56 protein-coding genes and 5 tRNA genes (2 of these 61 running past the window's edge) are annotated in these 55,492 nt (G+C 66.4%); 28 read left to right on the top strand and 33 right to left on the bottom strand.

From position 1 onward, the window contains the following. Together hemL and GQ57_RS08385 are read right to left on the bottom strand one after the other, a co-directional pair. Nucleotides 1-372 carry the 5' portion of a glutamate-1-semialdehyde 2,1-aminomutase gene (gene hemL / locus GQ57_RS08380; RefSeq protein ID WP_034197624.1) on the bottom strand. Its footprint begins 912 nt before the window's first position, so the window shows 372 of its 1,284 coding nt (coding positions 1-372); the start codon lies at nt 370-372; the stop codon falls past the left edge of the window. A gap of 177 nt (nt 373-549) precedes the next feature. Beyond that, on the bottom strand, nt 550-1,014 hold the full coding sequence (locus tag GQ57_RS08385; protein ID WP_031403220.1) for a hypothetical protein: 465 nt from the start codon (nt 1,012-1,014) through the stop codon (nt 550-552). A 251-nt stretch (nt 1,015-1,265) separates the two neighbouring features. On the opposite strand from GQ57_RS08385, the gene GQ57_RS08390 reads away from it, so the two are divergent. Beyond that, nucleotides 1,266-2,483 (top strand): Bcr/CflA family multidrug efflux MFS transporter, encoded by a 1,218-nt coding sequence (locus GQ57_RS08390; protein WP_034197625.1) that lies wholly within the window; start codon nt 1,266-1,268, stop codon nt 2,481-2,483. 172 nt (nt 2,484-2,655) lie between these two features. Here the strand turns inward: GQ57_RS08390 and GQ57_RS08395 are convergent, their stop codons facing one another. The 4 genes from GQ57_RS08395 to zwf form a co-directional block, all read right to left on the bottom strand. Then, a complete protein-coding gene (locus GQ57_RS08395; RefSeq protein WP_235212821.1) occupies nt 2,656-3,117 on the bottom strand; it encodes a type VI secretion system amidase immunity protein Tai4 in 462 nt (153 codons plus the stop codon). Between the two features lie 272 nt (nt 3,118-3,389). After that, nucleotides 3,390-5,318 carry a bifunctional transcriptional regulator/glucokinase gene (locus GQ57_RS08400; RefSeq protein WP_034197626.1) on the bottom strand — a complete coding sequence of 643 codons (1,929 nt, stop codon included), beginning with the start codon at nt 5,316-5,318 and terminating at the stop codon, nt 3,390-3,392. Beyond that, the gene (gene pgl, locus GQ57_RS08405; RefSeq protein ID WP_034197627.1) at nt 5,296-5,976 is read right to left on the bottom strand and encodes a 6-phosphogluconolactonase; all 681 of its coding nucleotides are present in this window, start codon (nt 5,974-5,976) and stop codon (nt 5,296-5,298) included. Before pgl ends, GQ57_RS08400 begins: the two co-directional genes overlap by 23 nt. 88 nt (nt 5,977-6,064) lie before the next feature. Continuing rightward, nucleotides 6,065-7,534 (bottom strand): glucose-6-phosphate dehydrogenase, encoded by a 1,470-nt coding sequence (gene zwf, locus GQ57_RS08410; protein WP_031403215.1) that lies wholly within the window; start codon nt 7,532-7,534, stop codon nt 6,065-6,067. A 428-nt stretch (nt 7,535-7,962) separates the two neighbouring features. On the opposite strand from zwf, the gene GQ57_RS08415 reads away from it, so the two are divergent. The 4 genes from GQ57_RS08415 to GQ57_RS08430 all read left to right on the top strand — a co-directional run bounded on the left by GQ57_RS08415 (nt 7,963) and on the right by GQ57_RS08430 (nt 12,363). Beyond that, entirely contained in the window at nt 7,963-9,210 is a 1,248-nt protein-coding gene (locus tag GQ57_RS08415) for an ABC transporter substrate-binding protein (protein WP_031403214.1), read from the top strand. Between the two features lie 138 nt (nt 9,211-9,348). Further along, nucleotides 9,349-10,287, top strand: coding sequence for a carbohydrate ABC transporter permease (locus GQ57_RS08420; RefSeq protein WP_031403213.1), 939 nt, complete (start codon nt 9,349-9,351; stop codon nt 10,285-10,287). Beyond that, nucleotides 10,277-11,134 (top strand): carbohydrate ABC transporter permease, encoded by an 858-nt coding sequence (locus tag GQ57_RS08425; RefSeq protein ID WP_031403212.1) that lies wholly within the window; start codon nt 10,277-10,279, stop codon nt 11,132-11,134. The genes GQ57_RS08420 and GQ57_RS08425 overlap by 11 nt, the downstream gene beginning before the upstream one ends. 110 nt (nt 11,135-11,244) lie before the next feature. After that, nucleotides 11,245-12,363 carry an ABC transporter ATP-binding protein gene (locus GQ57_RS08430; protein WP_031403211.1) on the top strand — a complete coding sequence of 373 codons (1,119 nt, stop codon included), beginning with the start codon at nt 11,245-11,247 and terminating at the stop codon, nt 12,361-12,363. Between the two features lie 251 nt (nt 12,364-12,614). Here GQ57_RS08430 and GQ57_RS43300 read toward each other — a convergent pair whose 3' ends face one another. The 5 genes from GQ57_RS43300 to trxB all read right to left on the bottom strand — a co-directional run bounded on the left by GQ57_RS43300 (nt 12,615) and on the right by trxB (nt 16,315). Continuing rightward, complete coding sequence (locus GQ57_RS43300) at nt 12,615-13,226, bottom strand: hypothetical protein (RefSeq protein WP_174923249.1); 612 nt, start codon at nt 13,224-13,226, stop codon at nt 12,615-12,617. A 45-nt stretch (nt 13,227-13,271) separates the two neighbouring features. Then, nucleotides 13,272-13,634, bottom strand: a complete 363-nt coding sequence (locus tag GQ57_RS41475) for a hypothetical protein (protein ID WP_152603221.1) — start codon at nt 13,632-13,634, stop codon at nt 13,272-13,274. Nucleotides 13,635-13,826: 192 nt separating this feature from the next. Next, nucleotides 13,827-14,450, bottom strand: a complete 624-nt coding sequence (locus GQ57_RS08435) for a trimeric intracellular cation channel family protein (protein WP_031403210.1) — start codon at nt 14,448-14,450, stop codon at nt 13,827-13,829. Next, nucleotides 14,437-15,216 carry a Smr/MutS family protein gene (locus GQ57_RS08440; protein WP_031403209.1) on the bottom strand — a complete coding sequence of 260 codons (780 nt, stop codon included), beginning with the start codon at nt 15,214-15,216 and terminating at the stop codon, nt 14,437-14,439. The genes GQ57_RS08435 and GQ57_RS08440 overlap by 14 nt, the downstream gene beginning before the upstream one ends. Before the next feature lie 136 nt (nt 15,217-15,352). After that, nucleotides 15,353-16,315, bottom strand: a complete 963-nt coding sequence (gene trxB, locus GQ57_RS08445; protein WP_034197628.1) for a thioredoxin-disulfide reductase — start codon at nt 16,313-16,315, stop codon at nt 15,353-15,355. 367 nt (nt 16,316-16,682) lie between these two features. Here trxB and GQ57_RS08450 point away from each other — a divergent pair, with 367 nt between their 5' ends. The 3 genes from GQ57_RS08450 to GQ57_RS08460 all read left to right on the top strand — a co-directional run bounded on the left by GQ57_RS08450 (nt 16,683) and on the right by GQ57_RS08460 (nt 21,238). Continuing rightward, the gene (locus GQ57_RS08450; protein WP_031402907.1) at nt 16,683-18,992 is read left to right on the top strand and encodes a DNA translocase FtsK; all 2,310 of its coding nucleotides are present in this window, start codon (nt 16,683-16,685) and stop codon (nt 18,990-18,992) included. A gap of 46 nt (nt 18,993-19,038) precedes the next feature. After that, nucleotides 19,039-19,728, top strand: coding sequence for an outer membrane lipoprotein chaperone LolA (lolA, locus tag GQ57_RS08455; RefSeq protein ID WP_031402906.1), 690 nt, complete (start codon nt 19,039-19,041; stop codon nt 19,726-19,728). Between the two features lie 199 nt (nt 19,729-19,927). After that, nucleotides 19,928-21,238, top strand: coding sequence for a replication-associated recombination protein A (locus tag GQ57_RS08460; protein WP_034197629.1), 1,311 nt, complete (start codon nt 19,928-19,930; stop codon nt 21,236-21,238). Between the two features lie 43 nt (nt 21,239-21,281). Here the strand turns inward: GQ57_RS08460 and GQ57_RS08465 are convergent, their stop codons facing one another. Further along, complete coding sequence (locus GQ57_RS08465) at nt 21,282-21,548, bottom strand: DUF2164 domain-containing protein (RefSeq protein ID WP_031402904.1); 267 nt, start codon at nt 21,546-21,548, stop codon at nt 21,282-21,284. Nucleotides 21,549-21,800: 252 nt separating this feature from the next. Between GQ57_RS08465 and serS the strand changes: the two genes are divergently transcribed. The 4 genes from serS (at nt 21,801) to GQ57_RS08485 (ending at nt 26,146) form a co-directional block, all read left to right on the top strand. Continuing rightward, the gene (gene serS / locus GQ57_RS08470) at nt 21,801-23,102 is read left to right on the top strand and encodes a serine--tRNA ligase (protein ID WP_031402903.1); all 1,302 of its coding nucleotides are present in this window, start codon (nt 21,801-21,803) and stop codon (nt 23,100-23,102) included. Nucleotides 23,103-23,219: 117 nt separating this feature from the next. Continuing rightward, nucleotides 23,220-23,310 (top strand) — tRNA-Ser (locus GQ57_RS08475). Between the two features lie 202 nt (nt 23,311-23,512). Beyond that, nucleotides 23,513-24,466 (top strand): phosphatase PAP2 family protein, encoded by a 954-nt coding sequence (locus tag GQ57_RS08480; RefSeq protein WP_063934563.1) that lies wholly within the window; start codon nt 23,513-23,515, stop codon nt 24,464-24,466. Between the two features lie 144 nt (nt 24,467-24,610). Then, nucleotides 24,611-26,146, top strand: coding sequence for a methyl-accepting chemotaxis protein (locus tag GQ57_RS08485; RefSeq protein ID WP_031402901.1), 1,536 nt, complete (start codon nt 24,611-24,613; stop codon nt 26,144-26,146). Between the two features lie 103 nt (nt 26,147-26,249). On the opposite strand, the gene GQ57_RS08490 is transcribed toward GQ57_RS08485, so the two are convergent. Further along, nucleotides 26,250-27,410: an alkane 1-monooxygenase gene (locus tag GQ57_RS08490; RefSeq protein ID WP_034197630.1), complete on the bottom strand. Its 1,161-nt coding sequence runs from the start codon at nt 27,408-27,410 to the stop codon at nt 26,250-26,252. Between the two features lie 667 nt (nt 27,411-28,077). Here GQ57_RS08490 and GQ57_RS08495 point away from each other — a divergent pair. From GQ57_RS08495 to GQ57_RS08515, 5 genes are all read left to right on the top strand, one after another. Beyond that, nucleotides 28,078-28,590, top strand: a complete 513-nt coding sequence (locus GQ57_RS08495; RefSeq protein WP_031402899.1) for a GNAT family N-acetyltransferase — start codon at nt 28,078-28,080, stop codon at nt 28,588-28,590. Nucleotides 28,591-28,751: 161 nt separating this feature from the next. Continuing rightward, the gene (minC, locus tag GQ57_RS08500; RefSeq protein ID WP_031402898.1) at nt 28,752-29,522 is read left to right on the top strand and encodes a septum site-determining protein MinC; all 771 of its coding nucleotides are present in this window, start codon (nt 28,752-28,754) and stop codon (nt 29,520-29,522) included. A gap of 59 nt (nt 29,523-29,581) precedes the next feature. After that, nucleotides 29,582-30,397, top strand: coding sequence for a septum site-determining protein MinD (minD, locus tag GQ57_RS08505; RefSeq protein ID WP_031402897.1), 816 nt, complete (start codon nt 29,582-29,584; stop codon nt 30,395-30,397). A 12-nt stretch (nt 30,398-30,409) separates the two neighbouring features. After that, nucleotides 30,410-30,664 (top strand): cell division topological specificity factor MinE, encoded by a 255-nt coding sequence (minE, locus tag GQ57_RS08510; protein WP_006400798.1) that lies wholly within the window; start codon nt 30,410-30,412, stop codon nt 30,662-30,664. Between the two features lie 160 nt (nt 30,665-30,824). Then, nucleotides 30,825-31,226 carry a YXWGXW repeat-containing protein gene (locus GQ57_RS08515; RefSeq protein WP_031402895.1) on the top strand — a complete coding sequence of 134 codons (402 nt, stop codon included), beginning with the start codon at nt 30,825-30,827 and terminating at the stop codon, nt 31,224-31,226. Between the two features lie 116 nt (nt 31,227-31,342). On the opposite strand, the gene GQ57_RS08525 is transcribed toward GQ57_RS08515, so the two are convergent. Next, a complete protein-coding gene (locus tag GQ57_RS08525) occupies nt 31,343-32,896 on the bottom strand; it encodes a chloride channel protein (protein WP_034197631.1) in 1,554 nt (517 codons plus the stop codon). A 170-nt stretch (nt 32,897-33,066) separates the two neighbouring features. Between GQ57_RS08525 and waaC the strand changes: the two genes are divergently transcribed. Next, entirely contained in the window at nt 33,067-34,065 is a 999-nt protein-coding gene (gene waaC, locus GQ57_RS08530; RefSeq protein WP_031402892.1) for a lipopolysaccharide heptosyltransferase I, read from the top strand. Nucleotides 34,066-34,079: 14 nt separating this feature from the next. Here waaC and GQ57_RS08535 read toward each other — a convergent pair whose 3' ends face one another. The 9 genes from GQ57_RS08535 to rph form a co-directional block, all read right to left on the bottom strand. Further along, the gene (locus GQ57_RS08535) at nt 34,080-34,259 is read right to left on the bottom strand and encodes a hypothetical protein (protein ID WP_021164136.1); all 180 of its coding nucleotides are present in this window, start codon (nt 34,257-34,259) and stop codon (nt 34,080-34,082) included. 104 nt (nt 34,260-34,363) lie between these two features. Continuing rightward, nucleotides 34,364-35,674, bottom strand: a complete 1,311-nt coding sequence (locus GQ57_RS08540) for an MFS transporter (protein WP_031402891.1) — start codon at nt 35,672-35,674, stop codon at nt 34,364-34,366. Nucleotides 35,675-35,966: 292 nt separating this feature from the next. Then, nucleotides 35,967-36,455 carry an energy transducer TonB family protein gene (locus GQ57_RS08545; RefSeq protein ID WP_031402890.1) on the bottom strand — a complete coding sequence of 163 codons (489 nt, stop codon included), beginning with the start codon at nt 36,453-36,455 and terminating at the stop codon, nt 35,967-35,969. Between the two features lie 312 nt (nt 36,456-36,767). Beyond that, a complete protein-coding gene (locus GQ57_RS08550; RefSeq protein ID WP_031402889.1) occupies nt 36,768-37,061 on the bottom strand; it encodes a hypothetical protein in 294 nt (97 codons plus the stop codon). A gap of 216 nt (nt 37,062-37,277) precedes the next feature. Continuing rightward, complete coding sequence (locus tag GQ57_RS08555; RefSeq protein ID WP_031402888.1) at nt 37,278-37,673, bottom strand: hypothetical protein; 396 nt, start codon at nt 37,671-37,673, stop codon at nt 37,278-37,280. A 140-nt stretch (nt 37,674-37,813) separates the two neighbouring features. Next, a tRNA-Ser gene (locus GQ57_RS08560) sits at nt 37,814-37,901 on the bottom strand. 42 nt (nt 37,902-37,943) lie between these two features. Beyond that, nucleotides 37,944-39,158, bottom strand: a complete 1,215-nt coding sequence (hemW, locus tag GQ57_RS08565; RefSeq protein ID WP_031402887.1) for a radical SAM family heme chaperone HemW — start codon at nt 39,156-39,158, stop codon at nt 37,944-37,946. A gap of 34 nt (nt 39,159-39,192) precedes the next feature. After that, entirely contained in the window at nt 39,193-39,819 is a 627-nt protein-coding gene (gene rdgB / locus GQ57_RS08570; protein WP_031402886.1) for an RdgB/HAM1 family non-canonical purine NTP pyrophosphatase, read from the bottom strand. Then, the gene (rph, locus tag GQ57_RS08575) at nt 39,812-40,552 is read right to left on the bottom strand and encodes a ribonuclease PH (protein WP_034197632.1); all 741 of its coding nucleotides are present in this window, start codon (nt 40,550-40,552) and stop codon (nt 39,812-39,814) included. Before rph ends, rdgB begins: the two co-directional genes overlap by 8 nt. Nucleotides 40,553-40,725: 173 nt before the next feature. On the opposite strand from rph, the gene GQ57_RS08580 reads away from it, so the two are divergent. The 4 genes from GQ57_RS08580 to GQ57_RS08595 all read left to right on the top strand — a co-directional run bounded on the left by GQ57_RS08580 (nt 40,726) and on the right by GQ57_RS08595 (nt 45,031). Then, entirely contained in the window at nt 40,726-41,649 is a 924-nt protein-coding gene (locus tag GQ57_RS08580; RefSeq protein ID WP_031402884.1) for a YicC/YloC family endoribonuclease, read from the top strand. A gap of 6 nt (nt 41,650-41,655) precedes the next feature. Further along, the gene (gmk, locus tag GQ57_RS08585; protein WP_031402883.1) at nt 41,656-42,339 is read left to right on the top strand and encodes a guanylate kinase; all 684 of its coding nucleotides are present in this window, start codon (nt 41,656-41,658) and stop codon (nt 42,337-42,339) included. A 58-nt stretch (nt 42,340-42,397) separates the two neighbouring features. After that, the gene (gene rpoZ / locus GQ57_RS08590; RefSeq protein WP_006025620.1) at nt 42,398-42,601 is read left to right on the top strand and encodes a DNA-directed RNA polymerase subunit omega; all 204 of its coding nucleotides are present in this window, start codon (nt 42,398-42,400) and stop codon (nt 42,599-42,601) included. 63 nt (nt 42,602-42,664) lie between these two features. Continuing rightward, entirely contained in the window at nt 42,665-45,031 is a 2,367-nt protein-coding gene (locus tag GQ57_RS08595) for a RelA/SpoT family protein (protein WP_031402882.1), read from the top strand. A 192-nt stretch (nt 45,032-45,223) separates the two neighbouring features. On the opposite strand, the gene GQ57_RS08600 is transcribed toward GQ57_RS08595, so the two are convergent. From GQ57_RS08600 to GQ57_RS08610, 3 genes are all read right to left on the bottom strand, one after another. Next, nucleotides 45,224-45,300 (bottom strand) — tRNA-Arg (locus GQ57_RS08600). A gap of 66 nt (nt 45,301-45,366) precedes the next feature. Then, a tRNA-Arg gene (locus GQ57_RS08605) sits at nt 45,367-45,443 on the bottom strand. 66 nt (nt 45,444-45,509) lie between these two features. Beyond that, nucleotides 45,510-45,586, bottom strand: a tRNA-Arg gene (locus tag GQ57_RS08610). A 131-nt stretch (nt 45,587-45,717) separates the two neighbouring features. Here GQ57_RS08610 and greB point away from each other — a divergent pair. Beyond that, nucleotides 45,718-46,281 (top strand): transcription elongation factor GreB, encoded by a 564-nt coding sequence (greB, locus tag GQ57_RS08615; protein WP_034197633.1) that lies wholly within the window; start codon nt 45,718-45,720, stop codon nt 46,279-46,281. An 83-nt stretch (nt 46,282-46,364) separates the two neighbouring features. Here greB and GQ57_RS08620 read toward each other — a convergent pair whose 3' ends face one another. Both GQ57_RS08620 and GQ57_RS08625 read right to left on the bottom strand, forming a co-directional pair. Continuing rightward, nucleotides 46,365-47,510, bottom strand: coding sequence for a porin (locus tag GQ57_RS08620; protein ID WP_034197634.1), 1,146 nt, complete (start codon nt 47,508-47,510; stop codon nt 46,365-46,367). A gap of 505 nt (nt 47,511-48,015) precedes the next feature. Beyond that, nucleotides 48,016-48,282 (bottom strand): hypothetical protein, encoded by a 267-nt coding sequence (locus GQ57_RS08625; protein WP_031402879.1) that lies wholly within the window; start codon nt 48,280-48,282, stop codon nt 48,016-48,018. 247 nt (nt 48,283-48,529) lie between these two features. Between GQ57_RS08625 and GQ57_RS43020 the strand changes: the two genes are divergently transcribed. The 3 genes from GQ57_RS43020 (at nt 48,530) to GQ57_RS08635 (ending at nt 50,157) form a co-directional block, all read left to right on the top strand. Continuing rightward, nucleotides 48,530-48,694 (top strand): hypothetical protein, encoded by a 165-nt coding sequence (locus GQ57_RS43020; protein WP_160257514.1) that lies wholly within the window; start codon nt 48,530-48,532, stop codon nt 48,692-48,694. Further along, nucleotides 48,676-48,879, top strand: a complete 204-nt coding sequence (locus GQ57_RS08630) for a cold-shock protein (protein ID WP_031402878.1) — start codon at nt 48,676-48,678, stop codon at nt 48,877-48,879. Before GQ57_RS43020 ends, GQ57_RS08630 begins: the two co-directional genes overlap by 19 nt. Before the next feature lie 141 nt (nt 48,880-49,020). Continuing rightward, nucleotides 49,021-50,157, top strand: coding sequence for an exonuclease domain-containing protein (locus GQ57_RS08635; protein WP_034197635.1), 1,137 nt, complete (start codon nt 49,021-49,023; stop codon nt 50,155-50,157). A 33-nt stretch (nt 50,158-50,190) separates the two neighbouring features. On the opposite strand, the gene GQ57_RS08640 is transcribed toward GQ57_RS08635, so the two are convergent. Both GQ57_RS08640 and GQ57_RS43305 read right to left on the bottom strand, forming a co-directional pair. Beyond that, on the bottom strand, nt 50,191-50,784 hold the full coding sequence (locus tag GQ57_RS08640; protein ID WP_034197636.1) for a chorismate mutase: 594 nt from the start codon (nt 50,782-50,784) through the stop codon (nt 50,191-50,193). Nucleotides 50,785-51,007: 223 nt separating this feature from the next. Further along, nucleotides 51,008-51,154: a hypothetical protein gene (locus GQ57_RS43305; protein ID WP_006756195.1), complete on the bottom strand. Its 147-nt coding sequence runs from the start codon at nt 51,152-51,154 to the stop codon at nt 51,008-51,010. A 197-nt stretch (nt 51,155-51,351) separates the two neighbouring features. On the opposite strand from GQ57_RS43305, the gene GQ57_RS08650 reads away from it, so the two are divergent. Both GQ57_RS08650 and GQ57_RS08655 read left to right on the top strand, forming a co-directional pair. Then, entirely contained in the window at nt 51,352-51,741 is a 390-nt protein-coding gene (locus GQ57_RS08650) for a DUF2946 domain-containing protein (protein WP_034197637.1), read from the top strand. 123 nt (nt 51,742-51,864) lie between these two features. Further along, nucleotides 51,865-54,219 carry a TonB-dependent receptor gene (locus tag GQ57_RS08655; protein WP_034197638.1) on the top strand — a complete coding sequence of 785 codons (2,355 nt, stop codon included), beginning with the start codon at nt 51,865-51,867 and terminating at the stop codon, nt 54,217-54,219. Nucleotides 54,220-54,450: 231 nt separating this feature from the next. Here the strand turns inward: GQ57_RS08655 and GQ57_RS08660 are convergent, their stop codons facing one another. The 3 genes from GQ57_RS08660 to GQ57_RS08670 form a co-directional block, all read right to left on the bottom strand. Continuing rightward, entirely contained in the window at nt 54,451-54,705 is a 255-nt protein-coding gene (locus tag GQ57_RS08660) for a GlsB/YeaQ/YmgE family stress response membrane protein (protein ID WP_027788093.1), read from the bottom strand. A 263-nt stretch (nt 54,706-54,968) separates the two neighbouring features. After that, nucleotides 54,969-55,181, bottom strand: a complete 213-nt coding sequence (locus GQ57_RS08665; protein ID WP_031402873.1) for a hypothetical protein — start codon at nt 55,179-55,181, stop codon at nt 54,969-54,971. Further along, nucleotides 55,178-55,492: the 3' portion of an FAD-dependent oxidoreductase gene (locus GQ57_RS08670; RefSeq protein ID WP_034197639.1), read on the bottom strand. 1,419 nt of this gene lie beyond the right edge of the window; only the last 315 of its 1,734 coding nucleotides appear in the window; its start codon lies beyond the right edge, outside the window — the gene reads right to left on this strand; its stop codon occupies nt 55,178-55,180. Before GQ57_RS08670 ends, GQ57_RS08665 begins: the two co-directional genes overlap by 4 nt.

Consider the following 55,492-nt stretch of genomic DNA (forward strand, 5'->3'; position numbering starts at 1 on the left):
ACGCAGCGCGCTCATCGTGGCCTCGGTGCCGCTCGACACCATCCGCACCTGCTCGATCGACGGCACGAGCTTGCAGATCTCTTCGGCGATCTCGATCTCGGCTTCGGTCGGCGCACCGAACGAGAAGCCGTCGGCGAGCACGTTCTGCACGGCCGACAGGACTTCCGGATGGACGTGGCCGACGATCATCGGGCCCCACGAGCCGATGTAGTCGATGTACTGCTTGCCGTCGGCATCCCAGAAATACGGGCCTTGCGCGCGCGCGACGAAACGCGGCGTGCCGCCGACCGAACGGAATGCGCGCACCGGCGAGTTGACGCCGCCGGGAATGGTCTTCTGGGCGCGTTCGAAGAGGATCTGATTGTTGGACATGGACGAAACCTGCGAGAGAAGGGCGCGGGGGGCCTGTGCACGGGCCGCGGCGCCTGGGCGGAACGATCCGTCCGATTGTACCGGAGACGCGCGCGGCGGGCCCGCGGCCGGGTCTGCGGCCTTTCGGCGCGCGAGGGGCTGCGGGCCGAAAGGGGGAGTCGAGGCAATCAGGCCCCGTTATCGATCGGGCAGGGGCGGCGGCTTGCGCTTGCCGGTGAGCTCGGCCCAGCGCTTCTCGAGCGGGCCTTCGACCATCGGCTTGATTGCCGTGCCGGAGCTCTGCGCATCCCAGGTCTGCACCGAGTAGGGATGCACGCGAAGCGCGTCGCGCGTGATCACGACGTCCTGGTGCGCGTCGACCAGCCAGTCGTACACGAAGTCGATGCACAGCCGGTAGCCGCGTTTCGTCGACGGATCGGGTACCTCGTACGGTGCGCGCGTCACGTAGCCGGAGCCGAACACGCCCTTGGGCGCCTGCGCGACGCGGTGCAGGAACACGCGGTCGCCCGGCAGGATGCCGCGCGCGAAGCCGCAGCCCCACACGTCATGCACGGCCTCGCCGGCCTTCACGCGCGCGGCGACGTCGGGCAGTTCGGGCCAGGGCCATTTCTTTGGGCTCCAGATCAGCAGGAAAGCGGTCATCGGTGGGGCGTGCGTCGAATGGATCGGACAAAAGAGGCGTGGAGCCGCAAGCTTAATCGAATCCGCGTGCACGCTCCCGCGCGGCAAGCGCCGCGCCGGTCGGCGCTTGCCGGCCGTGCGCCGCGGCACGGCCGGGGGCATCCGAGAAAGTTGCGCGTACAATCATGGGCTGGACACGCGTCCAACGCGCGCGCCCCCCGTCTTTACCGCCACGCGCACCCCGATGCGCGCGGGCTTCATTCCGGATACCCATGTCTCACGTCGTCCGACGCCGGCCCGATGCCCGGCTGATCCTGTTGCTCGGTGCGCTCGCCGCCTGCGGGCCGATCGCCACCGACATGTACCTGCCGAGCCTGCCGTCGATCGCCGACGGCTTCTCCGTCAGCCCCGGCGCCGCGCAGCGCACGCTGACGAGCTTCATGGCCGGCTTCTCGATCGGCATGCTGCTGTACGGCCCGCTGTCCGACACATGGGGCCGCCGTCCCGTGCTGCTCGGCGGCATCGCACTGTTTACGCTCGCGAGCATCGGCTGCTTCGTGTCGAGCTCGATCGACATGCTGATCCTCGTGCGTTTCCTGCAGGCGCTCGGCGCCGGCGCGGCGTCCGTGTTGTCGCGTGCGATCGCGCGCGACGCGCACGAGCCGACCGACGCGGCGAAGGTGCTGTCGATGGTCGCGATCGTCACCGCGGTCGGGCCGCTGCTTGCGCCGCTGATCGGCGGGCAGATCCTGCGGTTCTCGGGCTGGCGCGGCGTGTTCGTCGTGCTGGCCATGTTCGGCGCGGTCTGCGCGGTCACCGCGTACCTGCGCGTGCCGGAAACCTGGCCGAAGGAGCGGCGCAAGAGCGCGGCCGTGCTCGCGTCGTTCGCGTCGTACGGGCGCATCCTGTCCGATCCCGTCGCATGGGGCCACATGCTGTGCGGCGGGATGGCGTTCGCGTCGATGTTCTCGTACATCACCGCGACCCCGTTCGTATACATCGAGTATTTCCACGTGTCGCCGCAGTACTACGGGCTGCTGTTCGGCCTGAACGTGGTCGGCATCATGATCGGCAACTTCACGAACACGCGGCTCGTCGGCCGCATCGGCTCGCTGCGCATCATCGCGGCCGCGTCGCTCGTGAGCTGCGTCGCATCCCTCGCGGTCGCGCTCGTCGCGCTGACGGGGTGGGGCGGGCTGTGGTCGATCGTCGTGTGCCTGTTCTTCGTCGTCGGCGTGGTCGGGATCCTGTCCGCGAACTGCACGACCGACCTCATGCATCGCTATCCACACAACGCGGGCGCGTCGGCGGCCGTGTTCGGCGCAATGCAGCTGGCGCTCGGCGCGATCGCGAGCGTCGCGATCGGCGCGCTCGCGGACGGCACGCCGTTCGCGATGGGCGTGACGATCGGCGTATCGGGCGTGTTGTGTTTCGCCGGACGCTATCTCGTGCTGCGCTGGCATGGCCGGCCGGTGAAAGCCGGGGCTTGAGCGGTGCGGCAGCGTTGGCAGGCGAGGGGACAGACGGGTGCACGAATGCAGCCGGGCGACTATTTGCTACTGGTCGCCTCGCGAATGGCCGGACGCGTCGAATAGCGGTTTCGCGGTGTGGAGGGGCCTGTGTCGGCATTGCGAGCCATGCACCGGCTTCCACACATCCGAATCACCTGGAACGGTCTGACGAGCGATTGTCGAGTCGATAGCTGCGCTTCGGGTTGATGACAAACCGCTTGACCTGGGCATCGAGTTCCTTGCTGTGGTACAGGTCCAGGCATTTCAAAAAATCAAACCTGACGCCTTTGATTTCGGATTCGACGATCGGATTGCGGTAGTCGCGTGCAAGAAAACGACTGACCAGCGATTTGCCCGCGTCGGGATTCCGTTCCAGATCGAAGGATGTCCAGTCCATCAGTGCGCTGGCGCTGCTTCCCGCGTCCATGGCGGCAGACGGTTCATTCCGATAAGCGGTCGCGACGCACTCGGCGAGCACCATGTCCTTGTAGTTCTGAGCGTAGGCTCGGCCGTCAGCTTGCGGCGTCGACGTTGTACCGGCTGCATGGCTCGCATGTGCCGCTAACGTCAGTGCCCAAAATATCACGCACGGTAGCAGCGGATTTTGTCTCAAGGCAGACTCCATTTTTCGCGTTCAATCGGGACGGCGGCATCACGCGGAGTGGAGGAGGTTACTGAGCCTGCGCGACTGCCGACAATTGGATTTGTTCGAAAATGAGTCCGCGTACGAACGTACGACATCACGCGGCGACATCGGCAAAACGATCGTCGACGATTGTCGGGGCGCTGTCGTTCGGATTGGTGCCGCTCATGTGAAACACCCCGAACGCCGGGCCTGAATCCAGCGTTCGGGGTGTCGTGAATCGACGGTGTTTCGCCGAAGCGTCAATCCCGCGCGACGTCCTTCGCCGCCGGCGATGCGCCGTGGCTCAGCCAGTCGAGCACGTCGGCCGTTTCGTCGTCGCTCGCGCGTGCCTTCGCCTGCGCGACGGCCTCGGGCAGCTCGCCGTTGGTCGACGCGCGGCGGATCGCGACGCCCACCGCGAGGATGTCGATCATCAGCAGATGCAGGATCCGCGAGATCATCGACAACTGCGATTCGCGCATCTCGATGTGGTCGGTCTCGAGCGCGACGGTCGCGCGCTTCGCGAGCGGCGTGTTGCTCGACGTGATCGCGATCACCTTCGCGCCGGCCTGCATCGCGACGTCGAGCACGCGCAGCAGCTCGGGCGCGCGTCCCGACTTCGACACCGCGACGATCACGTCGCCCTTGCCGAGCAGCGCGGCCGACGCGGCCTGCATGTACAGGTCGCCGTATGCGATCGTCGGGATCCCGAAGCGGAAGAACTTGTAATGCGCGTCCTGTGCGACGATGTTCGAATTGCCGAGCCCGTAGAACTCGATGCGCCGCGCACCGTTCAGGATCTCGATCGCGTTCTCGACATGCTCGAAGTTCAGGTGCTCGCGCAACTGCAGGATCGCCGACACCGTGTTGTCGAGCACCTTCGCGCCGAAGTCGGTGGCCGTATCGCCGAGATGCACCTGGCTGTGGCTCATCGGGATCGTGCCGGTGAGGCCGGTGGCGAGCTTCAGCTTGAAGTCGGACAGCCCCTGGCAGCCCAGCGAGCGGCAGAAACGGATCACCGTCGGCTGGCTCACGTCGGCCTTGCGGGCGATGTCGACGATCGGATCGTTGATGATCGAGCGCGGGTGGTTCAGCGCGAGATCGGCGACGCGGCGCTCGGCCGGTGTCAGCGCGTCGCGCATCTGGCGGATCCGTTCGAACACGGCCGACGACGCGCCGCCCGAGCGGTTCGACAATTGCTCCGCGAGAATCGCCGACACGCCGAGGAACGCCGGATACTCGGCGGTGATCAGGTAGGTCGGGATGTTCTCGAGATACTGCGTGAAGCGGCCCTTCGCCTCGAAGCGCGCACGGAACGACGAGCGCGTGAACAGCTCGCCGAGCTTCAGCGCGACGCCGCCGCCGATGTACACGCCGCCGAGCGCGCCGAGCGTCAGCGCGACGCTGCCCGCGAACGCGCCGAGAATCCCGCAGAAAACTTCGACCGTCTCGAGCGCGAGCGCGTCGCCCGCATGCGCGCGCTCGACGATCTCGACCGTATCGACGGTCGTGGCGACGCGCTTCTTGTCGCGCGCGGCGAGCGCGCGATAGATGATCTCCATGCCGGGGCCCGCGCACACGCGTTCGAACGACACGTGCGGAAACTTCTTGCGCGCGTACTGCAGCACCAGGTCCTCGCGCTCGTCCTGCGGCGCGAACGACGCGTGGCCGCCTTCGCTGCCGAGCGCGATCCAGCGGTCGTCGGCCGGAATCAGCCCCGACACGCCGAGCCCGGTGCCCGGCCCGAGCAGCCCGATCACGCTGTTCTGGCGGCGCGTGCCGCCGCCGATCTGCACGCGCTGCGCGTCGGTCAGGCCCGGCAGCGCCATCGCGAGCGCGGTGAAATCGTTGACGACGAGCAGCGTGTCGAAGCCGAGCGCGCGGCGCGTCGCCTCGATCGAGAAGCTCCAGTCGTGGTTGGTCATCGTGACCTGGTCGCCGTCGACCGGGTTGGCGATCGCGATCGCCGCGTGATTCACGCGGCTGATCTTCACGTCCTTCAGGTATTTGCGGATCGCGTCGGTGAGCGTCGGGTAGTCGGCGCCGGGATACACGCGGATCTGCGTGATGTCGCCCGGGCCGGTTTCCAGCGCGAAGCGCGCGTTGGTGCCGCCGACGTCCGCGAGCAGGCGGGGGCCGTCGGCATGCTGGCCCGCGACGGCCGCCTTACTTTGCGCACCAGTAGACATCGAGCTGGGTCCCCTTGTCGTTGGCCAGTTGGGAAATCGCGTTCTTCTGCAGCGATGCGGCCGCGGCGTCGAGCACCGCGCGCTTGCGTTCGCCCGCGATCAGCAGGAACAGCCGGTCGACGCGTTTGAGCGCATCGAGCGAGAAGCTCACGCGCGCATGCGGCGCGGCACCGGGATGCACGGCGACGAAACGTTCGTGCGTTGCGATCGCGTGGTCCCATTCGGGCGCATCGGCGAAGATCGACGCGGTGTGGCCGTCCTCGCCCATGCCGAGCACCGCGACGCTCGGCACGCGGTAGTCGGCGTTCGCGTTCAGCGCGGCGACGTGCGCGTCGAGCGCACTGCGCGTGTCGACGAGCGGCAGGAAGCGGGCGGGGGCCGCCGCGTGCTGCAGCAGCGTGTCGCGCACGAGGTGCGCGTTGCTGGCCGCGTCGTCCTCCGGCACCCAGCGGTCGTCGACCAGCGTCACGTCGATGCCGGCCCAGTCGAGCGCCGCATGCGACAGCGTTTGCAGGAACGGGCGCGGGCTGGTGCCGCCGGACACCGCGAGCGTCGGGCGCGCGGGGCCGGCGAGCGCGGCGCGCAGCGCATCGCCAACGGCGCGCGCGAGCGCGTCGCTTTGCGCTTCCTGGGTGTCGAAAGCGTGGATCTCGATCACATCTCCTCCGGACTGCTTTGTCTGTTCAAATCGTACGAATCGTGGGGCACGTTGCCGGACGCGGTGGCACGCACGGCAACGGTTTGCATCAGTTTTCTTCCTCGAGCCAGCAGGTGTCGTGCTGCGCGAGCATCGCGCTCGCCGCGGCCGGCCCCCACGTGCCCGCCGCGTACGGCTTCGGCGGCTTCAGCGTGCGTGCCCATTCGTTCAGGATAGGCTCAACCCAGCGCCATGCGGCTTCCTGTTCGTCGCGGCGCACGAACAGCGCGAGCCGCCCGTTGATCACGTCGAGCAGCAGGCGCTGGTACGCCTCCATCTGTCCTTCCTTGAAGAACTGGTCGAATGCGAGGTCGAGATGCACGCTCGCGAGGTTCATGCCTTCGCCCGGCTGCTTCGCGAGGCAGTACAGGCGGATCGTCTCGTTCGGCTGCAGCCGGATCACGAGGCGGTTCGAACCGGGCCGCAGCGCGGTCGGGCCGAGCGCCGAGTGCGGCACCGGGCGGAAATTGACGACGATCTCCGCGACGCGGTCTGCAAGACGTTTGCCGGTGCGCAGGAAGAACGGCACGCCGGCCCAGCGCCAGTTCTCGATCTCGACCTTCAGCGCGACGAAGGTTTCGGTCTGGCTGTCGGGCTTGACGCCCGGCTCGGTCGCGTAGGCCGGCACCTGCGCGCCCTTGATCACGCCCGCATGATACTGGCCGCGCACGGCCACCTTGCCGATGTCGCGCGGATCGACCGGCTTCAGCGCACGCAGCACGCGCAGTTTCTCGTCGCGCACCGAGTCGGAATCCATCGAGTGCGGCGGCTCCATTGCGACGATCGACAGCAGTTGCAGCAGGTGGTTCTGCACCATGTCGCGCAGCGCGCCCGTATTGTCGTAGAAATCGCCGCGCGCCTCGACGCCGAGTTCCTCGGCGATCGTGATCTGGATGCTCTCGACCCATTCGCGGCGCCACAGCGGCTCGAACAGCGCATTGCCGAAGCGCAGCGCGAGCAGGTTCTGCACCGGCTCCTTGCCGAGATAGTGGTCGATCCGGTAGATCTGGCCTTCCGCGAAGATCTCGCCGACCGCGTCGTTGATCGCATTCGACGAGCGCAGGTCGTAGCCGAGCGGCTTCTCGAGCACGATGCGCGAGCCCTCGTTCAGGCCCACCGACGCGAGCGCCTTGCAGATCGGCACGAACAGCGACGGGCCCGTCGCCAGGTAGAACACGCGGATGCCGGGCAGCGATGCGATCGCGTCGCGCAGCACCACGTAGTCTTCCGCGCGGCCGAGGTCGAGCTGCACGTAGTCGATGCGCTCGAGGAAGGACTGCCACGCGGTTTCGTCGAACGCCTTGCCGGCCGCCTTGCTCGCGTGCGGCTTCACATGCGTGTCCACCCATTCGAGATAGGCGGCGCGATCCGATTCGTGGCGTGCGACGGCGACGATCCGGCCGCTCTCCGCCAGCATGTTCGCGCGATGCGCTTCGAACAGTGCGGGCAGGATCTTGCGCATCGACAGATCGCCGGTGCCGCCGAAAAGTACGAAGGTAAAGCTGGAATCGGTATGCATGTGTCTCCGCCGGGTTGGGGTGCTGGGAAGCGATCCGTAGTGCGATAAAAATATTTTTGACACTGAATTGTAGTTTAACTACAATCCGCCGCAAGGGGTAGCACTTGGGTGAAGAAAAAAAGAAGTGCGGTCGATGAGCTGCGCGAGCTTCGCCTTGGGAGCGCCTTGTGCCGAATGTTATCGGACATTGATGGCGCGCATCGTCGGCGCGCCGTCGGCCCCGGGCTCGCGCCGCATCATCGCGGCGGGCCAGAAACACAAAGAGGAGACACGCCGTTGAATCTCGATTCACGCTTTCTGTAAGAGCCCGGCCGGTCATCGGCCCGTACGCTGCATGCGTCCCGCGGCTCGATTTCCCCGTCGTTATCAAGAAGCCGGTTCCCGGTCAGGGAACCTCACGAGTTGATTCAGTCTGGAGGAGATAAGTAATGAAAGTTCGCTCGATCATGGGTGCGCTCTGCGCGGCAGGTCTGATGGCTGGCGCCGTGGCGGCGCAGGCAGCCGAGAACGTAACGGTGCTGCACTGGTGGACCTCGGGCGGCGAGTCGAAGGCCGTCGGCGTGCTGAAGGACGACCTGCAGAAGCAGGGCTACGTGTGGAAGGACTTCGCGGTCGCGGGCGGCGCGGGCGCAGCGGCAATGACCGCGCTGAAGACCAAGGTGATCAGCGGCGACGCACCGTCGGCCGCGCAGATCAAGGGCCCGCTGATCCAGGACTGGGCCGACCAGGGCGTGCTCGTCAACGTCGATTCCGCTGCCGGCGACTGGAAGCAGAACCTGCCGCCGGAAATCGACAAGATCATCAAGTACAAGGGCCACACCGTCGCGGCGCCGTTCTCGGTGCACCGCGTGAACTGGCTGTACATCAACAAGGCCGCGCTCGACAAGGTCGGCGCGAAGGTGCCGACCACCTGGCCCGAATTCTTCGCGGTGGCCGACAAGCTGAAGGCCGCGGGCATCCAGCCGGTCGCGATGGGCGGCCAGCCGTGGCAGGACCTGACGCTGTGGGAAGACGTCGTGCTGTCGCAAGGCCCGGCGTTCTACCGGAAGGCGCTGGTCGACCTCGACCAGGCGACGCTGACGTCGCCGCAGATGCTGTCCGTGTTCGATACGGTGCGCAAGATCCAGGGTTACTTCGATACCGGCCGCAACGGCCGCGACTGGAACCTGGCGACCGCGATGGTGATCAACGGCAAGGCCGGCATGCAGTTCATGGGCGACTGGGCGAAGGGCGAGTTCGAGAACGCGGGCAAGAAGTCGGGCAAGGACTACATCTGCGCGCCGGTGCCGGGTACGGCGAACTCGTACACGTTCAACGTCGATTCGTTCGTGTTCTTCCAGCAGAAGGGCGAGAAGGCCGCGACGCCGGGCCAGCTCGCGCTCGCGAAGACGATCATGACGCCGGACTTCCAGGAGCAGTTCAGCCTGCTGAAGGGTTCGGTGCCGGTTCGCCTCGGCGTGAAGATGGACAAGTTCGACGATTGCGCGAAGAAGTCGTATGCCGACGAGCAGACCGCGATCAAGTCGGGCGGCTTCGTGCCGTCGCTCGCGCACGGGATGGCGCAGAGCGATGCGACCGCCGGCGCGATCACCGACGTCGTGACGAAGTTCATGAACTCGCAGCAGGATTCGAAGAGCGCGGTCGCCGCGCTCGCGAAGGCCGCGAAGGTCAAGTAACGCGCGACAGGCGCCCGGCCGGAAACGCGAACTCGGCCGGGCGTTTTTGCAAGTGCAGCAAACGGGCTCGCCCGCGGGCCCGTGCCGTACCTGGCGCCGGCCCGGCCTGCGTCGCCCTCGTTCCAGGAGTCGAATCAAGTGGCTGCCCCTCTTAGCGGAAACGGATCCGGCGCTGCCGCCGCACGGCGTACGTCGCCGATGTCGGCCTTCGCCGATCGCTGGATCCCGAAGCTCGTGCTTGCGCCGAGCGTCGCGATCGCCGTGGTGTTCATCTACGGCTTCATCCTGATTACCGGCTATCTGTCGCTGACCAATTCGCGACTGTTGCCGAACTACGAATTCGACGGCTTCGGCCGTTACACGGACCTGTTCCAGAACGACGTGTGGTGGACCTCCGCCGCGAACCTCGCGTGGTTCGGGATTCCGTTCATCGTGGTCTGCGTCGCGCTCGGGCTGTTCCTCGCGATCCTGCTCGACCAGCGGATCCGCAACGAAGGCGCGCTGCGCGCGATCTTCCTGTACCCGATGGCGCTGTCGTTCATCGTCACGGGCACCGCGTGGCAGTGGATCCTGAACCCGGGCCTCGGCCTCGAGAAGGTGATGCACGACTGGGGGTGGACGAGCTTCTCGTTCGGCTGGCTCGACGATCCGGACAAGGCGATCTTCTGCGTGGTGATCGCGGCCGTGTGGCAGTCGACCGGCTTCGTGATGGCGCTGTTCCTCGCCGGGCTGCGCGGCGTCGACGCCGAGATCTTCAAGGCCGCGCAGGTCGACGGCGCGACGCTGCCGACCATCTACCGCAAGATCGTGATCCCGAGCATGCGCCCGGTGTTCTTCTCGGTGCTGCTGATCCTCTGCCACATCACGATCAAGACCTTCGACCTCGTCGTCGCGCTGACGGCGGGCGGCCCCGGCACCTCGTCGTCGCTGCCGGCCATGTTCATGTACACGTTTTCGTTCAACCGCGGCCAGCTCGGGCTCGGCGCGGCGTCCTCGGTGATGATGCTCGCGACCGTCGTCGCGGTGCTGGTGCCGCTGATGTATATGGAATCGAGGAGCACCCGCAATGCAGCCTAAGATGACGATCAGCCGGGCAGTGATCTATGCGGCACTGATCCTGTTCGCGCTGTATTTCCTGTTCCCGATCTACGTGATGCTGTCGACGTCGTTCAAGGATCTCGACCAGCTGCGCACCGGCAACCTGCTGACGCCGCCCACCACCTGGACCATCGACCCGTGGGTGAAGGCGTGGAGCGGCGCGTGCACCGGCGTGCGCTGCGACGGCATGAAGCCGTTCTTCCTGAACTCGCTGGAGATGGTGATTCCGGCCGTGCTGATCTCGTCGCTGATCGGCGCGTTCAACGGCTACGTGCTCACGCACTGGCGCTTTCGCGGCGCGGACGCGCTGTTCACGATGATGCTGGTCGGCTGCTTCATCCCGTTCCAGGTGATCCTGCTGCCGATGGCGCGCCTGCAGGGGATGCTCGGCCTCGCCAACACGATTCCGGGCCTCGTGTTCGTGCACGTCGTGTACGGGATCGCGTTCACGACGATGTTCTTCCGCAACTTCTACGTGAGCGTGCCGGCCGAACTCGTGAAGGCCGCGCGCATCGACGGCGCGGGCTTCTTCACGATCTTCACGAAGATCCTGCTGCCGGTGTCGCTGCCGATCTTCATGGTGTGCCTGATCTGGCAGTTCACGCAGATCTGGAACGACTTCCTGTTCGGGATCGTGTTCTCCGGCGTCGATTCGATGCCGATCACGGTTGCGCTGAACAACCTCGTCAACACGTCGACGGGCGTGAAGGAGTACAACGTCGACATGGCCGGCGCGATCATCGCCGCGCTGCCGACGCTGCTCGTCTACATCGTCGCCGGCCGCTACTTCGTGCGCGGGCTGACGGCGGGCGCGGTGAAGGGGTAAGCGCGGTTTCATCCGATACGACGAACCGGCCGCGCATCGCGCGCGGCGCATCGAAACGAACCCGACGCGGCGCAGCAGCGCCGCGCGAGACGAGACAGAGGATTCACAGCATGGCAAGCCTTTCCATCCGTGACGTGTACAAGACCTACCCGAACGGGGTGCCGGTCCTGAAGGGTGTCGACATCGAGATCGAGGACGGACAGTTCCTGATCCTGGTCGGCGGGTCGGGCTGCGGGAAATCGACGCTGCTCAACATGATCGCCGGGCTCGAAACGGTCACGAGCGGCGAGATCTGCATCGACGGCAAGGTCGTCAACGACCTGTCGCCGAAGGATCGCGACATCGCGATGGTGTTCCAGTCGTATGCGCTGTATCCGTCGATGACGGTGCGCGAGAACATCTCGTTCGGCCTGAACATCCGCAAGGTGCCGAAGAGCGAGCAGCAGCAGATCGTCGACCGCGTGTCGCAGATGCTGCAGATCCAGCACCTGCTCGACCGCAAGCCGGGCCAGCTGTCCGGCGGCCAGCGCCAGCGGGTCGCGATGGGCCGCGCGCTCGCGCGCGATCCGTCGCTGTTCCTGTTCGACGAGCCGCTGTCGAACCTCGACGCGAAGCTGCGTATCGAGATGCGCGCGGAAATCAAGCTGCTGCATCAGCGTCTCGGCACGACGATCGTCTACGTGACGCACGACCAGATCGAGGCGATGACGCTCGGCGACCGGATCGCGGTGATGAAGGACGGCGTGGTCCAGCAGTTCGGCGCGCCGCAGGAGATCTACGATTCGCCGTCGAACCTGTTCGTCGCGGGCTTCATCGGCGCGCCGCCGATGAACTTCATCAACGGCAAGCTGGTCGAGCAGGGCAGCGGGATCGCGCTCGAGATCGACACGGGCCTCGCGCGCAGCGCGCTGAAGCTGCCGTTCGACGTGAAGCGGATGAACGGCCACGTCGGCCGCGAGGTGATCCTCGGCCTGCGCCCGGAGCGCATCACCGACGCGCGCAACGCGCATCATGGCGAGACGTCGAACCTGCAGCCGGTCGACGTGCGCGTCGACGTGACCGAGCCGACCGGGCCGGACACGCACGTGTTCGCCCAGGTGAACGGCAAGCGGATCGTGAGCCGCGTGCATCCGGCCGCGAACCCGCAGCCGGGGCAGACGCAGTCGCTGCTGTTCGACGTGTCGAAGGCCGTGCTGTTCGATCCGGCGTCGGAAGAGCGGATCGCGTGACGTCGCACGTCGCGCCGAGAACGCAAAGGGCCGTCATATTTCTGACGGCCCTTTGCGTTTTCGGCGGGCGATGCCGGTACTCACCGCCGATACGCGCAACTTCCGGGCGTCGGCGAACGCGCTCCGAATCTTCAAAAGTGCGAAAAAACATCTCGTTTCCCACCTTGTACCTTCCACCGGCGTGATGAGAGAGTTTCGCGAGCTCCTCGGTCACTGGGCAAAAAATAGCGTCACGAGTTGATGAAACGACGTCAATCGACCTGACGAAAGCGACGGTTGGATTTCAGTTCCCTACGAACCTCGGGGGCAAATATAACGGAGCCTAGAACGGAGAGCATGAGTAAGCTCAGGTAGACCGAGACAGCGGTTAGAATCGGTACGAACAGCATTCTATGTCCTGCTGAGAACAGGTTGAGTGAAAAGAAGATGGGGAACAGCACAAGGAATGGAACAAACATGGACGCAACGAAGCATTGCCGGTAGCGTTTCTTTGTGTGATCTTTCGAGGTTAGTTTTGCGCTATCGATAACGGAGTGAATTTCATTTTCGGAAGTGGATTTCAGCTCTGGAACAATCAGTCGAAGGATGAATAGGAATGGGATTGTTTTCATCGCCATTTTCGGGTGTAAGTGAATATTCTCGGGAGTGTCGAGCGGAACGAGGTCGAATGGTTGTGACCTTGAGAAATGGCTGAAATATGAAATTTTGAAATCCTTCGAGGAGGCATCGCTTCTTGCAAGAATTTCGTTTGCATCTCTCCAGGAGAAATTCGCGGTCGAAGCTGCACCCCTCATAAGGAGGGGCTTCTTTTCTTGATATTGACTCTCGAATATTAAGGGGTCAACGGAAAACTGAATGCTCACGAAGTTTCCTTCCGGGTATTTTAGTGTCGTGAAGCGTCTGCCATTTTAATGGTAGTTGCAGCCCGAGTAGTCCGTGCCAGCTGGTTCACGTCCGAATGTACCGCCGCTTGCAGAGAAACCTGCACTCGCAGCCACTCCCATTCCAAAACCGATCGCGCCGCCGACCATGCCGCCTACGGGGCCGCCGATCACGCCGCCGATGCCAAATCCTGCGACAGCACCTGCCCAGCCGGTTGCCGCACTCATGGCGATATCACCTGCCCAAGTGGCGCCAGAAACGAGATCCAGTTCCCTGATGCTCAATGCCCTCATCCGATATTTCTCCTTCAAATTTATTCGGATAACTAACCGATAAACGTTTATTACTAACTGCTTTCGCAGTGTTGCGTAATCGACGGATGTTTGCAACCGGTTTATTTTGAGATTTCCGCCTGGAGTCGTCGCATTGCATTTGATCTGTGAGCGGCGACATCGTGAGGGCTGTTGATATGTTCGAAGGAGCGAAACGGCATAATGTTCTCGACACCGCATTGGGGATTCGCCTTGAGCGAAGTTAAGCGGTGGACTGCCGAGGTGGGGCGCCGCGGTGGATCGAGCCGCTCAGTGCGGCAGCCGCACGTCGAACTTGAACGTCGCGAGCCGCGCGACGAGGATGAAGCCGGTCGCGAGCAGCACGCTGTACACGGAATCGAACTGCAGCCACACGAGCAGCAGGTAGAACCAGCAGCCGGCGAACGCGCAGGTCGCGTACGGCCGCGAATCGCGCAGGATCAGCGGGATGTCGTTGCACAGCACGTCGCGGATGATCCCGCCGACCACACCGGTGATCACGCCCATCATCACCGCGATGAAGCGCGGCATCTCGGCGTCGAGCGCGATCGCCGTGCCCGAAATGCTGAAGATCCCGAGCCCGATTGCATCGGCGACGAGCAGCAGCCGCTCGGCCGACAGCCGCGACAGCATGCGGAGCACGAACGGCGCGAACAGCGCGAGCACGAAGATCGCGATCACGTAGTCGTCGTGGACGACCCAGTAGAACGGCCGGCGCTCCAACAGGATGTCGCGCAGCGTGCCGCCGCCGAACGCGGTGGCGAGCGCCACGACGAACGTGCCGACCGAATCGAGACGGTTCTTGCGCGCCTCGATGAAACCCGAGATCGCAAAGGCCAGCGTGGCGATCGCCTCCAGTATCGCGATCGCGAGCGTCAGCCTAGGATGCGGCACGCGGCCCCCGGTCGGCGGGCGTCGCGAACGGCTGCAGCAGCACCAGCACCGCGCCCGCGCCGCCGTCGTTGCCGCGCGCCTCGCAGAACGCGATCACTTCTTCCTTCTGTACGAGCCACGCGCGCACCTTGCCTTTCAGCACGGGCTCCTTGCCGATCGAGCCGAGCCCCTTGCCGTGGATCACGCGCAGGCAGCGCAGCCCTTTCTTGCCGGCTTCGCGGATGAACTCGGCGAGCGCGTCGCGCGCCTCGTCGCGTCGCATCCCGTGCAGGTCGATCTGCGCCTGCACGATCCACGCGCCGCTGCGCAGCTTGCGCACGACGTCGCGGCTGATGCCGGGGCGGTGGTAGTACAGCGAGTCGTCGCTGTCGAGCAGCGTCTCGGGATCGAATTCGTCGGACAGCGTCGCGTTCAGCACGGCTTCCTCGTCGCGCTGCGTCTGTTTCGGCACCGGGTCGGGCGGCGTGCGGCCGGCCGCCGCGCGCGGCGGTGCATTGAGCGGCTGGATCGTGCCGATCTCGTTGCGGAACAGGTTCGCGTCGGCCTCGGCCTTGCGCTCGGCCTTCGCGGTTTCGACGCGCGTGCGTTCGCGGCGCTCGGCTTCGCCTTTCAGGTTCGCGCGCAGCGCGCCGAGGCCGGCGAGGCCCTGGCCGCGCAGCGCGGCCGGATCGGGCGCGGGCGGCGGGGCGGCCGGCGCGGGGTTCGCGGGACGGGCGGCGATCTGTCGCTTCGCGGGATCGCTCGGATGGGGCTGGTTCTTCGCCATGATTCGGTACGCAGGACAGGCGCGTTCGGGCGCGCGGGCAAAAAAAAGCCGCTGCACGGCGGCAGCGGCTTTCCGGTCGAGCTCGCTTCGCGGCAGCGGACGCCATTGTAGCGCCCGGCGCGAGCGGTTTCGCGGCTTACTTCTTGTCGTGCAGGCTTTCGAGGTAGCGCTGCGCGTCGAGCGCGGCCATGCAGCCCGTGCCGGCGCTCGTGATCGCCTGGCGGTACACGTTGTCCTGCACGTCGCCCGCGGCGAACACGCCCGCGACGCTCGTCGACGTCGCGTTGCCGTGCAGGCCGCTCTTCGTCAGGATGTAGCCGTCCTTCATTTCGAGCTGACCCTGGAACAGGTCGGTGTTCGGCTTGTGGCCGATCGCGACGAACACGCCCTGTACGGCGAGGTCTTCCGTCGCGCCGGTCTTCACGTTCTTGATGCGCAGGCCCGTGACGCCCGAATCCTCGCCCGTCACCTCGTCGAGCACGTGATCCCACTTGATCACGACGGCGCCTTCCTTTTCCTTCTCCAGCAGGCGGTCGATCAGGATCGGCTCCGCGCGGAACTTGTCGCGGCGGTGGATCACCGTGACCTTCTTCGCGATGCCCGTCAGGTAGAGCGCTTCCTCGACGGCCGTGTTGCCGCCGCCGATCACCGCGACTTCCTGGCCGCGATAGAAGAAGCCGTCGCAGGTCGCGCAGGCCGACACGCCCTTGCCCATGAACGCTTCCTCGGACGGCAGGCCGAGATACTGCGCGGACGCGCCCGTCGCGATGATCAGCGAGTCGCACGTGTATTCGCCCGAGTCGCCGATCAGGCGGATCGGCTGCTCGTGCAGCTTCGCGGTATGGATGTGATCGAAGACGATTTCGGTGTTGAAGCGCTCGGCGTGCTCGAGGAAGCGCGCCATCAGCTCCGGACCCTGCACGCCTTTCGCGTCGGCCGGCCAGTTTTCGACGTCGGTCGTGGTCATCAGCTGGCCGCCCTGTGCGATGCCGGTGATCAGAACCGGGGACAGGTTGGCACGTGCCGCGTAGACGGCAGCCGTGTAGCCGGCGGGGCCGGAACCGAGAATCAGGACTTTGGCGTGTTTGGGCGTGGACATGTGCGAATCCGTAAAAGGCGGCCGTGGCGGGCAGGGTAGGGCTCGCCGTACGATCCGGGTTGACCGGGATGCCGTCATAGATGGGTATCAGACGCGCATTATAAAGGCCCCATTGCTGCATTGCCGAACGAGAGTTTCAATCGCGGCGATAGTGTCGCGCGGCGCCGGTTCGGGGCGGCGGGGCGACGCCGCCCGGCACCCGGCCGGACCGGCGCGAAACGGCCGGTCCGGCGCGGGTTCGAGGCGGCGGCCGTATCCCGGCCCCGTCATGTAACCGTCATTTACACTTGGGGCCCCGGTGCAGCGTTTACAATAAGCGCGATCGAACGACAGGCGGGCGCACGGCCCGTCCTCTTTATACGGATTCATGGCAAAAGCTCCTTATTCCGCCCAGGCACAGGCGTTGCCGCACCGGATGTCGAAGCTCCTCACGGAGATCCGCTGGATTCTCCAGGTCGCGCTCTGCGCATTTCTGGTGATGGCCCTGCTGAGCTACAGCCGGCGCGATCCGAGCTGGACGCACGCCGCCCAGGTGGACCACATTTCGAACTGGGCCGGCCGCGTCGGCGCCTGGACGGCCGACATCATCCTGCTGCTGTTCGGGTTGTCGGCGTACTGGCTGATCGTGCCGCTCGCGCGGCGCATCGCGGTCAACTACCGCCGCATCACGCGCCACGAAGCGGTCGCGGACGAACCCGAGCGGCCGATCGGCTGGCTCACCGAGATTTTCTCGTTCGTGCTCGTCGTGCTGGCGTGCGACGGCATCGAGGCGCTGCGCATGTGGTCGCTGAAGGTGCAGTTGCCGCGGGCGCCGGGCGGCGTCGTCGGCGAGGCCGTTGCCGCCGCGATGTCGCATGCGTTCGGTTTCACGGGCGGCACGCTGCTGCTGCTGATCGCGCTCGCGATCGGCCTGTCGCTGTATTTCCGCTTCTCGTGGCTGTCGGTCGCCGAGCGCGTCGGCGGCGCGATCCTGTCCGCCGTCAACGTCGCGAAGCTGCGCCGCGAGGCCGAGCGCGACCGCAAGCTCGGCGAGGCCGCGGCCGTGCGCCGCGAAGGCAAGGTCGAGGAGGAGCGCGTGCGCATCGAGGATCACGAGCCCGTGACGATCGTGCCGCCGGTCGTCACGCCGGCGAAGTCCGAGCGCGTCGAGCGCGAGCGCCAGGTCCCGCTGTTCACCGACCTGCCGGGCGACTCGACGCTGCCGCCGGTGTCGCTGCTCGATCCCGCGCCGAAGGCGCAGGAGGCGATTTCCGCCGACACGCTCGAATTCACGTCGCGCCTGATCGAGAAGAAGCTGAAGGACTTCGGCGTCGAGGCGAGCGTCGTCGCCGCGTATCCGGGCCCGGTCGTCACGCGTTACGAGATCGAGCCGGCCACCGGCGTGAAGGGCAGCCAGATCGTCAATCTCGCGAAGGATCTGGCGCGCTCGCTGTCGCTCGTGTCGATCCGCGTCGTCGAGACGATCCCCGGCAAGAACTACATGGCGCTCGAGCTGCCGAACCAGCGCCGCCAGACGGTGCACCTGTCCGAGATCATCGGTTCCGAGGTGTACGCGGCCGCTTCGTCGGCGCTGACGCTGAGCCTCGGCAAGGACATCGGCGGCAAGCCCGTGTGCGCGGATCTCGCCAAGATGCCGCACCTGCTGGTTGCCGGCACGACCGGTTCGGGCAAGTCGGTCGGGATCAACGCGATGATCCTGTCGCTGCTGTACAAGGCGACCGCCGAGCAGGTGCGCCTGATCCTGATCGATCCCAAGATGCTCGAGATGAGCGTCTACGAAGGCATTCCGCACCTGCTGTGCCCGGTCGTCACCGACATGCGCCAGGCCGGCCACGCGCTGAACTGGACGGTCGCGGAGATGGAGCGCCGCTACAAGCTGATGAGCAAGCTCGGCGTGCGCAACCTCGCGGGCTACAACAACAAGATCGACGAGGCGGCGAAGCGCGAGGAGAAGATTCCGAACCCGTTCAGCCTGACGCCGGAAGATCCCGAGCCGCTCGGCCGCCTGCCGAACATCGTGGTCGTGATCGACGAGCTGGCCGACCTGATGATGGTCGTCGGCAAGAAGGTCGAGGAGTTGATCGCGCGGATCGCGCAGAAGGCGCGCGCGGCCGGCATCCACCTGATCCTCGCGACGCAGCGTCCGTCCGTCGACGTGATCACCGGCCTGATCAAGGCGAACGTGCCTACCCGGATCGCGTTCCAGGTGTCGTCGAAGATCGACTCGCGCACGATTCTCGACCAGATGGGCGCCGAATCGCTGCTCGGGATGGGCGACATGCTGTACCTGGCGCCCGGCACCGGGCTGCCCGTGCGCGTGCACGGCGCGTACGTCGCCGACGACGAAGTGCACCGCGTCGTCGACAAGCTCAAGGAGCACGGCGAGCCGAACTACGTCGAGGGCCTGCTCGAAGGCGGCACCGCCGACGGCGACGAGGGCTCGGCCGGTGCGGGAACCGGCGAAGGCGGCGACGAGTCTGATCCGCTGTACGACCAGGCGGTCGAGATCGTCATCAAGAACCGCCGCGCGTCGATCTCGCTCGTGCAGCGCCATTTGCGGATCGGCTACAACCGCGCGGCGCGGCTGCTCGAGCAGATGGAGCAATCGGGGCTCGTGTCGGCGATGTCGTCGAGCGGCAACCGCGAAATTCTTGTGCCGGCGCGCGACGCGGAATGAGTCCGCGGCGTTCGCCGCGCCGGCCACCCAGGGAGAAAACCGCAATATGCAGCAACATTCGTTCGCACTGTCTCTTCGTTCGACGCGGCGCTGGCTCGGCGCGGCGCTTGCCGGCGCATCGCTGATGCTCGCGGCGACGCACGCGTTCGCGGGCGGCACCGAGCAACTGAAGGCCTTCGTGTCGCAGGTGCGTTCGGCGAAGGGCGACTTCACGCAGCAGATCGTCAAGGCGCCGGCGAAGGGCGCGAGCGCCGTGCAGGCGATGCCGAAGCCCTCCGACAACTCGAGCGGCACGTTCGTGTTCTCGCGTCCGGGCAAGTTCATCTGGACGTACCAGAAGCCGTACCAGCAGGTGCTGCAGGCCGACGGCGACAAGCTCTACGTGTACGACCGCGACCTGAACCAGGTCACCGAGCGCAAGCTGAACGGCGCACTGGGCGCGAGCCCTGCCGCGATCCTGTTCGGCAGCAACGATCTCGACAAGAACTACACGCTGCGCGACGCCGGCGAGAAGGGTGGCATCGAGTGGCTCGAGATGTTGCCGAAGGCGCAGGACACGCAGTTCCAGCGGATCGGCATCGGCTTCCGGAACGGCACGCTCGCCGCGATGGAGCTGCACGACGTGTTCGGCAACGTCACGCTGCTGACGTTCACGAACATCCAGACGAATCCGCCGCTGAAGGGCGATACCTTCAAGTTCGTCGTGCCGAAGGGTGCGGACGTGATCACCGGCTGACCGGCGCCGCGCGCCGTTCTTCCGCAACGGGCCTGCCGGCGACGGCAGGCCCGTGTTGTTTTGGGGCGCGGGCACCAGGCGCGGGCACCGGGCGCCGGCTCCGTGGCCGCCATGCGCGGCGGCGCTGTCGCCCGGCTGTCATAATGTCGGGTCAGGCGGCCGCGTTCGGCCGCTACCGTTTGATGTGGAGCGAGGGTTCATGTCCGACCTGTTTCAAGTCGAGCCGCGCCGGCCGCTCGCCGAGGCGCTGCGGCCGAAGACGCTCGCCGAGGTGATCGGCCAGACGCATTTGCTGGGCGAAGGCAAGCCGCTGCGGCTTGCGTTCGAATCGGGCAAGCCGCATTCGATGATCCTGTGGGGGCCGCCCGGCGTCGGCAAGACGACGCTCGCGCGGCTCACCGCGCTTGCGTTCGACTGCGAGTTCATCGCGCTGTCGGCGGTGCTCGGCGGGGTGAAGGACATCCGCGAGTCGATGGAGCAGGCGAAGGAGACGCTGAACCGCACCGGCCGCCACACGATCCTGTTCGTCGACGAGATCCACCGCTTCAACAAGGGGCAGCAGGATGCGTTGCTGCCGTTCGTCGAGTCCGGGCTCGTCACCTTCATCGGTGCGACCACCGAGAACCCGAGCTTCGAGGTCAACTCGGCGTTGCTGTCGCGTGCGCAGGTCTACGTGCTGAAGTCGCTGGACGACGACGAGATGCGCCAGTTGCTGAAGCGCGCGCAGGCAATCGCGCTCGACGGCCTGGCGTTCGACGACAAGGCGGTCGATACGCTGGTCGGCTACGCGGACGGCGACGCACGGCGCTTCCTGAACCTGCTCGAACAGGCGCAGACGGCGGCGGCGTCTGCCGGCGTCGCGACGATCGATGCGGAATTCGTCAGCAGCGCGATGACGCTCAACGCGCGGCGCTTCGACAAGGGCGGCGACAACTTCTACGACCAGATTTCAGCGCTGCACAAGTCGGTGCGCGGCTCGAGCCCGGACGGCGCGCTGTACTGGTTCTGCCGGATGATCGACGGCGGCGCGGATCCGAAGTATCTCGCGCGGCGGATCGTGCGGATGGCGTGGGAGGACATCGGCCTTGCCGATTCGCGCGCGCTGCAGGTGGCGAACGACGCGGCCGAAACCTACGAGCGGCTCGGCTCGCCGGAAGGCGAGCTCGCGCTCGGGCAGGCGGTGATCTATCTCGCGTGCGCGGCCAAGAGCAACGCAGGCTACAACGCGTTCAACCAGGCGATGGCGTTCGTGAAGCAGGACAAGTCGCGCGAGGTGCCGGTGCACCTGCGCAACGCGCCGACCAAGCTGATGAAGGAGCTGGGCTACGGCCACGCGTACCGATACGCGCACGACGAGCCGAATGCATATGCGGCCGGCGAGACGTACCTGCCGGACGGAATGCGCGAGCCGCGCTGGTACCAGCCGGTGCCGCGCGGGCTCGAATCGAAGATCGCCGACAAGCTCGCGTGGCTGCGCGAGCTCGACCGCGAGGCCGGCAAGAAGGACTGACCGCGAGGCGCGGCCCGGTTCGGCCGGCGCCGCCGCGAACGCGTCAGCGCTTGCGGGCCGGCTGCTTCTTCCAGTAGCCGAACGGCTCCTGGTGGCATTCGATGTCGAGTTCGGTGACGCGGGCGTGCAGGCTCTGCTGCGCGTCGGCGATCGCGAGGTTGTAGATCACGGGCGCGATTTCCTCGACGAAGAAGTGCAGCAGCGCGCCGGCCTGGATGTTGCCGATCGGCTCGTCCATGTTTTCCGTGAAATAGCGTTGCAGCGACGCGATCGCGCGGTCGCGCACGTCCTTGTCCAGTTCGATGGCCATCGGTTTCCTCGGTTGGCGGTTGGCGGGGGCTTCGGTTGACGCGCCGGCGGCGGACGCGGGCGTCTTGCGATCCGCGATGTTGCGACGCCGCGCGCTGTGCGGGCGCCGCACGCGAACCGGCAATGCGATACTGCCATGGCCGCCTTACCCCGGTCATCGCCCGTTTACGGCATTGTCCGTTCGTCCGGTGCCGTGGCGGCCCCGCGGTGCGTTAGAATTCCCGTCTTACACAACGATTTTCCAAGTCCTCCCATGCTCGACATCCAGTTGCTGCGCAAAGACCTCGACGGCGTCGCCCAGCGCCTCGCCGATCGCGGCTACACCCTCGACGTCGCCGCGTTCTCCGCCCTCGAAGCGGAACGCCGCGCGATCCAGACCCGCACCGAAGAGCTCCAGGCGCGCCGCAACAGCCTGTCGAAGCAGATCGGCGTGATGAAGGGGAAGGGCGAGGACGCGTCGGCCGTGATGGCCGAGGTCGGCGGCATCGGCGACGAAATGAAGGCGTCGGAAGCCAAGCTCGGCGATATCCAGGCGCGCCTGTCCGACCTGATGCTGGGCATGCCGAACGTCGCGCACGAAAGCGTGCCGGTCGGCAAGGACGAAGCCGGCAACGTCGAGGCGCGCCGCTGGGGCACGCCGCGCACGTTCGATTTCGAGGTGAAGGATCACGTCGACGTCGGCACGCCGCTCGGCCTCGATTTCGAGACGGGCGCGAAGCTCGCTGGCGCGCGCTTCACGATGCTGCGCGGCCCGATCGCGCGGCTGCACCGCGCACTCGCGCAGTTCATGATCGACACGCACACGCAGCAGCACGGCTACACGGAAGCGTATACGCCGTACATCGTGAACCCCGAGATCCTGTACGGCACGGGCCAGTTGCCGAAGTTCGCGGACGACATGTTCCGCGTCGAGAAGGGCGGCGAAGAGAACACGGTCACGCAATACCTGATCTCGACGTCCGAGATCTCGCTGACCAACACCGTGCGCGAGTCGATCGTCGACGCGTCCGCGCTGCCGATCAAGCTGACCGCGCATTCGCCGTGCTTCCGTTCGGAAGCCGGCTCGTACGGCCGCGACACGCGCGGGATGATCCGCCAGCACCAGTTCGACAAGGTCGAGATGGTGCAGGTCGTCGCGCCGGAAACGTCGTATGCGGCGCTCGACGAAATGGTCGGTCATGCGGAAGCGATCCTGCAGAAGCTCGGCCTGCCGTACCGCGTGATCACGCTGTGCACGGGCGACATGGGCTTCTCGGCCGCGAAGACGTTCGACCTCGAGGTGTGGCTGCCCGCGCAGAACACCTATCGCGAGATCTCGAGCTGCTCGAATACCGAGTCGTTCCAGGCGCGCCGGATGCAGGCGCGTTTCCGCAACGCGCAGGGCAAGCCCGAGCTCGTGCATACGCTGAACGGGTCGGGCCTCGCGGTCGGCCGCACGCTCGTCGCGGTGCTGGAGAACTACCAGAACGCCGACGGTTCGGTCACGGTGCCGGAAGTGCTGCGTCCGTACATGGGCGGTATCGAGCGGATCGACGCGCCGGTACGGGCATCGTGATGCAGGCGGCCGAAGCCCTCGCAAAATAATTTGCAAAAAGGGCTTGTCAGTTCAGAAGAGATCGTCTTATAATCTTTTCTTTCGCGGAAACGACCAACCGCGAAATGCAGTAAGGAAGGAGAGGTGGCAGAGTGGTCGAATGTACCTGACTCGAAATCAGGCGTACGGTTTCCCCGTACCGTGGGTTCGAATCCCACCCTCTCCGCCAAAATACGAAGCCCCTTGATCCGGAAGGATCAAGGGGTTTTTCGTTTTGGGCTTGCGCCGCGCATGTGTCGCAAACCGTTGCGGCGGCAACATCCGCGCCGTCGGCACATCCGGATCGGGCTGGTACGATGACGGCCAACCGCGCGGCATGATCGTGCCGCGTCCTCGATGCAGCCGCGCCGCGCGGCGAACCCCGCGATCCGATGACGAACCGAGTGCCGAAAGTCCTGACGGGCATTGCGCTGCTGACCGTCGTCATTGCCGTCGCGGGCATTCGCGGCGCGCAGGGCGTCGGCATCGCGCTGGCGTTGGGCGACGCGGCGATTTTCGCGGGGCTGGCAGGATGCGCGGCCATCGCGGTTGCGACGGCATTGATCGTGCTGTCGCGCACGCCGCGCCATTGCAAGCGCGCCCATGCGTGGCGATGGCGCGAAGCGGCGCTGGCCCTGCTCTGTATCGTGACGATCGCCGCCTTCAGCCAGGCGGTCGTGCTGCTCGACTATCGGTGCGTGGCGCTCGCGCCGCCGTCGATCGACGCCGATCTCGTCCGCTTCGATGCGCTGCTCGGCTTTCACTGGCCCGACCTGTATGGCTGGCTGGGCGCGCATGCCGGACTGCAGCGCGTGCTGGCGGTGGCGTATCGCAGCAGCATCGTGCAACTGGTGGCCGTTCCGTTCATCCTCGCGATCACGCGGCGCTACGACGACCTCGCCGAATTCATGGCGCTGTTCGCATTCGCGCTGCTCGTCGCCGTGCTCGTCTCGACGCCGTTCCCGGCGCGAAGCGCATTCGTCCATTTCGGCATCGCCGATCCGGGCACGGCGTCGACCGTGTCTCACTACGACCTGCTGCGCAGCGGGCAGCTTCGGCGCTTCAGCCTGTCCGACTCGCAGGGGCTCGTGTCGATGCCGTCGTTCCACGTGATGCTGGCGCTGTTGCTCGCGTACGCGGTACGGCACGTCCGCTACGTGTTTCCCGCCGCGCTCGCGCTGAATGCCGTGATGATCGCGTCGTCGCCGACGCAGGGCGGCCATTATCTTGCCGATGTGCTCGCCGGGATCGTCTTCGGCGTGCTGTCGATCGTCGCCGTGCGCCGCCGGATGGCGGGCTCGCGGGTTGCCGCGACAACGGCGCCCCGCGCGACGCATTCGACCTGAGCGCGCCACGCGCTGAAGCGCACGCGCGGCGTCCGGCTTTCACCGCTTTCCTCAGTTTTAAGCCTGCGTTTTCCGCGCCGTTAACACGGAGCGGCGGCGGGCGCCCTTGCCCGGCCGCATCGTTTCCCGTCGATTCAAGGTCCCATGAAGCTGAGCTACAAGATTCCCCTCGCATTCGCCGTCGCGCTGTTGCTGATGTTCTGTGGCGCGCTGTACGGTATCCACATACTCAACCGTTCGATCGATACGTTCGCCGAAGACGTGCAGACGAATGTCGGCGACGAGCGGCTCGTGTCGGCCACGCTCGTGCAGTTCAAGCTGCAGGTGCAGGAATGGAAGGACACGCTGTTGCGCGGCAAGCAGCCCGGGAAGCTCGACCAGTACTGGCAGGCGTTCCAGACGCGCGAGCGTACGGTCGATGCGCTCGCCGCGCAGCTCGTGCACCAGTTGCCGCAGGGCGAGAGCCGCTCGCTCGTCGAGCAGTTCATGCGCGCGCACACGGAGATGGGCGAGGGGTACCGGCGCGGCTTCGACGCATTCAAGGCCGCCGGCTTCGAGATGTCGGCCGGCGATGCCGCCGTGGCGGGCGTCGACCGCGAACCGGCGGCCCTGCTGGAGCGGGCCGCGAAATCGATCGCCGACGAGAGCGCCACGGTGTCGGCGCAGGCGAGCCGCGACGCGCAGCACGCCACCGCCGCGAGCCTCGTGCTGATGCTGATCGTACTGGCCGTCGCGATGGTCGGTGCATTCCTGTTCAGCCGTGCGATCCTGCGGCCGCTCGACCGTGCGGTGGCCTGCGCGCAAGCCGTCGCCGGCGGCGACCTGACGCGTCGCGTCGATGCGAGCGGCCGTGACGAGATCGCCGACCTGCTGCGCGCGCTGCAGGCGATGCAGGCGAGCCTGTCGGGGGTGGTGCTCGAGGTGCGTACGCACGCCGAAGCCGTCGCGACGGCGAGCGCGCAGATCGCGTCGGGCAATTACGACCTGTCGGCGCGTACCGAGGCGCAGGCCGCGTCGCTCGAGGAAACTGCCGCCAGCATGACCGAACTCACGGGCAGCGTGCGCCAGTCGGCCGAGCACGCGCAGCACGCGGCGCAACTGGCGCACGACGCGTCCAGCATCGCGTCGGCAGGCGGCGGCGTGATGACGGACGCCGTCGGCACGATGACCGGCATCGCGGACAGCTCGGCGAAGGTCGGCGAGATCATCTCGGTGATCGACGGCATCGCGTTCCAGACCAACATCCTCGCATTGAACGCGGCGGTCGAGGCGGCCCGTGCGGGCGAACAGGGGCGCGGCTTCGCGGTCGTCGCGGCGGAAGTCCGCACGCTCGCGCAGCGCAGCGCCGCCGCCGCGAAGGAGATCAAGGGGCTCATCGAGCAATCGACGCGCCGGGTCGACGAAGGCGCCGTGCTGATCGGCCGCGCGGGCGCGTCGATTCACGAGATCGTGAGCGCGGTGCAGCGGGTCACGACGATCGTCGGCGAGATCTCGTCCGCGTCGCAGGAGCAGAGCGGCGGCATCCAGCAGGTGAACATCGCGGTGACGCAGATGGACGAAGCGACGCAGCGCAACGCGGCGCTCGTCGAACAGGCATCCGCCGCGACGCAGGCACTGGCCGAGCAGGCGAGCGCGCTGCGGCACGCGGTGGCCGTGTTCAGGCTGCCGGAAGCGGCGTAACGGCCGTGCCCGGCGCGCCGGACTTCGGTGGCGCAGGGCGCGGCGACGACGCCGACATCCGGCGGTTCGCCGGGGCCGGCCCTTGCCGGCCGGTTCCCCGCGATCAGGCCGCGGCCGGAAACTGAGCGAGCACTTTGGCGCGGATCGACGGCTTGATGTTCGATTGCGCCATGTCGCCGCCGTAGTGGGCGACCACGCGCGGATTCATCACGCGGTACCAGAGCGGCGGCACGTACGCGAACAGGATCATCGTCGCGTAGCCGGCCGGCAGTTGCGGCGAATCGTCGAAGTGGCGCAGCGCCTGGTACGAGCGCGTCGGATTCGCATGATGGTCGGCGTGCCGCTGCAGCTGGTACAGGAACAGATTGGTGACGACGTGATTGCTGTTCCACGAATGCTGCGGCGTGCAGCGTTCGTAGCGGCCGCTCGGCAGCTTGCGGCGGCCGAGGCCGTAATGCTCGACGTAGTTCACGACCTCGAGCAGCGACGCGCCGTAGACGGCCTGGATCACGAGGAACGGGATCACGACCTTGCCGGCCATCGCGATCGCGATGCCCCATACGACGACGGTCATCGCCCAGGCGTGCAGCACTTCGTTGCGCCAGGTCCAGGGCGAATGCCCGAGCCGTTCGAGGCGTGCCTTTTCGAGCCGCCACGCCGAGCGGATGCTGCCGGTCACGGTGCGCGGCAGGAAGGCCCAGAACGATTCGCCGTAGCGCGCGCTCGCCGGATCCTCGGCCGTCGCGACGCGCACGTGGTGGCCGCGGTTGTGTTCGACGTAGAAGTGGCCGTACGCGACCGGCGCGAGCGTGATCTTCGCGAGCCAGCGCTCGAAGCGGTCGGTCTTGTGCCCGAGTTCGTGTGCGGTGTTGATCGAGATGCCGGTCGCGGCGCCGAGCGACAGCGCGAAGCCGACGTAGTCGTACCATGCGAGCGCATGCGTGCCGACGATCCAGACGCACACGAAGAACGCGACGTATTCGACGAAGGTCGCGAGATAGACGATGAGCCGGTAATAGCGCTCCCGCTCGAGGTGCGGGACGACGGTCTCGGGCGGATTGTCGCGATCGTCGCCGATCAGCGTATCGAGGATCGGGATCACGCCGAACGCGAACAGCGGGCCGAACCACCAGAACACGTGCAGGCCCGTCGACAGCGCGAGCTGGGCGGCGAGGATCGGCAGCGTGATCGTCAGCGCGCCGAGCAGCCACAGGTAACGCTTGCCATCCGACCAGCCCGAGGCCGATCCGTCGGTCGTTGCCATTGTCTCCCTCCTGTCGGCCGGCCCGAGGGCGGCCGCATGTACGGTTGTTCGTATGCTCGCGGGACCGCGACGTGCGCGGCGGCACCGGATCTTCCCCCGGTTCTGCCTGTTATACGATCCATGCGCGCGCTTGCCAAACCCCGGCGCTAGGCGCGCGGCTCCAAACGCCGGGGCGCGTGGGGCGCGGGCCGGGAAGGGCCGGCGCGCGCCGATTGAAACATGCGGGACGCGCCGGATCGACCCGGCCCGGCAGCGGGTTCGTCAGACGGATGGCCGGCGGCGATGCGTGCGGACAATGGGTTGGCGTGTCTGCAACAAATGTTGCATCGCAATATGCTTGACGGAACAGGCACCCGCGAGGCGGGCCGACAGGCTCGTCCGTTTTACCTGTCATGACGGTTTTCGCGGTGAAATGGGTCGGGCCCGAAGCGCGACGGCCGCGCGTCGCAAGGCGTGCGGCGCCGCGGCCCGGACGGCAGCACCGTCGCCGTCGTCCGACGGCGTGCGCCGATCCGGCGATGCTGCACTCGCACATGAACCGGCGTACCCGGCTGCCGGCGGCGCTGCTGCCTTTCGATTCTCGCCGTCATTTGAAAATAACGATTTGACTCATGCCCCGCTTTCGGTTGAAGCTAGTAGCTTGCTGTCCGAAGGGGGCTGTGCCTGCATGAGTTCGACCTTGACCGTTCGTCGTATCGTTGCCGACCAGGGTAGCGTGTATCGCGAACTCCGCGCCGCGTCGCTGCGCGAGCCCTACGCGCCCGGCGAAGCGCCGGAGGCCGAATTGCTGAACGTCGAAACGGACGCAGCGTCGGCGATCGCCGCGCAGCGCGCCATGTCTGACGAATCGACGACTTTCCTGCTGTACACCGAAGGCCATCCGGCCGGCATGATCGGCGCGTACTTCGACAACACGCCGGAGCGGCGCGCGTTCGTCAGCGAGCTGTGGGTCGCGCACGCGGTGCGCCATCTGCGTGGCGGCGTGCTGCTGCTGGAGACGGCCACCGCATGGCTCGCCGAGCGCGGCGCCGAGGACGTCTACGCATGGATCGCCGATGCGAACCGCAACGCGATCCGCTTCTACGAACGCGCGGGTTTCGGCAATACCGGCGAACACGCGCCGATCGCGCGGATGCCCGGCGCGATGAAATCGCTGTACGTGTCGCAGGTGAAGCACTGACGCAAGGTCAGGATGCGGGCCGTGCGGCGCGACCAAGGTCCGGTCGCCCGCCCGCCTGCCGGTTGCGGCCCCGCCCGGGCCGCCGCAACCCGGCTTCCCAAAAATAATGGCCGCACGCGTGGACGCCTGTAAAATACGCAAAAAATTTTTGCAGAGTGTCCATGTCGCTTAAAAAATCGCCATTCTTCGAGCTGCGCAGCGGATCGGTCGATACGTTGCTGTTCACCGTGAAGACGACCGATCTCGATGCGTTGCGTGCCGAACTGGTCAAGCGCTTCGAAGCGACTCCCGAGTTTTTCGCCGACGATGTCGTCGCGATCGACGTTCGCCGCCTGGCGGACGGCGAACGCGTCGCGCTGGCGGACATCCGCCAGATGTTGAGCGACGTGCGGATGCGCCCGGTGGGCGTCGTGGCGCTGGCAACGCAGGGCTGGGCGGGGGACGCCGGCCTGCCGTTGCTCGAGGCGCGTGATCGCCGCGCCCCGGCCGCGAAGCTGGCCGACGACGCGGAACCGGCGCCTGCCGCCGAAGCCGCCGTCGCCGCTCCGGCAGCCGAACCGGCGCCGGAGCCCGCGCCGGCCGTGTCGCAGGCGGGCGGCCAGACGCTCGTGATCGACCGGCCGTTGCGTTCGGGGCAGCAGATTTACGCGAAAGGAGACCTCGTGGTGCTCGCGCCGGTCAGTCACGGCGCGGAGATCATCGCGGAAGGCAATATCCACATCTACGCGCCGTTGCGCGGCCGCGCGCTCGCGGGTGTGCACGGCAATCACGACGCGCGCATTTTCTGCACGTGTCTCGAACCGGAACTGATTTCGATCGCGGGTATCTATCGAACGACCGAGAACCCGCTGCCCGCCGACGTACTGGGCAAATCGGTGCAGATCCGGCTCGAAGAGGAAAAACTGATGATCGAACCGCTGCGCCTGACGTGACCTACGCGGCACGCTCCGGATCGATCGGCTCTCATTGACGAACACAGGGTATTGGGTAAATGGCAAAAATCATCGTGGTGACCTCGGGCAAGGGCGGCGTGGGCAAGACGACGACGAGCGCGAGCTTTGCGTCCGGTCTCGCGCTGCGCGGCCACAAGACGGCCGTGATCGACTTCGACGTCGGCCTGCGCAACCTCGATCTCATCATGGGCTGCGAGCGTCGCGTGGTGTACGACCTCGTGAACGTGATCCAGGGCGAAGCGAACCTGAACCAGGCGCTGATCAAGGACAAGAAGTGCGAGAACCTGTTCATCCTGCCGGCGTCGCAGACGCGCGACAAGGATGCGCTGACGCGCGAAGGCGTCGAGAAGGTGCTGAACGATCTCGCCGCGATGGACTTCGAATTCATCGTCTGCGATTCGCCGGCCGGGATCGAGGCCGGCGCGCTGCACGCGATGTACTTCGCCGATGAAGCGCTGATCGTCACGAACCCGGAAGTGTCGTCGGTGCGCGACTCGGACCGCATCCTCGGCATTCTGTCGTCGAAGACGAAGCGCGGGACCGAAGGCAAGGATCCGATCAAGGAGCACCTGCTGATCACGCGTTACAGCCCGAAGCGCGTGAGCGAAGGCGAGATGCTGTCGCTCGAGGACATCAGCGAGATCCTGCGCATCAAGCTGATCGGCGTGGTGCCCGAGTCGGAAGCCGTGCTGCACGCATCGAACCAGGGCCTGCCGGCCGTGCATATCGACGGCACCGACGTCGCGGAAGCGTACAAGGACGTCGTTGCCCGCTTCCTCGGCGAAGACAAGCCGCTGCGCTTCACCGACTACCAGAAGCCGGGCCTGCTGCAGCGCCTCTTCGGCAGCAAGTAACGGAGGCCGCTCATGTCCATCCTTTCGTTTCTCCTCGGCGAGAAGAAGAAGTCCGCATCGGTCGCGAAGGAGCGCCTGCAGCTCATCATCGCGCACGAACGGGTCGGCGGCCGGCCGCCGGCCGATTACCTGCCCGCGTTGCAGAAGGAACTCGTCGCGGTCATCTCGAAGTATGTCCAGATTTCGAACGACGACATTCGCGTCAGCCTCGAGCGCCAGGACGATCTCGAAGTCCTCGAAGTGAAGATCGAGATCCCGCAAGCCTGACCCTTGCAGGTGTCCCTCCGCACGGCGGCCGGTGCTGCCGTGCGCGTCTTACGCCCTGTTGCACTTTCGGCCATCCCGTAACACGGCGCCTGTCGGCCGAATCCGGTCCTCCCGCATTGAACGAATACGCTCGCGTAACTTGTTCAACCAGGAGGATGTGATGGCTGTCTCTACCGTTCAACGTCGTATCGTTTCGCTCGCCCTGTTCGCAGCGGGCCTGTCAGCCGTCGTCGCGCCGTTTGCCGCGCATGCGGAGGAAATCATTGTCGGCGCGCCCGTGATCGCGCAGCCGGGCCGCATGGTCGTCGCAGAGCCGGTCGCCATGCGCACCGAGGAAGTCGTCGTCGTCGCGCCGAACGCGCCGCCGCCGGTGCGCTACGAAGTCGTTCCGGCCGCACGGGTCGGTTACGTGTGGGAGCGCGGCCACTGGCACTGGGATCATGGCCGCTACGTGTGGATCGGCGGCCACTGGGAAGCCGAGCGCGTCGGGATGCATTGGGTGCCCGGCCACTGGGACCAGCGCGGTCCGAACTGGTTCTGGACCCGTGGCCACTGGGCATGATCGAGGCACGCGATGAAAAAAACCGTAATCGCCATCGCGCTCGTCGCGATCACGCTGGCCGGGTGCATCGTCGTACCGGCGCGGCCGGCCTACTACCATCCGGCGCCCGTCGTGATCTACTGAGCGTCGCGCGGGCCGGGCTGCGCCGGGCCGTTCGCGGCGGACGCAGCCGGCTCGACGCCGGACGAGGCCGCCGCGTGCGGCGTGCTTGCGACCGGCGCGGCGGAGGACGGCGCGCCGCCGTCTTCGTCGCGCAGCGTGTCGAGCGGATCGGCGGGCGCGGCGGTCGCATCCTGCGGCTCGGTTACGCCGGTCGCCGCCGTCGATGTGCCCGCGGCGCCTGCCGCGGCCGGTTCCGCGGCCGCGACGGGCGGCGCGAGATAGCGCAGGGCGAGCGTTTCGTAGAGCGGCGGCGCGAAGAAGCGCGACACGCGGCTCGACACCAGCGCGGTGGCCATCAGCGAAATCACGAGCGCGTGACCGTTGATCATCTCCATCACGATCACGAACGACGTGATCGGCGACTGCGTGACGGCCGCCAGATAGCCGACCATCGCAAGGGCGATCAGCATCGGCAGGCTCATGTTGCTGAACACGACGTGCAGCAGGTTGCCGAATCCGGCGCCGATCGACAGCGACGGCGCGAAGATCCCGCCCGGGATGCCCGGCAGGTACGACGCGACCATCGACACCATCTTCAGGAAGGGGTAAAACACCGAAAGATGCTGGCTGCCGTCGAGCAGGCCGCGCGCCTCGGCATAACCGCTGCCGAACGTCGTGCCGCCCGAGACGAGGCCGACGACGGCGATCGCGAAGCCGCACAGTGCGGCGAACGTGATCGGCCGCTCGCGATACAGGCCCAGCAGTTGCGCGGGCAGCCAACGTCCGGTGTTGAGCAGCAGCCAGCAGAACAGGCCGCCCGCGATCCCTGTCACGATCGCGGTGACGAGCACGGCAATCGCCAGCATTTTCGGAAAATGGGGGCCGGCATCGATCGTACCGAAATACGTGTAGTTGCCGTTCAGGCCGAGCGCGACGACGCCGGCGAGGATGATCGCCGTGATCAGCACGCCGCTCGCGCGTGCCGAGAAGCTGCGCGTCAGTTCCTCGATCGCGAACACGATCCCGGCGAGCGGCGTGTTGAACGCGGCCGACAGCCCGGCCGCCGCGCCCGCCAGCACCAGCTGGCGCTCGATCTGCGCGTTCGAACGCGGGTAGAAGCGCCGCAGGTTGAACATCAGCGCCGCGCCGACCTGCACGGTCGGCCCTTCGCGGCCGATCGTGAAGCCGCCCAGGATGCCGAGGAACGACACCAGCACCTTGCCGAACAGGATGCGCAGCGTCAGCAGCCGCGCGCCGAACGCGCTCGGGCGCGCATGCAGCGTCGCGATCACCTGCGGGATGCCGCTGCCCTCGGCACCGCGGAAGAAGCGGCGCGTGATCCATACCGATGCGGCCGCGATCGCCGGCGTCAGCAGCAGCGGCAGCCACGCGGCGTGTTCGCGCATCGTGCGGAAGGTCTCGTAGCCCCAGTCGATCAGCCGCGCGTAGAGCACCGCGGCGAGGCCGACGACGATCGCACCGAGCCAGAAAACGCCGTACTGGCGCCAGATGCGCAGCGAGCGACGGGTGAGCGCGGGAAACAGGGCAGGAATGTCGTGGCGTGGCATCGACGCGGGCCGGAGGGCAAAGACCGGATTATAAAAAGAACCGGATGGGTGCGGGAATCGAGAATCTTCCTGAAAGGAGACGCACTTTGTTGCAAAGGTAATTTTCTCGTAATGTCTGCGCATGACAACATCGTTAGCATGTCAAATCGGCCAGCCTTTACCCACATATCGTGAAACGTATCCTTATCGTGAAAGTGACGTCGCTAGGCGATGTCGTTCAGACGTTGCCCGTTGTTGCGGATCTGCACCGCGCGTTCCCTGGCGTAACGGTCGACTGGGCGGTGGATGAATCGTGCGCGGAGGTCGTGCGCTGGCATCCGGGCGTGGCCGCCGTGCTGTGCGCGCCGTTGCGCCGCTTCAAGAAGCTGCGCAATGCCGGCGACCTGAAGGCGATCTCGGCGTCGATCGGTGAGCTGCGCGCGCACCGTTACGACGCGGTGATCGACCTGCACGGCGTCTACAAGAGCGCCATCATTTCGGTGCTGGCGCGCGCGGCGCGTCGCGTCGGCTACCAGACGCGGGATCTCGGCGAAGCGGGCGCACGCTTCGCGTATTCGCATCGTTTCGGCCCGCGTCCGGACTGCGACGCCTGGCACGGGATGCGCGTGAGCGCCGGCGAGGCGCTCGGCTACGTCCCTGCGGGCGCTGCCGCGTACGGCATCGTCCCGCCGCAGGGCGTGAACCTGCCCGCGGCCGTGGCCGACAGCGCGCCGTTCATGCTGCTGTTCCATGCGACGTCCAATCCCGACAAGAAATGGCCGGCCGACCACTGGGCCATGCTCGCCACGCAGATGATGATGCGCGGCGTGCGCGTGCTGCTGCCGTGGGGATCGGCGGCCGAGCATGACGATGCGCAGGACATCGCGGCGCGCGCGCCGGGAGCGGTCGTGCTGCCGGCGATGACCGTCCGTGAACTTGGCGCGGCGCTCGGCCGGGCCGCGCTCGTGGTGGGCGTCGATACGGGGTTCGTGCACATGGCGCGTGCGCTGCAACGGCCGACCGTGATGATCTTTGTCGCGACGTCGCGTCATCATTGCGGAATCGGCGGCGCGCCGAACGCGCTGTCGATCGGCGAACCGGGCGCGATGCCGTCGGTCCGGCAGGCGCTGGACGCGATCGACGCGGTCGGCCCGGCCTATGGCGCGCAGCCGGCGCGGATGATTGCCTGACGGCGCGGAGCCGCTCAGGCGAGCAGCGCCTCGACCGTGACGACGGCGGCGATGGCCGCCAGGTTCGCCAGCAGGGCCTCGAACACGAGGCCGCGCCAGGTCTTCGGCCGGAAGCGCAGCGCGAGCAGTAGCGCGCCGCCCAGCGCGAGCGCGAGGATCAGGACGAGATCGGCGTTGCCGAGGCGGATGTTCATGGCGGCGGCTCCTTTCGGGGCGGGATCGCTGGGCGCGCGACGGCGCGCCCAGGATCGAGTATAGGCAACGCCTGCCGCCGCACAACCCGGGTCGCCCCGGGGGCTCAGACGAGCGATGCGTCGCGCGTTTCGCGCATCAGCAGCACGCCGATCAGGCTGATCGCCGCCGCGACCGAGACATAGCCGCCAACCCATGACAGCCCGCCGTGCGCGGCCAGCAGTTGCGCGATATAGGGCGCGATCGACGCGCCGAGAATCCCGCCGAGGTTGTACGAGACCCCCGCGCCCGTATAGCGGACGGGGGTCGGGAACAGTTCCGGCAGCAGCGCGCCCATCGGCGCGAACGTCACGCCCATCAGAAACAGCTCGATCGTCAGGAACAGCGCGACGAGCGGCATCGAGCCGCTGCCGAGCAACGGTTCCATCGCGAACCCCGACAGCAGTGCGGCGATCCCGCCCGCGACGAGCACCGGCTTGCGGCCGAAGCGGTCCGACGCCCACGCGGACAGCGGCGTCGCGAGCCCCATGAACACGACCGCCAGGCACAGCAGGCCGAGGAAGCTCTGGCGCGGGATATGCAGCGTCGACACGCCGTACGACAGCGAAAACACCGTCGAGATATAGAACAGCGTGTAACAGACGACCATCGCGAGCGCACCGAGCAGTGTCGGCCGCCAGTGCTGCGTGACGAGCGTGGCGACCGGCACGCGCACGCGCTCGTTGCGGTCGAGCGTGGCCTGGAACGCGGGCGTTTCGGTGATCTTGAGCCGCACGTACAGGCCGAGCGCGACGAGCACCGCGCTGACCAGGAACGGGATGCGCCAGCCCCAGCCGCGGAACTGCTCGTCGGACAGCGACAGCGCGAGCGCGAAGAACAGGCCGTTCGACATCAGGAAGCCGACCGACGGCCCGAGCTGCGGGAACATCCCGAACCAGCCGCGCTTGCCCTGCGGCGCGTGCTCGGTCGCGAGCAGCGCCGCGCCGCCCCATTCGCCGCCGAGGCCGATCCCCTGGCCGAAGCGCAGCACGCACAGCAGCACCGGGGCGAGCGTGCCGATCGCGTCGTAACCGGGCACGAGGCCGATCGCGGTGGTCGACACGCCCATCACCAGCAGCGACGCGACGAGCGTCGACTTGCGGCCGATGCGGTCGCCGAAGTGCCCGAACAGGAACGAGCCGATCGGGCGGGCGATGAATGCGATGCCGAACGTGACGAATGCGGACAGCGCCTGGGCGGTCGCGGAGCCGTGCGGGAAGAAGACGGGGCCGATGACGAGCGCGGCGGCCGTTGCGTACACGTAGAAATCGTAGAACTCGATCGCGGTGCCGATGAAGCTGGCGAACACGATGCGGCGGTGGCTGACGGCGCCGGCCGAACCGGTTGCGTGTGCAACGGCCGGGGGGGATGCGGACATGAATGTCTCCGTTTTATCGTTGGGCGGTCGGCTGGGCGTGCGCTCGGGCAGGCGCAAGCCTGCCTGGAGCCGCCGAGCCGATGAGGCGGTGGCGGCGTGGCCGCGCGCCGTCGCGCGGACGTCACCCGCCGGTCGACGATGGAGACGGATAGGTCGCCGCCGCCCGGTGCCGGCATGGTCGGATCGCATGCCGGGTAGGGCCCGCGAACCCGCGCGCGGCGTGATGGCCGCGCGGTTGCGGAAAATTATAGCCAGCGCCGCCGCACGCCGGCAATCGCGAGGCAGCGACCGGTCATTCGATCGATTGCGCCTGCGCGGACGCGGTGCTTTGCAACTGGAAGTGGCCGTCGTCGTTGAAGAGCCAGCCTTCCATCATCTCGATCTGGCCGTTGCCGTCGAGCAGTCGGGTCGGCGGCGGCGGCAGCGGCGCCGAGCGCCGGAGCGACGCGAGCGCGAGCGCCTCCGCTTCGCTGTCGCCGTTGCTGCGGTAGACGGATGCGTTGACGAGACGGCCGCTGCGGTCGACCGTGAATGCCACGACGACGAGCGACCGGAGCATTGCCTGCGGCGTGCCGTGCAGCATGCCGGCCGGGTTGCGTTCGGCGACGCGCCGGGCGACTTCGACGCGATACTGGTCGAGGTTCCCGCTGCGGGTGATCGACGGGATCGTCAGGACCGCGTGCGGCGGCGGCGGCGTGATCGTGCACGCGGCAAGCAGGGCGACGACGGCCAGCGCAACTGCACGCAGCCGGTCGACGCACGGACGGGGAAGGGGGCGCATGAGAGGCTAGCCAGAAGTGACTATAGAAAAATGATAGGCGTACCGACGCGGGCCGATATCGGGAGAAACGCATAACGGGCGATGCCGTGTGTCGCGATGGCTGATGACGCGGGCATGCGAGCCGTGCATCGCGATGGGACGCGACATGTGACGGCGCCCGCGCGGCATGCGTCGCGGGCGCATGCCGGCCGGTGCGTTGCACGATTGAAAGGCGCGGAGCGGGCGCAGGCGCGCGGCCGGCCGAACCCGGCGGTCTCGCGGCATCCCCTCGGCAGAAGCCCGCGCAATCGCGGGCGTTGCGGTTCGCCGGGTTCAGAAGCCGTGCGTGACGAGCGACAGCACCGACAGGTCGGGGTGCGTGCCGTCGATGATGCTCTTGCCGATGTGCACGGCTTCGTGGACGGCTTCGTCGACGCTCGCGAAGCTTTCCTCGCCGTCCGCGTGGAACGGTACCGCGTGGCCGGGCAGTGCGGGATTCGTGCCGGGATGGCACACGTAGCCGGTGTAGGTGTAGCGCGTGTCGTTGCCGGGTGCCATGGCCGGCACGACATGGATCTCGAAGCCTTCGTAATCGACGTGTTCCGTCGGTGTCGACAGGTCGGTCATGGCGATCTCCGTGTGCCGCGCGCAGGGGTGGCGCGTGCGGCATCGAGTACGCGGCGGCGGTCGTGTCGCCGTGATGAACGAATTCTAGGTGATGGTGCGCCGGGCCGGGAGGCATCAGGCGCGGACCGCCGCCGGCGCCCGCGGTTCAGGTGCCGCGCGACGCGCGGCACGCACCCGCGTTCCGGGTCGACCGGCGGGCGCGCGCGGATGGCTGCGTCACTGCTTGCAGCGGGCGTCCTTGCGCTGCACGACGACGATCACCGGGTATTTCTGGCCGTGGTCGAGTTCCACGCGCGCCACGACGGTCAGCGTCGCGGGATCGGAATCGTCGTACACGCTGACCTGTTCGTTCCGGAGGTAGGTCACGCCGGTGCAGTTCGACGTGCGTCCGTCGTCCGACACCTTGCACTGCAGGTCGTTGTCCTTCAGGTAGTTGTACGGCGCCGGGCTCGCGAGGTATTCGCTCAGGCCGCGCGGCGAGCCGCCGACGCCGGTCACGTACGCGATCGCGCACGATGCCTGCGCGTCGCTGCCGGCGGCGGTGTCGGCCGCCGCGTGCGTGCTGACGGCCACCAGCATGGCGGCGAGCGACGAGACGATGATGGGCTTCATGACGTGGGTTTCCCGTTTCGCGGATCGGAGCGCCGGATTGTAACGGCATCCGGCGCGACGCGTCGGAACGTGCGGGAAGGGCGCGGCGAAAAGCAAAAAACCCCGTCATTCTGCGAATGGACGGGGTTTGGCGAACTGCCTGGCGGAAGCGGTGAGATTCGAACTCACGGACAGTTTCCCGTCGCTGGTTTTCAAGACCAGTGCCTTAAACCGCTCGGCCACGCTTCCACACGAGGCGGCATTGTAACCGAAATGCTGCGATGTTCACCTTCAGTCGTCGCGCAGGAACAATTCCTGCAGGTCGTTGAGGAAACGCTGGCCGAGCGGCGTCGGCGCGACTTGCGCGAAATCGCGCGCGATCAGCCCGCGCCGTTCCGCCTCCTGCAATGCCGGCTCGATCGTGCTCATCGGCAGGCCGGTGCGCTCGGCGAAGCTGTGCACGGGGAAGCCCTCGACGAGCCGCAGCGTGTTCAGCATGAACTCGAACGGCAGGTCGCGCGCGCCGACTTCGCGCTCTTCCTGCACGGGCGTGCCGGCCAGCGCCTGCTCGATGAAGGTCGCCGGATGCTTGTAGCGCGCCTGTCGCAGGATGCGGTTCGGGAACGACAGTTTCGTATGCGCGCCCGCCCCGATCCCGAGATAGTCGCCGAAGCGCCAGTAGTTCAGGTTGTGCTTGCACTGATGATTCGGCTTCGCGTACGCGGAAACCTCGTAGCGACCGTAGCCGGCCTCGGCCGTGCGTGCGTGGATCCATTCCTGCATGTCGGCCGATGCGTCGTCGTCGGGCACGACGGGCGGGTATTTCGCGAACAGCGTATTCGGCTCGAGCGTCAGGTGATACAGCGACAGATGCGGCGGCGCGTAAGACAGCGCGGTCTCGATGTCGGTGCGGCATTCGTCGAGCGTCTGGTTCGGCAGCGCGAACATCAGGTCGAGGTTGAAGTTGTCGAAGTTCTTCGCGGCGATCTCGACGGCCGCGCGCGCCTGCGCGGTGTCGTGTATCCGGCCGAGCGCCTTCAGGTGCGTCTCGTTGAAGCTCTGGATGCCCACCGACAGCCGATTCACGCCGCTCGCGCGGAACTGCGCGAACTTCGCGGCCTCGAAGGTGCCCGGATTCGCCTCGAGCGTGATTTCCGCATCGGCGTCGAGCGGCAGCAGCGCGCGTACGTCGGACAGCATCCGGTCGAGGCCGGCCGCCGACAGCAGGCTCGGCGTGCCGCCGCCGATGAACACGGTATGCACCTGCCGGCCCCACACGAGCGGCAGCGCCTGTTCGAGATCGGCGCGCAGCGCGTCGAGATACTCGGTTTCCGGAAACCGCTCACCCTTCCATTCGTGCGAGTTGAAATCGCAGTACGGGCACTTGCGAACGCACCACGGAAAATGCACGTACAGCGCGAGCGGCGGCAGCGACGTCAGCCGCACCTGGCCGGGCGACGTGAAGGTCGCGACGACGCGCGCGCCGGTTTCCGCGGCGCGGCTCATGCGGCCTCCGGCGGCGAACGGGTATCGGGCACGCTCATGCTTCCTCCGCGAGCCGCGCGAGCAGCGCTTTCAACGCCAGCGCGCGATGGCTGTGCGTGTTCTTCACGGCCGGCTCGAGTTCGGCGGCCGTCGCGCCGAGCGACGGCAGGTAGAAATACGGGTCGTAGCCGAATCCGTGCTCGCCGCGCGGCGTGTCGACGATCTCGCCCGACCAGCGTCCTTCGGCGAACAGCGGCTCGGGGTCGTCCGCGTGGCGCACCAGCGCGAGCACGCAGCAATAGTATGCGCGCCGGTCGTCGACGCCGTGCAGTTGCTCGACGAGATACGCGTTGTTCGCCGCGTCGCCCTTGTCGCGGCCGGCGCGCTGCGCGTAGCGTGCCGAATAGACGCCCGGCGCGCCGCGCAGCACGCGCACGCACAGGCCCGAATCGTCGGCGATCGCCGGCAGCCCGGTGAGCCGCGACGCGTGACGCGCCTTCGTCAGCGCGTTCTCGATGAACGTGCCGAACGGCTCTTCCGCCTCGGGCACCGCCAGGTCGCCCTGCGGGACGATCTCGATGCCGACCGTCGAGAACAGCGCGGCGAATTCGCGCAGCTTGCCGGCGTTGTTCGACGCGAGAACGATGCGCGACAGCGGCGCGATGGTGCGGTCGTCAGGCATGTCCGGCACCCAGCACGTCTTTCTGGAGCCGGACGAGCGCGCCGATCCCGCCTTGCGCGAGGTCGAGCAGCGCGTTCATCTCGGCGCGCGAGAACGCCGCGCCTTCCGCCGTGCCCTGGACTTCGACGAAGCCGCCGGCGCCCGTCATCACGACGTTCATGTCGGTGTCGCAGCGCGAATCTTCCGCGTAATCGAGATCGAGCACCGGTGCGCCTTCGTACACGCCGACCGAGATCGCGGCGACGTGGTCGGTGATCGGCGAGCGCGTGAGCTTGCCGGCCGCGATCAGCGTCGACACGGCGTCGTGCGCGGCGACGAATGCGCCGGTGATGCTCGCCGTGCGCGTGCCGCCGTCGGCCTGGATCACGTCGCAGTCGATGTGGATCGTGCGCGGGCCGAGCGCCTCGAGGTCGAACACCGCGCGCAGCGCGCGGCCGATCAGGCGCTGAATTTCCTGCGTGCGGCCGGTCTGCTTGCCGCGCGCGGCTTCGCGATCGCTGCGCGTATGCGTCGCGCGCGGCAGCATGCCGTACTCGGCGGTCAGCCAGCCTTGCCCGCGCTCGCGCAGGAACTCGGGCACGCGCTCGGCGACGCTCGCGGTGCAGAGCACCTTGGTGTCGCCGAATTCGACCAGCACGGAGCCTTCGGCATGTTTCGTGTAGTGGCGCGTGAGGGCGACCTTGCGCAGTTCGTCGGCGCGGCGGCCGCTCGGGCGGGACAGGGAGGACGTCATGTTGGAATCGCGAAACGAGAGGAAACCCCGATTCTAGCGCCGAACGGCGGGCCTGCCCGGCGGGGCGGCCCGCAAAAATGGGATAATGCGCGCTTCCCGCCCCGCGCTTTCCGATGCGCCGGGCGCCTCGACATATCCCCGCCCGCAAGGGCACCCAGACGGCGAGACGAACCATGATCTACAGCATGACGGGCTACGCGAGCGCGACGCGCGAACTCGTGACGGCCACCGGCAACGGCGGCACCAGCGTGTCGGTCGAACTGCGCACCGTGAACTCGCGCTTCCTCGACCTGAATTTCCGGATGCCGGACGACGTGCGGGCGTGCGAACCCGCCCTGCGCGAAATGCTGATGAACAAGCTGTCGCGCGGCAAGGTCGACGTTCGCATCAACCTGCAGCGCGGCGAGCAGAGCATCGGCGCGGGCGCGCTGAACCAGTCGGCGCTGGGCCAGCTTGCCGAACTCGAGCGCTCGGTGCTCGACACGTTCCCGGGCGTCGGCCGCCTGCGCGCGGGCGAGATCCTGCGCTGGCCCGGCGTGCTGGCCGAGAGCGGCGTGTCGGCGGAAGCGATCCGCGACGCGGTGCTCGCATGCGGCAAGGAAGCGATCGGCGAGCTCGTCGTCGTGCGTTCGCGCGAAGGCGCGCAACTGGCGACGATGCTGCTGTCGAACGTTGCCGAGATGGAAGCCATCGTCGCGCGCATCACGCCGCTCGTGCCGGAGCTGATCGCGAAGCATCAGCAGAAGATCGTCGAGCGGTTGCAGGAGGCGCTCGGCATCGCGGCGCCCGAAGGCAGCGCGCCGATCGTGACGCGCGAGGAAGCAGCGGAGCGCATCCGGCAGGAAGTGACGATGTACGGGATCCGGATCGACATCGCGGAAGAGCTGTCGCGGCTCACCGCGCACCTGAACGAAACGCGCCATGTGATCGAGAAGGGCGGCCGCGTCGGCAAGCGTCTCGACTTCATGATGCAGGAACTGAATCGCGAAGCGAACACGCTCGGCTCGAAGGCGGCGGCGAAGGAACTGGCCGACGCGTCGATGGCGCTCAAGCTGCTGATCGAGCAGATGCGCGAGCAAGTGCAAAACCTGGAGTAAAGCAACATGACGGAATCCAACCGCGACGTCCACGCGTCGCATTCGCTGCACGGCGGCGTCTATCCCGGCAACCTTTTCATGGTCGTCGCGCCGTCGGGCGCCGGCAAGTCGACCCTCGTGAATGCGCTGCTGTCGAAGGACAGCGACATCTGCCTGTCGATCTCGTACACGACGCGCAAGCCGCGTCCGGGCGAACAGGACGGCCAGCACTATCACTTCACGACGGTCGACGATTTCCGCGCACGTCATGCGGCGCACGAATTCCTCGAAAGCGCGGAAGTGCACGGCAACTACTACGGCACGTCGCGCGTCTGGATCGAGGAGCAGATGAAGAGCGGCCACGACGTGCTGCTCGAGATCGACTGGCAGGGCGCGTTGCAGGTGAAGAAGCAGTTCCGCAACGCGGTCGGCATCTTCATCCTGCCGCCGTCGCTCGACGCGCTCGAGGAGCGCCTGAAGAAGCGCGGCCAGGACGAGCCGAACGTGATCACGCGGCGCCTGCTGGCCGCCGGCAGCGAGATCGCGCACGCGTCGGAAGCGGAATACGTGGTGATCAACGAGAATTTCGAGCGGGCGCTCGCGGAGCTCGAATGCATCGTCGCGGCCACGCGCCTGCGCTTTGCTTCGCAGTACGCGCGACACACGGAGCTGTTCATCGAGCTCGGCATCCATCTGCCCCACGCGGAATGACGCGGGGGACGAGGGACATAAGGTAGAATAGGGACTATATTCAGAAGGAATTACCAACATGGCTCGCATTACCGTCGAAGACTGCCTGAAGCAAATCCCGAACCGCTTCGAACTGGCGCTCGCCGCCACCTATCGCGCGCGGCAGCTCGCGCAAGGCCATACGCCGAAGATCGAAAGCCGCGACAAGCCGACCGTCGTCGCGCTGCGCGAAATCGCCGCCGGTCAGGTCGGTGTCGAGATGCTGAAGAAGGTGCCGGTGTAACGCGCATCCGGCCCGTTCCAGCCATGTAATCCACGCGCGCAACGACTCGACCTGGAGGCGAATATGAGCACCACCCCATCGTCCGCCTCCGCGGATTCGACCACCGAAGCCACGGCCCAGTCGCCTGCGCGCCAGTACATCGACGCGGTCCTCGAACAGTCCTTCAGGCATCTGTTCGGTCCGACCGCCACGCCGGAGCAGCCTCGCAAGCACGGCGTCGTTTCGATCGCGAAACTGACGGCCGCGCTTGCCGAGTACCTCCCTCCGGAAGAGATCAAAGAGGTCAAGGCGGCGTTCCACTTCAGCGACGAAGCCCACCTCGGTCAATATCGCCAGAGCGGCGAACCCTATATCACCCATCCTGTCGCCGTCGCGGAAATCTGCGCCGGCTGGAAGCTCGACGCGCAGGCCGTCATGGCCGCGCTCCTGCACGACGTGATGGAAGACCAGGGCGTGACCAAGAGCGAGCTGGCCGAACGGTTCGGCCCGAAGGTCGCCGAACTGGTCGACGGCCTGTCGAAGCTCGACAAGATGGAGTTCCGCAGCCGCGAGGAAGCGCAGGCGGAGAACTTCCGCAAGATGCTGCTCGCGATGGCGCGCGACGTGCGCGTCATTCTCGTCAAGCTCGCCGACCGCCTGCACAACATGCGCACGCTCGGCGCGGTGCCGATGGAAAAGCGCCGCCGGGTCGCACGGGAAACGCTCGATATCTACGCGCCGATCGCGCACCGCCTTGGGTTGAACAACACGTATCGCGAGCTGCAGGACATGAGCTTCGCGAATTTCAACCCGCATCGCTACGCGACGCTCGAGAAGGCCGTGAAGGCCGCGCGCGGCAATCGCCGCGAGGTGATCAGCAAGATCCTCGAGGCCGCGCAGCGCGCGATGGCCGATGCAAAGATCGACGCGGAGATCACGGGCCGCGAGAAAACCATCTACAGCGTCTACCGGAAGATGCGCGACAAGCAGTTGTCGTTCTCGCAGGTGCTCGACGTGTACGGCTTCCGCGTCGTCGTCGACAGCCCGCTCGACTGCTACACGTGCATCGGTGCGCTGCATGCGCTGTACAAGCCCGTGCCCGGCAAGTTCAAGGACTACATCGCGATCCCGAAGATCAACGGCTATCAGTCGCTGCACACGACGCTCGTCGGCCCGTTCGGTGCGCCGATCGAGTTCCAGGTGCGCACGCGCAAGATGCACGAGATCGCCGAGGCCGGAGTTGCCGCGCACTGGCTGTACAAGAACGGCGGCGCGGATCTCAGCGACGTGCAGAAGCGCGCGCACCAGTGGCTGAAGTCGCTGCTCGACATCCAGAGCGAGGCCGGCGATTCGAGCGAATTCCTCGAACACGTGAAGATCGACCTGTTCCCCGACGCGGTCTACGTGTTCACGCCGAAGTCGAAGATCATGGCGCTGCCGCGCGGCGCGACGGCGCTCGATTTCGCGTATTCGATCCACAGCGATCTCGGCAACCAGTGCGTGGCCGTGAAGATCAACAACGAACTGCTGCCGCTGCGCACCGAGCTGAAGAGCGGCGACATCGTCGAGGTGATCACCGCGCCGTATTCGAAGCCGAACCCGGCGTGGCTCGGCTTCGTGCGGACCGGCAAGGCGCGCTCGGCGATCCGCCACTACCTGAAGACGATGCGGCTGAACGAGTCCGTGCAGCTTGGCGAGCGGCTGGTCGACCAGAGCCTGAAGGGTTACGGCCTCGCGCTGGCCGATGTCGAGCCGGAAGTGTGGGAAAAGCTCGTGCAGTGGACGGGCAACAAGAGCCGTCAGGAAATCTTCGCGGACATCGGCCTCGGCCGTCGCGTGGCCGCGGTGATGGCCAAGCGCATCGAGGTGCTGATGAGCGGCCGCGATGCGGACGACGATCTGCCGAAATCCGAGCGGCATGCCGCGCATCATGCGCCGCCGGTCGTGATTACCGGCACCGAAGGGATGTCGGTGCAGTTGTCCGCGTGCTGCCGGCCGATTCCGGGCGATGCGATCATGGGCTACATCGGGATCGGCCTGGGCATGGCGATTCATACGACCGATTGCCGCGTGGCGCAGCGTATCCATCGCCGCGATCCGGGGCGCTGGATCGACGTCGAGTGGGCGCCGCAGCCGGGTCGCCTGTTCGATGTCGCCGTGAAGGCGCTCGTGAAGAACACGAAGGGCATCTTTGCGCGCGTGGCGGCGGACATCACGTCGGCCGATGCGAACATCGTCCATATCGCGATGGACGAGGATCTGACGCACGAATCGACGGTGCTGCGCTTCGTGATCCAGGTCAGCGACCGCGTGCATCTCGCGAACGTGATGCGGCGCGTGCGAACCAATCCGGACGTGATGCGGATCATGCGCGAGCGCTCGACCGACGACGGCGCGCATGCGCGCCACGATGGCGGCATGCGCATCGAGCGCGAGCGGCAGGATTATTGATGCCTGCCCGGGCGGGCGGATGATCGAGCGACGGCGGCCAATGGCCGCCGTTTTTCTTTGTGCGGCGGGAAACGGCGAAGGGGCGGCGCGGCGGCCGTTCTTGCGGAGAAAGGCGCACGCGACCTTGCCGTGGGCGAGGGAGGGCGGAGCGGAAAAGAAAAAGGGCTTTCCCGGAGGAAAGCCCTTTTAAGGTGGCGCGGCTGGCAGGATTCGAACCCACGACCCCTTGGTTCGTAGCCAAGTACTCTATCCAACTGAGCTACAGCCGCACGCAAAACAAAACACGACTACTTCGAACTGAAAGGGCCTTCGATTCGGAAGGCCCTCGAAAAAAGTGGCGCGGCTGGCAGGATTCGAACCCACGACCCCTTGGTTCGTAGCCAAGTACTCTATCCAACTGAGCTACAGCCGCACGCAAAACAAAACACGACTACTTCGAACTGAAAGGGCCTTCGATTCGGAAGGCCCTCGAAAAAAGTGGCGCGGCTGGCAGGATTCGAACCCACGACCCCTTGGTTCGTAGCCAAGTACTCTATCCAACTGAGCTACAGCCGCACGCAGAAGAGGGATTATAGCAGGGTTGTTTGAAAAGGGAAGCCTTATTCGCGAATTGTTCGATACGGCCTGACCAGGGGGCCCATCGTGTACCCTTGGAGCATCGAACATCCCTGTATTGAATCTGCACCATGAACAAGGCGTTTGTCAAAGAGTCGGACGGCGACGACGACGATCTCGACCAGGCCCAGCCCGCGATCCCGGCGGGCGCGAAGAACTACATCACGCCGGCCGGGCACAAGCGGCTGCGGGACGAACTGCTGAACCTGATCGACGTCGAGCGTCCGGAGGTGGTGCGGCTCGTGTCGTGGGCCGCGTCGAACGGCGACCGGTCGGAGAATGGCGACTACATCTACGGCAAGCGGCGGCTTCGCGAGATCGATCGCCGCATCCGCTTCCTGACGAAGCGGCTCGATCTCGCCGAAGTCGTCGACGCGAGCCGGCAGGAAAATGTCGACCAGGTGTTTTTCGGCGCGACGGTCGATTACGAGACGCCGGACGGCGAGGATCACACGATCACGATCGTCGGGATCGACGAAGTCGATCTCGACCACGGTTGCGTCAGCTGGATTTCGCCGGTCGCGCGTGCGCTGATCAAGGCGAAGATCGGCGACACCGTCATGCTGATGACGCCGGCAGGCCCGCAGCCGATCGACGTGCTCGACGTCCGCTACCCGGCGTCGGGCAACGCCTGACCGGCGTCGGGTGGGTGCGGCAAAGGAAAAGCGCCCCGGAAGGGGCGCTTCGTCGTCCGGCGTGCGGTGAATGTGCCGGTCGCTCAGAAGCGATGGCGCAGGCCGGCCGTGACCGCGATCTGCTTGTTGGTCGATGAGGCGGCGCCCAGCCCGTTGATGTTGGCGCCGAGGTCGAGGCCGTCGCTGTTGACCTTCTGGAATTCGCCCTGCAGGTAGACGTCGGTGCGCTTCGACAGCGCATAGTCGGCTTGCAGGTTGAACTGGTGCCAGGTCGGCTTGTCGCCGGCCAGGCGGCCCTGCGTGTACGTGTAGGAGCCGGCGAGCGACACGGCCGGCGTCAGCGCGTAGCGGCCGTTGATTTCGTAGTTGCTGAAGCGCGCGGTGCCGCCGAGGCCCGTGATGCCGCCGGAGACGCCGGACTGCCCTGCGCTGATCGCGCGGATGCCGGTCAGGCGCGTCTGCGTGAAGACGAAGCCGACCGTGGCGGGGCCGAACCCGTAATTCAGGCCGCCGCCCCAGGTACGCTGCACGCGCGATGCGAACGTCCACTCGCCGGTCACCGCGCCCGGATCGGTCGCCGCCTGCGCGAGCGCATTCACGTCGCTGTTCAGCTGCAAGTAGGCCGCGGCGAAGTTGAAGCCCATGTAGCTGTACGACACGCCGCCGCTATACGCGCGGTTGTTCGCGAACGACGTCGAATTCGAGAACCCGTACAACGCACCGAACTTGAGGCCGCCGTAGTTCGCGCTCTGGTACTTGACCGCGTTGTTGATCCGGAACGAGTTGTTCAGGTTGTCGTTGTCGAACGGGTGAGCGAACTGCGTGCCGCCGTATTGCGTACCGGTCAGCGACAGCGGCCCGAGGTAGTCGACGACGCTGTCGTACTGCCGGCCGAGCGTCAGCGAGCCGTAGGTGTCTTGTGCGAGGCCGACAAACGCTTGCCGGCCGAATTCGCGGCCGCTCTGCTTCAGCGCGCCGTTGTTGATGCCGAAACCATTCTCCAGCGTGAAGATCGCTTTCAGGCCGCCGCCGAGATCTTCGGTGCCGCGCAAGCCCCAGCGGCTGCCGTTGACCGAACCGCTGGTTTCCTGCCAGGCGCTGTGGCCGCCCTGATTGTTCGTATAGGTGATGCCTGCATCGATCAAGCCGTACAGCGTCACGCTGCTTTGGGCATGGGCTGCCGTAACGAATACACCCGACAACGCGGTGACGATCAGGGTTTTTTTCATGGATCTGTCTCCAAACAGGATGATGTCGATCGAACCTGCTGCGGACGGGCCTTTTTTGCTTGATGCTGTGACCGGTCCGGCAGAGCGGCGGTGCGCTTATCAAAAGCCATCTGCAGTGTACGGAGTGGGTGAAGCGGGGCAGGGTCGTGCTTTAAGCAATAATATATTTTGGAATCCGCAAAGATTAAGAAATCGGCTCAGAGGCTTGTCCATCAAGGGTTTGCGGCGGTGCAGCGAAATAAAATCGCGATCAGGACTGCATAATGAGCGTTGCGTGGTCGCGACAGGTGCGGGATGGCAGGCGAGAGGCGGCAGCCCGATTATTGACACATCGGCAATAGAGGTTTGTGTGGAGCATGGATAATGAAAGGATGTTCTCTCGCTATACTGCGATCTCTGCTTTCCGAAGCAGACTTTTTCGTTGACGGAAAAGATCTCCAAACCTTTGTCGGCGCGACTTCCCAGTCGCGCTTTTTTTTGTTCTGCGGTTCCGTGCTGTCGTGCGCTATTGCGCGTAAGCGCGCCGCTTGCGTTTCGACGCAGGTGCGGCCTCGTCCGCGTCGGCCGGCGGCGGCGTGTAAGTCCAGTCTTCCATCACGTAGTGACGGGCATCCAGGGGCGATGCGAGCAGGTTCTGCCAGTGATCGCCGTGCCAGGTCGTATCGAACTCGGTGTCGCACGGCGTTTCGCGAGCCGGCTTGGTCAGGGCGCGGGATTTGCGGCGTACGCGCCCGAGCCGGCTCGCGAAGCGCTTGATTCCGTCCAGCCACATGACCTTCTCCTTCCTTTCGGCGTTGGATCAGCATCTCAACGTCTTCGGGTTTACGCAACCCGGAATAAACCCGAGGGTTTTACCGGGTCGATTTGTCCCCGGTAGGATTTTCGCTGGCGATATTATCGGCGATACGATCCCGGTAATATTGACAGGTTTTTGATGCGAATCAATTAATAAAAACCGGTGGTGTACCGATTCCAGTGGCATTAGCACTTTTTTGATAAAGCGGAAGTGAAAAATTTTCTTGACGCACCCGGATTGTCCAATTTATAAAGTCAGCACTCCGTCCTCGGGCGGCGTGCTGGTGCTGGTGCTGGCGCAATGTTTCGGGATTTCGGGAAACGGCTATAAAAATAGCTTTTTTGATCTTATCGAGTGGGGAACGAAGACATGGATACCGGTGTCGTGAAATGGTTTAACGATGCTAAAGGTTTCGGCTTTATTACGTCGGACAATGGCGGTGAAGATTTGTTTGCACACTTTTCCGAAATCCGGATGGACGGCTTCAAGACGCTGAAGGAAAACCAGCGTGTTTCGTTCGACGTGAAAGTCGGGCCGAAAGGCAAGCAGGCAGCGAATATCCAGGCGGTCTGACGCGCCACGCTTTGCCGATCACGTCCGGCCCCCGCATCGCGGGGGCTTTTTGCTTTCAGGGGGCAGAACACACCGGTCCGGGCTGGCCGCGAGCGTGCATGCCGGTGCATACTCACGGAAGCATCGTTTTCCTGTCTTTCCATGTCCGATTCCCCCTGTCCGTCCGATCCCGCCCGCGAGCAGCCGCTCGTCTTCGTCGACCTCGAAACCTCAGGCAGTTCGTTCGCCGAGCACCGCATCACCGAAATCGGCGTGGTTGAAATCGGCCCGCTCGGCGTGTCGACGTGGACGACGCTCGTCAATCCGGGCCAGTCGATTCCGCCGTTCATCCAGCAGTTGACGGGCATTTCGGACGACATGGTGCGCGACGCGCCCTCGTTCGCGTCGCTGGCGCCGGCGTTGTTCGAGCGGCTCGACGGCAAGCTGTTCGTCGCGCACAACGCGAGCTTCGACCGCGGCTTTCTGCGTGCCGAATTCGAGCGTGCCGGCCTGACGTTCAATCCCGATGTGCTGTGTACGGTGCGGCTGTCGCGTGCGCTGTTTCCGCGCGAGTCGCGGCACGGGCTCGATGCACTGATCGACCGGCATGGCCTCGTGCCGGCCGCGCGACACCGCGCGCTGGCGGATGCCGACCTGCTCTGGCAGTTCTGGCGGCGGTTGCACGACATCGTGCCGCTCGAGCGCTTGCGTGACCAGATCGCGCGCACGACGCGTCACTTCCGTCTGGCCGGCGATCTGACCGAGGCCTGGCTCGACACCGCGCCGGCGGGGTGCGGCGCCTATGCACTGTTCGGAGAGCGCGACGAGGCGCTGTATGTCGGCCGCAGCGTGCGCGTGCGCCAGCGGTTGCGAGCACTGCTGACCGGCGAGCGCCGTTCGTCGAAGGAAATGCGGCTTGCGCAGCAGGTGCGGCGTGTCGAATGGCGCGAGACCGGCAACGAGCTCGGGGCGATGCTTGCCGAGGCGCAATGGATCGCCAGGCTGCGGCCGTCGTACAACCGCCGCCCGGCCGATTCCGGCCGTGCCGCCGGCGCACCCTGGCCGTTCGACGGCGCCGTTGCGTTCGAGGCCCACGGCCAGCGCCGCCTGTTTCATGTGATCGACGGCTGGCGCTATCTCGGCGTGGTCGACTCGCTCGATGCCGCCGTGCAACTCGCAGCCGGCGGGACGGACGGCGCGTTCGAACCCTTTACTCATCGCCTGCTGCAAACCCATCTCGCACGCGGCCTGCAACTGATGCCGCTCGCCGCAAGCCTGCCCGCGGGGCAGGCGGGTTGATCGAGCGCCGCGGCCCGATCCGGGCCCGCCGCGTCAGCCTGTCGCCCTGGCGCCGCCGGCCGAGCAGACGTGTGACAACGCGGTGTCGAGTGCCTGCGTCTGCGTGGAGTCGAAACGCGTGAGGGTCTTCCAGTTCGCAATGCTGCGCGCGAGCCGCGCCTGGCAATCGGGCGCATCGCGCAACGGCGCGACTTGCGCGAGACCCGCCATCATCTTCTGCGTCAGCCGGTCGAGCGCCGGGCGCGTGCTGGTCGCCAGATCGGGCGGCGCGCCCTCGGGCGGCCGCGTCGCGCGCCAGGTCGCGAACAGTGCGTTCTGCACGTCCTTGCTCGCGACGATCTGATCCTCGAAGAAGGTTCGCGCGAACGCAGGATCGACGCCGGCCTGTGTCGCGCGCTTTTCGACCGCGGTGAGCAGCGCTGCTTCGCGCGGCCGATCCTCGATCGCCTTGTGATTCGCCCATTTCCATCGCGCGACCGGTTCGGCGAGTGCAAGGCGCTGCGATGCGAGCGCGACGACGTTGGTGAGCGCGGTGTCGTCGCCGTCCGCGCAGGCGATGCGCGGCGACGAAAAGAGGGCGACGCCGAGCGTGGCGACAGCGACGCTGGCACGAATGGCTTGCTTCATCGGGATGATCGGGAGAGCCGGGCGAGCCGGAGATGGAAAACCAGAAGGATAGACGAAGACAGTCGCGCGGCGTAGCGTCGCGACAGGAGAATCAGCAGGCGAGCTGATCCGGCACCGTCAGGCTGTTGCGGCCCGGGTGCGATGCGAATTGCGCACGATGCGCAGTGATGTCCCGCACGATGGCGATGATCGGCACGTGGCGGTTACAGAACCGGACAGTCGTTCACTTCGGCGAGTACAGCTTGTGCTGTTCGTCGAAGAATGCCCGCACGTGGTCGGGCAATTCGGCGAGGAATTCCACGCCGACGGGTTCCGGATCCGGGCTCATCACTTGCTCGGGCGGGGGCATGCGAGTGGGTCTTTCATCCATGGTCATTTCTCCAGCAATTTCAATAATTATCAACCTCGTGCTTGGATTTATGCCAGCAGCGAATCGTTAGATTTTGTCTCTGTTGTATTAACGGCACATGCGCTGCGGCGCGACCGGTGGTGCCGACTGGTGCAGCGTACGGAATCGGCAACAATCGGGCCGCTTGTTATACTCTCGCGCACTTTTTCCGGACCGCAATGAAACGAACGACGCGATGGATCGGCCTCGTATGGCTGGCGCTGGTACTGAACGTACTGTCGCCCGTCATCGGCTACGCGCGCGTCGCGTCGACCGGCTCCGGCGCGCTCACGCTCGAGTTGTGCAGTGCAGCGGGCACCCGCCAGGTCGTGCTCGCGCCGGCGGGCGGCGATCACGGTGCGACGTCGCCCGACCATGCCGGCGTGCCGCATTGCGTGTACTGCCCGGGCTTCGCGGCAAACGTGGCGCTGGGTACGAGCCTGCCCGCGATGCCGGGTTTCGTACGGGCCTTCGCCTACCGCGCGGCCGCTCCGGCCATGCCCGATCTGCCCCGCAAGGGCATGCGTCTCGCGCAGCCGCGCGCCCCGCCTGAAAACCCTCCGGTCTGATTGAAGTCGTCCGCGCGCCCCGGTGGCGCGCGTGCCGCAGCAGCAGGAGCTGCGCGCCGTGCCGTCCGTGCGCGGCGCGTGCTCGTGTCCGGCGGCGTCCGATCACGTTTTCAGGAATTCCCCATGTCGTCTACCTTCGTCGCGCGGCCATCGCGCGGCCGGCTCGCGCTTGCATGCGCGGCTGCTTTCGCGTGGCCTGCCGCCGCGCATGCCGCATCGACCGACGATGCCGTCGATCCCGCCCGCGGTGTCGGGCGTCCCGCCGCCGCGCCGGCCGCTTCGGGCGCAACCGTGCCGTCGGCACCGGCAGGCGATACGCTGAGCGCCGTCAGCGTGACGGCCCAGCGGCAGCCGGTCGATCGGAATACGCCGGCCGTCGTCGAATCGATGACGCGCGCGCAAATCGATTCGCACACCAACGTCACCACCGAGGATGCGCTGAAGTACGCGCCGAACCTGATGGTCCGCAAGCGCTATATCGGCGACCGCAACAGCGTGTTTGCCGGCCGCGACTTCAACGAACTGCAGAGTGCGCGCGGGCTCGTCTACGCCGACGGCGTGCTGCTGTCGAACCTGCTCGGCTCGAGCTATGCGTATCCGCCGCGCTGGTCGCTGATCCCGCCCGACGACATCGCGCGCGTGGACGTGCTCTACGGCCCTTTTTCCGCGCTGTATCCCGGCAACTCCATCGGCTCGACCGTGCAGCTCACCACACGTCGCCCGGAAAAGCTCGAGGCGTCGCTGTCGACGCAATTCTTCACGCAGCGCTACCACGACGGCTACGGCTACGCGGACAGCTTCGGCGGCAATCATCAGACCGCGCGGATCGCGAACCGGGTCGGGCGGTTCTGGTTCGCGCTGTCGCTCGACAGGCTCGAGAACGACAGTCAGCCGATGCAGTATGCGAGCCCCAATGCGGCGTACAACCCGAAGCTCGGCGCCGCCGTGCCCGTGACCGGCGCCGTGACCGACATCGGGCCCAACGGCAAGCCGCGGACCATCGTCGGCGCGCAGACGATCGAGCGGACCGAGCAGATCAACGAGACGGTCAGGATGGGCTATGCGTTCACCGACAGCGTCGACGCGACGCTCACGCTCGGGCATTGGGAGAACCATTACCGGCAGCACGGCGAAACCTTCCTGCGCGATGCGGCCGGCAATCCGGTCTACGGCGGCAATGTCTCGATCGGCGGCCAGAACATGACCGTCGCGCCGAACGCATTCGCGCCGCAGCGCGGCGACCAGGAGAACTGGCTGTATGCGCTCGGCCTGAACGGCCGGCTCGATTCCGGGTGGCGGCTGTCGGGCGTCGTGTCCGCGTACGACGTGTCGCGCGACGTGCTGCGTGCGGCGTCGACCGTGCAGGGCGGCGCGGGCACGCTGTTCCAGGGCGACGGCACGGGCTGGCGTACGCTCGACCTGAAGGCCGAGGCGCCGGAAGTGAGGGGGCACACGTTCACGTTCGGCTATCACTACGACAACTACTTCCTGCGCAACGTCACGTACAACACGGCCGACTGGCTGGCCGGGCCGACCACGTCGCTCGCGAGCGTCTACCGCGGCGACACGCGCACGCAGGCACTGTACGGGCAGGACGCATGGCGCTTCGCGCCGGCGTGGCTCGCGACGCTGGGGCTGCGCTACGAACGCTGGGATGCGTACGGCGGCGCGCTCGGCAATGCAGCCGGCACGCTCGGCTATGCGGATCGCGGCGCGAACGCGCTGTCGCCGAAGGCCGCGCTGCAATGGGACGCGACGGATGTCTGGCGCTTCCGGCTGTCGTTTGCGACCGGCACGCGGTTCCCGACGGTCGGCGAACTGTTCCAGGGCACGATCTCGAACAACGCGATCGTCAACAACAACCCGAACCTGCGGCCGGAAAAGGCGATCGACTGGGATTTCACGGCCGAACGCGACGTGGGCGTGGGCGTCGTGCGCGCCAGCGTGTTCCAGAGCGACCTGCGCGATTCGATCTATAGCCAGACGACGGTGTCGGGGGCGACGACCGTCACCAATGTCTCGAACGTCGACCGCGTGCGCGTACGCGGCGTCGAACTGGCGTTCAGCGGCGAGAACGTCGGGTTGAAGGGGCTCGCAATCGACGCGAACGTGTCGGCGAGCAACGCCCGGATTCTCGCCGACGCCGCGAATCCCGCGTATGTCGGCTCGCGCTTTCCGCGTATTCCGCGCATGCGCGCGAACCTGCTTGCGTCGTATCGCTTCGACGAGCATTGGCTTGCGAGCGTCGGCGTGCGCTACTCGGGCCGCCAGTTCAACACGCTCGACAACAGCGACGTGAATCCGGACGTCTACGGCGGCACGAGCTCGTTCACGGTCGTCGACCTGAAGGCGCGTTACCGCTTCGATCGTCACTGGAGCGCATCGGTCGGAATCGACAACCTGACGGACCGTCGTTACTACGTGTTTCACCCGTATCCGGGGCGTACGTTCTATGGAGAACTGAAATGGTCGCTATAACGTCGTCGGCTGCAGGCGACGCGTGCGATGCGGGACGGGGAGGGGCGATACCGCGTACCGGGTGGCGCGGAAGCGACGGTGCGCGCGGCGTGCGCGGCCGCTTGCCGACGGCCGGCCAGATCGACGGCCGGTTGCAGCGCGCAAGGCGCTGAAAGCGTCGGCGGCGCGCGGCGAACGGGCCGCGCGCCGGCCTGATGCGAAAACGCGCCCGAAGGCGCGTGGAGAGACGCGTCAGGCCGCTCGCTTGAATAGTCGGATCACGAACAGCAGGATCACTGCACCGACGACCGCGACGATCACCGATCCGATGAAACCGCTGCCGATGCTGATGCCGAGCAGCCCGGCGAGCCAGCCGCCGATCACCGCGCCGACGATCCCGACGATGATGTCGACGATGAGCCCGAAGCCGCCGCCCTTGACGAGCAAGCCGGCAAGCCAGCCGGCGATCGCGCCGATGATCAGCCACATAATCAAGCCATGAGTCATGGTGGTCCTCTCCTTGGGTTGTGTCGAAATGACCGGACGTCGGCTATGTCGCCGCAAGCTGCATGAAGGCGGCATCGCGACCCGCCGCGCCGCCCACGCAATGTAACGCGATAGACGGGTCGGAATCGTTAAGTAATGTTATGCACCCGTAACGGGATTTTCCAGGGAATTCGTCTGCCTACGGTGCGGCTCGCGCACGGTCGATTCAGGGAGAAAAGAATCTGTAAGAAAGTGTCGCCGGCGAGGACCGGCGGACACGGATTTCATCGTTCGTGCGTCGATGCCGGCATGCCGGTATCGGGCAGTCCGACGCTTGCGTCGGCGATCAGCCGGACGACGGTCGCGGTATCGCCGATCGCCTCGATCGACAGCAGCGCGAAGCGGGCCAGATAGAGCGATGCGTCGGCTTCGCCGATGCGGGTCATCGTCCGGCACAGGTCGGTGTAGAGGATGTCGCGTTCGGTATCCGTCATCATGCGGTCTCCTGAAGATCGGTGGGCGTGTCCGGATGAAGCGCACGTTCGAGCGCGGCGGCCACGTCGTCGGCGCGTGCGTCGTGCCAGCGGCCGAGGACGTGGCCGTCCGGACGGACGAGATAGACGGTGCCGTCGCGCGCGCCGTACATGTCGAACAGCCTGCCCAGGTCATCATGGCCGTCGCACGCAGGTTGCCGTGGCGTCGCGTGCCGGGCGAGCGTGACCAGCGCGAACGGCATGTGTGCGTCCTGCAGGCGCCGTTCGAGATCGGCGAGCGTCGGATCGGGCGTGCCGTCGAAGGTGAAGCAGAA

It is taken from the genome of Burkholderia sp. MSh2 (assembly GCF_000731655.1).
Taxonomy (GTDB): domain Bacteria; phylum Pseudomonadota; class Gammaproteobacteria; order Burkholderiales; family Burkholderiaceae; genus Burkholderia; species Burkholderia paludis.

Coding starts and splice junctions, on each gene's coding strand:
- GQ57_RS08385 (WP_031403220.1), bottom strand. CDS start 1,014: ATGACCGCTTTCCTGCTGATCTGGAGCCCAAAGAAATGGCCCTGGCCC.
- GQ57_RS08390 (WP_034197625.1), top strand. CDS start 1,266: ATGTCTCACGTCGTCCGACGCCGGCCCGATGCCCGGCTGATCCTGTTG.
- GQ57_RS08400 (WP_034197626.1), bottom strand. CDS start 5,318: ATGTCTACTGGTGCGCAAAGTAAGGCGGCCGTCGCGGGCCAGCATGCC.
- zwf (WP_031403215.1), bottom strand. CDS start 7,534: ATGCATACCGATTCCAGCTTTACCTTCGTACTTTTCGGCGGCACCGGC.
- GQ57_RS08415 (WP_031403214.1), top strand. CDS start 7,963: ATGAAAGTTCGCTCGATCATGGGTGCGCTCTGCGCGGCAGGTCTGATG.
- GQ57_RS08425 (WP_031403212.1), top strand. CDS start 10,277: ATGCAGCCTAAGATGACGATCAGCCGGGCAGTGATCTATGCGGCACTG.
- GQ57_RS08430 (WP_031403211.1), top strand. CDS start 11,245: ATGGCAAGCCTTTCCATCCGTGACGTGTACAAGACCTACCCGAACGGG.
- GQ57_RS08440 (WP_031403209.1), bottom strand. CDS start 15,216: ATGGCGAAGAACCAGCCCCATCCGAGCGATCCCGCGAAGCGACAGATC.
- trxB (WP_034197628.1), bottom strand. CDS start 16,315: ATGTCCACGCCCAAACACGCCAAAGTCCTGATTCTCGGTTCCGGCCCC.
- GQ57_RS08450 (WP_031402907.1), top strand. CDS start 16,683: ATGGCAAAAGCTCCTTATTCCGCCCAGGCACAGGCGTTGCCGCACCGG.
- lolA (WP_031402906.1), top strand. CDS start 19,039: ATGCAGCAACATTCGTTCGCACTGTCTCTTCGTTCGACGCGGCGCTGG.
- GQ57_RS08460 (WP_034197629.1), top strand. CDS start 19,928: ATGTCCGACCTGTTTCAAGTCGAGCCGCGCCGGCCGCTCGCCGAGGCG.
- GQ57_RS08465 (WP_031402904.1), bottom strand. CDS start 21,548: ATGGCCATCGAACTGGACAAGGACGTGCGCGACCGCGCGATCGCGTCG.
- serS (WP_031402903.1), top strand. CDS start 21,801: ATGCTCGACATCCAGTTGCTGCGCAAAGACCTCGACGGCGTCGCCCAG.
- GQ57_RS08480 (WP_063934563.1), top strand. CDS start 23,513: ATGACGAACCGAGTGCCGAAAGTCCTGACGGGCATTGCGCTGCTGACC.
- GQ57_RS08485 (WP_031402901.1), top strand. CDS start 24,611: ATGAAGCTGAGCTACAAGATTCCCCTCGCATTCGCCGTCGCGCTGTTG.
- GQ57_RS08490 (WP_034197630.1), bottom strand. CDS start 27,410: ATGGCAACGACCGACGGATCGGCCTCGGGCTGGTCGGATGGCAAGCGT.
- GQ57_RS08495 (WP_031402899.1), top strand. CDS start 28,078: ATGAGTTCGACCTTGACCGTTCGTCGTATCGTTGCCGACCAGGGTAGC.
- minC (WP_031402898.1), top strand. CDS start 28,752: ATGTCGCTTAAAAAATCGCCATTCTTCGAGCTGCGCAGCGGATCGGTC.
- minD (WP_031402897.1), top strand. CDS start 29,582: ATGGCAAAAATCATCGTGGTGACCTCGGGCAAGGGCGGCGTGGGCAAG.
- minE (WP_006400798.1), top strand. CDS start 30,410: ATGTCCATCCTTTCGTTTCTCCTCGGCGAGAAGAAGAAGTCCGCATCG.
- GQ57_RS08515 (WP_031402895.1), top strand. CDS start 30,825: ATGGCTGTCTCTACCGTTCAACGTCGTATCGTTTCGCTCGCCCTGTTC.
- GQ57_RS08525 (WP_034197631.1), bottom strand. CDS start 32,896: ATGCCACGCCACGACATTCCTGCCCTGTTTCCCGCGCTCACCCGTCGC.
- GQ57_RS08535 (WP_021164136.1), bottom strand. CDS start 34,259: ATGAACATCCGCCTCGGCAACGCCGATCTCGTCCTGATCCTCGCGCTC.
- GQ57_RS08540 (WP_031402891.1), bottom strand. CDS start 35,674: ATGTCCGCATCCCCCCCGGCCGTTGCACACGCAACCGGTTCGGCCGGC.
- GQ57_RS08545 (WP_031402890.1), bottom strand. CDS start 36,455: ATGCGCCCCCTTCCCCGTCCGTGCGTCGACCGGCTGCGTGCAGTTGCG.
- GQ57_RS08550 (WP_031402889.1), bottom strand. CDS start 37,061: ATGACCGACCTGTCGACACCGACGGAACACGTCGATTACGAAGGCTTC.
- GQ57_RS08555 (WP_031402888.1), bottom strand. CDS start 37,673: ATGAAGCCCATCATCGTCTCGTCGCTCGCCGCCATGCTGGTGGCCGTC.
- hemW (WP_031402887.1), bottom strand. CDS start 39,158: ATGAGCCGCGCCGCGGAAACCGGCGCGCGCGTCGTCGCGACCTTCACG.
- rdgB (WP_031402886.1), bottom strand. CDS start 39,819: ATGCCTGACGACCGCACCATCGCGCCGCTGTCGCGCATCGTTCTCGCG.
- rph (WP_034197632.1), bottom strand. CDS start 40,552: ATGACGTCCTCCCTGTCCCGCCCGAGCGGCCGCCGCGCCGACGAACTG.
- GQ57_RS08580 (WP_031402884.1), top strand. CDS start 40,726: ATGATCTACAGCATGACGGGCTACGCGAGCGCGACGCGCGAACTCGTG.
- gmk (WP_031402883.1), top strand. CDS start 41,656: ATGACGGAATCCAACCGCGACGTCCACGCGTCGCATTCGCTGCACGGC.
- rpoZ (WP_006025620.1), top strand. CDS start 42,398: ATGGCTCGCATTACCGTCGAAGACTGCCTGAAGCAAATCCCGAACCGC.
- GQ57_RS08595 (WP_031402882.1), top strand. CDS start 42,665: ATGAGCACCACCCCATCGTCCGCCTCCGCGGATTCGACCACCGAAGCC.
- greB (WP_034197633.1), top strand. CDS start 45,718: ATGAACAAGGCGTTTGTCAAAGAGTCGGACGGCGACGACGACGATCTC.
- GQ57_RS08620 (WP_034197634.1), bottom strand. CDS start 47,510: ATGAAAAAAACCCTGATCGTCACCGCGTTGTCGGGTGTATTCGTTACG.
- GQ57_RS08625 (WP_031402879.1), bottom strand. CDS start 48,282: ATGTGGCTGGACGGAATCAAGCGCTTCGCGAGCCGGCTCGGGCGCGTA.
- GQ57_RS08630 (WP_031402878.1), top strand. CDS start 48,676: ATGGATACCGGTGTCGTGAAATGGTTTAACGATGCTAAAGGTTTCGGC.
- GQ57_RS08635 (WP_034197635.1), top strand. CDS start 49,021: ATGTCCGATTCCCCCTGTCCGTCCGATCCCGCCCGCGAGCAGCCGCTC.
- GQ57_RS08640 (WP_034197636.1), bottom strand. CDS start 50,784: ATGAAGCAAGCCATTCGTGCCAGCGTCGCTGTCGCCACGCTCGGCGTC.
- GQ57_RS43305 (WP_006756195.1), bottom strand. CDS start 51,154: ATGGATGAAAGACCCACTCGCATGCCCCCGCCCGAGCAAGTGATGAGC.
- GQ57_RS08650 (WP_034197637.1), top strand. CDS start 51,352: ATGAAACGAACGACGCGATGGATCGGCCTCGTATGGCTGGCGCTGGTA.
- GQ57_RS08655 (WP_034197638.1), top strand. CDS start 51,865: ATGTCGTCTACCTTCGTCGCGCGGCCATCGCGCGGCCGGCTCGCGCTT.
- GQ57_RS08660 (WP_027788093.1), bottom strand. CDS start 54,705: ATGACTCATGGCTTGATTATGTGGCTGATCATCGGCGCGATCGCCGGC.
- GQ57_RS08665 (WP_031402873.1), bottom strand. CDS start 55,181: ATGATGACGGATACCGAACGCGACATCCTCTACACCGACCTGTGCCGG.